Genomic DNA, 57501 nt, shown 5'->3' on the forward strand with positions numbered 1-57501 from the left:
GCCCGGGTCGGTGCCGGCGTCCGCCTCCTCGCCGTTGGTGAGTCCGTCGCCGTCGGGGTCGGCGGTGAGGTCGTCGGCTCCGACCTTGGGATCGGTGCCGTCGGTGTCGACCTCCGTGCCGTCGTTGACGCCGCCGTCGTCGGTGTCGGCGTCGTTCGGGTTGGTGGTGGCCGTGTTCTCCTCGGCGTCGGTGAGGCCGTCGTTGTCGGTGTCGGCCTCGAGGGGGTTGGTCGGGGTGGTGTCGAAGTCGTTGCTGGTGCCGTTCACCTCGGCGCCGTCCTGCAGGGTGTCGCCGTCAGTGTCNCTGGGGGTCGGTACCGAGGTCGGTCTCCTCGGCATTGGTGAGTCCGTCGCCGTCGGGGTCGGCATTGGGATCGACCGGGCATTCGACGCCGCCCGCGGGGGCGGTGGCCTTCACGTGCAGCGGCACCAGGCTGAGGTCGACGTTGGCAGCATCGGGCAGGCCCGGCAGGGCGCCGAGGACCTTGAGCTGGACACGGAGCAGAGACTGCAGGTTGGCCTCACCGGTGGCACCCGTGGACTGGTCGGTCGGGCTGAAGCCGGTGATGGTCAGGTCCACCAACGCTTCGAGTGCGATCGGCAGGTCGATCTGGACGGGGCTGCCGTTGAGCGGGATCGGGATGTCGGTGCCGCCGACGTGGACCACGACTGTGGCGGGGTCCGCGAACCCAGCAGTTCCGGTGGTGCCGTCGGACGACGCCTCCACCTTCACGGGTGAGGTCACCTCGACCTGGACCTGGTTGCCCAGCAGTTGGATGTCGCCCACTGTGGCCTCGACGGTGGAGGTCACGTCGGAGGCTCCGTCGGCATCCGTGTCGGTGAGCGCTGTGGTGGAACGGACGCTCGACGCGCCCACGTTCACGAGATTGCCCAGTCCGGCGACGCCCAGGACGGTCAGCGAGGCGAGATCGGTCTTCGCGTCGGAGACCACCCGCTGGGCACCGGACGCCGGAGGGCACGTGTTCGCGTCGACGTAGTTGGCCTCGGTGTCCCCGGTGATCACTCCGACGTTGGCGACGGGGGAGAGGTTGAGGGGAAGCAGGCTCTCGGCCGGCGGGTTCATGGGCGCCGGGGAGGTGCTGGTCTGGTCGTCGACCGTGATCGGGAAGCCTGCGACGGAGACCTCGGCGTTCTTGGAGACGCCGCTGGCAGTGCCGGCGGTGCTGTCAGCCGTCGCCTGTGCGTGGCCGACGACCAGCCCGGCCAGGTTTCCACCGAGCAGGTTCGCGGACAGCGAGGCCACGTCGGCGTGCGCCTGGGCGTCGTACGGCGCGGGCAGTGGATCGGCCTGCGCAGGCTGTTGGAGGAGCATGACGGAGTAGAGCGAGGCGGTGGTGAGTGACAACGCGGCAGCTGTGCGTGCGCGATATCCCATGGAGGAGCTCCTGTACCCGGGGCAGATGAGGACGATGAAGGGGAGACGAATGGGAAGGACTGGTGCCTGAGCACCCGGCGCGATCGTAGGGTCGCACCGGCGCCGGCGTCCCCGGAATTGGGTAAATGACCCAAGTGGGCTATGCGGCCGGTGTCAGTTGTGCATGGGCGGGTGGGTGCCCCAGTTGGACGGGGCGACCTCCGGGCACGTAATCTTTAGGTTGCGCCTCAGGTCTGCCTGCGTCCCGGACGGAGTGGATCCTCGCTCGCTATCAGTCCGACGTACGTCCCGAACTTCCAGGGGCGGTCGCCGGCCGTGCTGAATCGGTAGTGAAACCGGCCTGTCGCGTGCCCGCACGACCTTCATCCATCCAAGGAATCACTTCCCTTATGACGAGCACCATCTCCACTCTTCCCGATTACGACGCACCCCAGGTTGCGGTCAACGACATCGGTTCTGAAGAGGACTTCCTCGCGGCAATCGACGCGACCATCAAGTACTTCAACGACGGAGACATCGTCGCCGGCACCATCGTCAAGGTGGACCGCGACGAGGTCCTGCTCGACATCGGCTACAAGACCGAGGGTGTCATCCCCTCCCGCGAGCTTTCCATCAAGCACGATGTCGACCCGTCCGAGGTCGTCGCCGTCGGTGATGAGGTCGAGGCCCTGGTCCTCCAGAAGGAGGACAAGGAAGGCCGCCTGATCCTGTCCAAGAAGCGCGCCCAGTACGAGCGCGCCTGGGGCACCATCGAGCAGGTCAAGGAAGAGGACGGCGTCGTCGAGGGCACCGTCATCGAGGTCGTCAAGGGCGGCCTCATCCTCGACATCGGCTTGCGCGGCTTCCTGCCCGCGTCGCTCGTCGAGATGCGTCGCGTCCGCGACCTGCAGCCGTACGTCGGCCAGACGCTCGAGGCGAAGATCATCGAGCTCGACAAGAACCGCAACAACGTGGTCCTGTCGCGTCGTGCGTGGCTCGAGCAGACCCAGTCCGAGGTTCGCCAGGGCTTCCTGACCCAGCTCCAGAAGGGCCAGATCCGCAAGGGCGTCGTCTCCTCGATCGTCAACTTCGGTGCCTTCGTGGACCTCGGCGGCGTCGACGGTCTCGTCCACGTCTCCGAGCTGTCCTGGAAGCACATCGACCACCCGTCCGAGGTCGTCACGGTCGGCGACGAGGTCACCGTCGAGGTGCTCGACGTCGACATGGACCGCGAGCGCGTCTCGCTGTCGCTCAAGGCGACGCAGGAAGACCCGTGGCAGCACTTCGCCCGGACCCACCAGATCGGCCAGATCGTGCCCGGCAAGGTCACCAAGCTGGTTCCGTTCGGTTCGTTCGTGCGCGTCGAAGAGGGCATCGAGGGCCTGGTCCACATCTCCGAGCTGGCCGAGCGCCACGTGGAGATCCCGGAGCAGGTCGTCCAGGTCAACGACGACGTCATGGTCAAGATCATCGACATCGACCTCGAGCGTCGTCGCATCTCGCTGTCCCTCAAGCAGGCCAACGAGACCGCCACGGCCAGCGAGGCCGAGGAGTTCGACCCGACGCTCTACGGCATGACCGCGTCGTACGACGAGCAGGGCAACTACATCTACCCCGACGGCTTCGACCCCGAGACGGGCGAGTGGCTCGAGGGCTTCGACGAGCAGCGCGCGGCCTGGGAAGAGCAGTACGCCAAGGCGCACGCCCGCTGGGAGGCCCACGTCAAGCAGCAGGCCGACGCGAAGGTTGCCGAGGCCGAGGCTGGCGAGGCCACCTCGTACTCCAGCGGTGGCACCGAGTCCGCTGCTCCCGAGGCCGAGACCGGCGGTTCGCTGGCTTCCGACGAGGCGCTGCAGGCGCTTCGCGAGAAGCTCACCGGTGGGGGCGCCTGACCCACAGGCACAGCGCCAGCACACACAGCACGCACGAAGGGCCCGGACATCAACTGATGTTCGGGCCCTTCGGGCATTTTCGTTGGGAGGGTGGTGGGCTCACACGCGGGCGCCTTGCTCGAAGACGTCGCTTGGGTGACTGCGGGGCAGGCCCGAGGAGGACCGACTGCCGTAGCCGTCGTTGCGGATGTAGGCCGTCAGGTAGGCGACGTACGCCGCAGCGGCCAGGACCAGGAGGACTGTCAGGAAGAGGTTCATGGCAGTAAGTCTGTCTTGCCTGAGATCCTGCCACGAGTGGCAGTAAAGACATTCGACATTGATTTTCTGCCAACATGGGTGCATGCTCGTCCCATGCGCAAGGTGGCGGTCGTCGTACAGGACGGAGCCGAGCCGTTCGGGCTCGGCGCGATGTGTGAGGTGTGGGCCGAGCCCTACCACCCCGAGGACGACAACCCGGTCTTCGACTTCGTGGTCGTCACTCCACGGCCGGGCCGGGTCGCCGGTGCGTCCGGCTACGACCTGCACGTCGAGCACGGCCTCGACGAGGCGGAGGACGCCGACCTGATCTGTGTGGCCCCCAAGCGCGACTTCCTCGACCCGTCGCCCGAGGTGGCGGAGCTCCTGGCCCGCGCCCACGCACGCGGCGCCTTCGTGTTCGCGCACTGCACCGGTGCCTTCGTGCTGGGCGAGGCCGGTCTGCTCGACGGCCGCAGGTGTACGACGCACTGGCGCCACGTGGACGAGTTCACCCGGGCCTTCCCCGAGGCGAAGGTCGACCCCGACGTGCTCTACGTGCAGGACGGCACGATCGTCACCGGTGCCGGATCGGCCGCCGGCCTCGACGCCGCGCTCCACCTGATGCGCCAGCAGTTCGGCGCGAAGGTCGCCGCCACCGCTGCCCGCCGCATGGTCGTCCCGCCGCACCGTGACGGCGGACAGGCCCAGTTCATCGCGAGGGCCGTGCCCGACTGCGCCGCCGAGACGCTGGGTCCGCTGCTGACCTGGATCCTGGAGAACCTCGCCGAGGACCTCAGTGTCGATGCCCTGGCCGCACGCAACCACATGTCGCCGCGCACGTTCGCCCGACGGTTCCGCGACGAGACCGGCACCACGCCTCACGCGTGGGTCACCGCGCAACGCGTGGTCGCGGCCGAGGAGCTGCTCGAGCTCACCGACCACCCGGTCGACTGGATCGCGTCGGAGGTGGGCTTCGGCAATGCGGCCACGTTGCGTCACCACTTCACCCGGTCGCGCGGGGTGAACCCGCAGCGCTACCGCCGGCTGTTCAGCTCGCGCCAGGACGAGGCCACGGCCTAGCACCAACCAGCCGCTACTGCGTCGCGAACCTCCAAGTCTTGATGGCCGAACCGGAAGTTCTTGATGTCGGGACCGCAACGACTGCAGGCTCGAGCATCAAGGACTGCTGGTTCGTGAGAGATCCTGGCGACGGACCTTGCCGGTGAGCGTGCGGGGGAGCTCCGGCACGAAGCGGTAGTCCTTCGGTCGCTTGGGTGGCGCGAGGTGCTGCCTGGCGAAGGCGTCCAGGTCGACCGCGGTCGCCGTACCCACCACGGCCGCGACCACGCGCTGGCCCCACGCGTCGTCGGGGACGCCGAAGACGGCGATGTCGTCGACGCCGTCGAGCTCGCGCAGCGTGTTCTCGACCTCGGTCGGGTAGACGTTCACGCCGCCGGTGATGACGAGGTCCTCGCGACGCCCGTCGAGATAGAGGTAGCCCTCGTCGTCGAGGCGCCCCAGGTCCCCGACGGAGAACGCCGGGCCCTCGGGAGTCTCGCGCCAGGCCTGCGCGGTCTTCTCCGGCGCGGCGAAGTAGGTGAACCGCGCGTGGGCAGGTACGGCGCACCAGATCTGGCCGTCGTCGTCCACGCTCAGGGTGCGTCCCGGCCTGGCCCGCCCGACGGTGCCCGGACGCTCGAGCCACTCCTCGCTGCGACAGGCGGTGAACTGGCCCTCCGTGGAGCCGTAGAACTCCCAGGTGGAGCCCGGAGGGAAGATCTCGATGAGCCGGTGCTTGACGGCCGGCGGGCAGGGAGCGCCCGCGTGTGCGACCATCCGGAAGCTGCTCAGGTCGGGCACTCCGACGCGGCCCCAGTGGGCGAAGAGCCGCTGGAGGTGGGCAGGGACGCAGAACATCGTGGTCGGCCGCTCGTCGACGATCGCCTGCGTGATGCGCTCGGGATCGAAGGGGCCCGGGACGACGATCCGGCCGCCGGCCAGGAGCGTCCCCATCGCGAAGCGCAGGGGTGCCGAGTGGTAGAGCGGGCTCAGCACGAGGTTCAGGTCGTCGGCCGCGAACCCCCACAGGTCGCGCTCCTCGGCGACCAGTGCGGCGGCTGCGTCGGCGAGCAGTCCGCTGTGGACGCCCTTCGGCGTGCCGGTGGTGCCGCTGGTGACGTGCATCGGCCGAGCCCGGGGGAGCGCCCGCCGGGTCTCCGCGGGGAGCTGGGCCAGCAGGCGGGCCACCTGTGCCTCGTCATCGACCACGAGATGGGGCCGTACGTCGGCGAGGATCCTCTCGCGTTCAGCAGCGGTGAGTCGCGGGTCGAGGGGCACCGGGAAGACGCCGGTGGCCAACAGTCCCATCACCAGGTCGACGTACGCCGGTGAGCCGGGAACGAGCAGGGCGACCCGGGACCCCTCGTGCAGTTCGGCCTCGTCCATTCCCCCATCATCGCGGTTCCGGACCAAGGGTTCCGTTCCGGCCCGGACCCCGGGATGCCTCCGGCGACTCCCGACCCGTTGTGCCCGTACCGGCGAACGGGCACAACGGCCCGATTCCGGTCAATGTGGCGCTGAAAGCGTCCGTTGTGCCCGTTCGTCGGTACGGCCCTGGCCGTGGTGAGCGCCCTCCGGGTTCAGGCGGCCAGCGGTCATCCCGCCGCGGACCAGGCTGTGCGCGATCCGGGAACCCTCGTGACGCGCTTCATCATCGCGGGGCCAATGCTCCTGTTCGGGCCCGAAACCCGGATGCTGCGTCTAATCTCAGCGGATGCTCGTGTTGCTCCGGTCATGCCTCGTGTTGCTGCTGATGGGACCCGGCCTGTTCCTCTCAGGAGCGTCTCCCGCAGCCTCTTCACCGAGTGACGAGGCGGAGCCCACGAGGATCCTCATCGTGGGTGACTCCGTCACGCACGGATCCTCCGGCGACTGGACCTGGCGCTATCGCCTGTGGCAGCAGCTCGTTGCTTCCGGCGCGACGATCGACTTCGTGGGACCCCGCGACGACCTCCATGGACTCGGGCCCCACGGCGAAGGGTCACAGGACTACATGGACCCCGACTTCGACCGTGACCATGCGTCATTGTGGGGGCTGTCGTACGCCTTCCCCGACACGCCCATCGACCAACTGGTGGAGGCCTACCACCCTGACGTGGTGGTCGTCATGCTCGGGGTCAACGACCTGACCTGGCTCCAGATCCCTCCCGCGGGCGTGGACCAGTTGGCGCGTGACTTCATCGCGAAGGTGCGGGCGGCCGACTCGTCGATCAGCTTGGTGGTCTCGCGGGTTCCCCAGCACTGGGTCCCGGGCGCCGTGGAATACAACGCGATGCTCAGCGACACCGCAGCCGAACTGACGACCGAGGTGTCGCCGATCCGGGTCGCCGATGCGGACAAGGGCTTCGAGTTTCGACAGCACACCTGGGATCCGGGGCATCCGAACGCAGCGGGGGAGTACGTCCTCGCGGCGGCCGTCGAGGACGCCCTGTCAGGGCTCGGTGTCGGCTCCCCGTTCTCGCGGCCCTTCCCGGACGTCCCACTGGGGCCACGGGGAGCGCCGCCGCTGAGTGGATCGGCGGCGGACGGCTCGGTCGCACTGAGTTGGACGCTGAGCCCCCGGGCCACCAGCCAGATCGTCGAGGGGCGTGACCGGACCAACGGGACGCCGTGGCGGCAATGGGCAGAGGTCGCCGATGCCACCTCGTGGCACGGGCCAGCGGCCAACGGGCATCGGTATGAGTTCCGGCTGCGACCGGTCAAGGGCTACTGGGCGGCGGAGCCCGACATCCGGTCCAACGTCGTCACCGTGACGCCGCGACCGGCAGCGCCGGGCAGCCTGACGGTCTCCCTGTCACCGTTCGGACAGGCCTCGCTCGCGTGGACGGCAGTGTCGCGTGCCGACGCCTATCAGGTGCGTTTCCGGAAGGTGGGTGCAGTGACCTGGTCGATGCGCCCGCGCGTGACGACGCGTCGTGCAACGCTGAGCGGGCTCAGGAGCGGGGCCAGATATGAGTTCTCGGTGCGGGCCTGGCGCGACGGGATCGCCGGCACGTACCGGGCTCGAGGGCCGCTCACCACTCCGCTGCCCAGGCCGGTGCACGCGGTGCAAGCGACCTCGCCGCGTCGCGACGTCGTGGCGGTGTCAATGCGTCGGGTGCCGGAGGCGACCCGGTATCGGATCAGTGCGGCGGCCGCGCGCAACTGCCGCTCCGCGCCGACGGACTCGGCCTTCCGCATCGCACGCAGGGTGTCCACCACCTCGGCCGTGTTGACCTCTGCCGCCAGCCACCTGTGGGTCCGCGTCGTCGCGGAGCGCGGCGGCGTCGCGGGCAGGTTGGCTGCCGATTCCGCGGCGTGCGTCCGCGTGAGATGAGCCGGCACGCGCTCGGCTGAGCGGACCTGTGGATCAGGCTGCCAGCGGCTCCGCGGTCAGCCCGCCGCGGACCAGGGCAGCGTAGCGGCCACCCGCGACGAGCAGCTCGTCGTGCGTGCCGAGCTCGACCACACGACCCTTGTCGAGGACGGCGATCTGGTCGGCGTTGCGCACCGTGGAGAGGCGGTGCGCGATCGTGATCGTGGTGCGACCGATGCTGACCTCGTCGAGCGCGCCCTGGATGGCGCGTTCCGTCTCGTTGTCGAGGGCGCTGGTGGCCTCGTCGAGCACGAGGATGCGGGGGTCGCGCAGGAGCGTGCGGGCGATGGCCAGGCGTTGCTTCTCACCACCGGAGAACCGGTGGCCCCGGGCGCCGACCACGGTGTCGTAGCCCTGGGGGAGCGCGGCGATCACGTGGTGGATGCGCGCGGCCCGGCAGGCCTCCTCGATCTGCGTGTCGGTGGCGTCGGGCCGCGCGTGGAGCAGGTTGTCCTTGACGGATGCGTGCAGGAGATAGGTCTCCTGGGTGACCACGCCGACCAGTTCGGCCAGGTCGGTGAGTCGCAGGTCCCGGAGGTCGGTGCCGTCGATGCGCACGCGACCCGACGTCGGGTCGTGCAGCCGTGCCACGAGTGAGGCCAGGGTGCTCTTGCCGCTGCCGGTCTCGCCGACGAGCGCCAGCGTTGTGCCTGCGGGCACTGCCAGGTCGATGCCCTCGAGGACGGGCGCTCCGTCGTCGTACGCGAACGTGATGGCGTCGAAGGTGACGTCGCCGCGCACCGCCTCACGCCGTACGTCGGCCGGAGCAGCCGGGTCGTCGATCTCGACGGGGAGGTCCTGGTACTCGAAGATGCGGCTGAAGAGCGCGAGCGAGGCGGTGATGTCGACGCCGACGTTGAGCAGCGCCATCAGCGGCCGGAACAACGTGCCCTGCAGGGCGGTGAACGCGACCAGGGTGCCGATGGTCATGCCGCCCGACGTGGCCGGGAGCCCGGCGGCCAGGTAGATCACGGCCGGGATGGTCGCGAAGATGATGTTCATCGTGGCCATCCGCCAGCGGCCCGCGAGCCGGGAGCGGATCTCGAGGCCGACCAGGTCGTGGGAGGTCTCCTCGAAGCGGCGCGTCATCGCGGGTGCGGCGCCCAGGGTCTTGCTGAGCAGCACGCCGCTGACCGAGAGGCTCTCCTCGACCTGCACGTGCATGTCGGCCAGGCGGCGCTGGCGCTCCGCGGTGATGGTGTGGCGCATGCGGGCCACCTGGCGGGTCAGCCAGACGGCCGGCGGGAGGACCACCAGCGAGAGCAGGGCAAGTCGCCAGCTGAGTGCGGCCATCGCGACCGCCGTGCCGATCACGACCGTGACGTTGGCCGCGATCGAGGTGGCGGTCGAGGTGACCACCGACTGCATGCCGCTGATGTCGTGGGTCAGGCGTGACTGCACCTCTCCGCCGCGGGTGCGGGTGAAGAATCCGACGGACTGGCGTTGCAGGTGGGCGAACAGGTCGGTGCGCAGTCGGTGCATGACCTGCTGTCCGACGGCGGTCGACATCCAGGTCTGCACGACGCCGATTGCGGCGCTGGCCACCGCCACGGCGACCATGCCGCCGACGCACCAGAGCAGCAGTCGAACGTCCTGGCGGGGGAGCGCAGCGTCGATGACGTGCCTGACCAGGAACGGCTGGGCCAGGCCGATCACGGAGCTGGAGACGATGAGGGCGATGATGACGCCCAGGCGCGCGCGGTACGGCGTGAACAGCCGCATGATGCGGCGCAGGGAGACAGGGGACTCGGCGAGCTGGCGACGGTCGGCCGGGTCGGGACGGGGCGAGCGGCCGCCCTTGCGGCCACCTCCGTCGGTGAGTGTGGGGGTATCCATGTGACCACCCGTTCCTTTGGTCAGTTCATATGCTGAGGGTGCCTCACTATGAGCATGCCCGTCCAATCCGGTAGGGTGCGCGCATGGGTGACAACACCGGCGACCTTCTCCAGTCGACCGCACGCTCGCTGCGCCGGCGGTTCAGCGCGGGGCTCTCCGAATGGGACCTCGCGCCGGGCCAGGCCCGGGCGCTCCGACTCATCCGCGACCTCGAGGCGCCTCGGCTGTCCGTGCTGGCCGAGCACCTGCGCATCGCCCCGCGCTCGGCCACCGAGGTGGTCGACGCCCTCGAGCGCCGGGGCCTGGTGCTGCGCTGCGCCGACCCCCACGACCGTCGGGCCACGTGCGTGACGGTCACGGACACCGGCAGCGAGACGTGTGGCCTGATCGACGACGTCCGGGCCCGTGCTGCCCGTGAGTTCCTGTCGGTGCTGCCCGCGGCGGACCGCAAGGAGCTCGACCGCCTGCTGCGCCGGCTGCTCGAGGCCAACGACTAGCAGTCGCCGGCAACGGTTAGGGTTCCGGGCATGAGGGTTGGACTGACCGGGGGAGTCGCCTCGGGGAAGAGCACCGTGTCGGCGATCCTTGCCGAACTCGGTGCGGTGATCATCGATGCCGACGCGCTGGCGCGCGAGGTCGTCGAGCAGGGTACGCCGGGGCTCGCGGCCGTGGTCGCCGAGTTCGGGGACGGCCTGCTGACCCCGCAGGGCGACCTGGACCGGCCCGCGATGGGCCGCCTGGTGTTCGGCGACGAGGCCGCCCGCAAGCGGTTGGAGGCGATCGTGCACCCGCTGGTCTTCGAGCGCATCGTCGAGCTGGAGTCCGCGGCCGGGCCCGACGACGTCGTGGTGCACGACATCCCGCTGCTCGCCGAGAGTGGTCGTGCCGACACGTTCGACGCCGTGATCGTGGTGCACGCGCCGGCCGACGTACAGGTCGAGCGCATGGTGCGTGACCGCGGCTGGACGGAGGAGGAAGCCAAGTCACGCATCGCCGCCCAGGCCGACGCCGAGGAGCGCCTCGCGATCGCCACCCACGTCATCGACAACACCGGGACGCACGAAGACCTCCGCCATCGGGTGGCAGAGGTCCTCGCGGAGCTTGTCTCCGCAGTCGACTGAGCGGAGCTTGTCGGGGCTAGGGCAGCGTCACGCGGCCAGGTCGGGGTCGGCGAAGGTGCGCAGCTTCTGCAGCGCCTCCCGCTCGAGCTGGCGCACCCGCTCGGCGGAGATGCCGTGCTTGGCACCGATGTCGGCCAGCTTGTGCTGGCGACCGTCGACCAGGCCGTAGCGCGACCGGATGATGTCGGCGGCGCGCTCGTCGAGCTGGCCCACGAGTCGGTTGAGACGGTCGCGGCTCTCGGTGTCGAGCACCTCGAGATCGGGGCTCGGCGTGGTCTCCTGGGCCATCAGGTCGCCCAGCGAGGTATCGCCGTCCTCGTCGACAGGTGTGTCGAGACTGACGTGGTCACGCCCCCAGCGCAGGAGGTCGATGACCCGGTCGAGGTCCATGCCGAGCTCGAGGGCGATCTCCTGCGGCTCCGGGTCGCGGCCGAGCTGGCGCTCGAGGGTGCGACGGGCACTGCCCACCTGGTTGAGCTCCTCGACGACGTGCACGGGCAGGCGTACGACGCGGGCCTGCTGGGCGATGCCACGCGTGATCGCCTGGCGCACCCACCAGGTGGCGTAGGTGGAGAACTTGTAGCCCTTCGCGTAGTCGAACTTCTCGACGGCGCGGATCAGGCCGGTGTTGCCCTCCTGGATCAGGTCGAGCATCGGCATCTGTGCCCGGCCGTACTTGCGGGCGATCGACACGACCAGGCGCAGGTTGGCGTTGATGAACGTCTGGACGGCCTTGCGGCCCTCCTCGGCGATCCATTCGAGCTCTTCCTCGGTGGCACTCTTGGGGGCGCCACCCTTGCGGCGGCCGATGCGGCCCTCCGCGAGGAGGCTCTCGGCCATCAGGCCGGCTTCGATCGTCTTGGAGAGTTCCACTTCGGTGGCTGCGTCGAGCAGCGGATTGCGGGCAATCTCGTCGAGGTAGAGCCCGACGCTGTCGCGACCCTCGATCTCGCGCATCGCGGTCCTGCTGGCCATATGAACCCCTCCTTGTTCGGTGGGGCCGTTGGGAGACCGCCCCACACATCTGATCCAACAAACCTCGACCGGGGGAGATTCCCGCCGGGGCGGACCGTTCGTGGTTACACATGGATAGACGCGTGGCGAGTTCCGAAAGTTGCCGTCTGAGCCACTTCTCAGGGACTTCTCAGGGGCCCTCAGGGAAATCCGCCGAGGGACCGGTACCCGTCTCGGCCAGGTTCATCCGGTCCAGGATCCAGGCGAGGGAGAACGCGCGGTCGGTCCAGGACTTGTAGCGCCCGGAGACTCCACCGTGGCCGGCCGACATCTCGGTGCGCAACAGGAAGTCCCGGCGGCCGGTGGCGGTGGCGCGCAGGCGGGCCACCCACTTGGCCGCCTCCACGTAGAGCACCCGGGTGTCGTTGAGGGAGGTCTCGGCCAGGATCGGCGGGTAGTCGACCGCGGCCACGTTGTCGTACGGCGAGTAGCCGCGCATGTAGTCGTAGACCGCCGGGTCCGCCTCCGGGTTGCCCCACTCCTCGTACTCCACGACGGTCAACGGGAGGGTCGAGTCGAGCATCGAGGTGAGGGCGTCCACGAACGGCACCTGGGCGACGAGCCCGGCGAAGAGCTCGGGGGCCTGGTTGGCCACGGCGCCGATCAGCAGGCCGCCGGCGCTGCCGCCCTCGGCGACGAGACGGTCGGGGCTGGTCCAGCCGTCGTCGATGAGGTGCCGGGCACAGGCAATGAAGTCGGAGAAGGTGTTCTGCTTGTGCATCAGCTTGCCGTCGTCGTACCAGTGGCGGCCCATCTCGCCGCCACCGCGCACGTGGGCGATCGCGAAGCCGGCGCCGCGGTCGAGCATCGAGAGCCGGGCGATCGAGAAGTAGGGGTCGATGGACATCTCGTAGGCGCCGTACCCGTAGAGCAGCACCGGCACCGAGCCGTCGCGGGGCGCGCCGGCGGGCACGACCAGCGAGATCGGCACGCGTACGCCGTCCGGGGCGGTGGCCCACACCCGGTGCTCCTCGTAGTGGGCGGCGTCGTAGCCGCCGAGCACCGGGGCCTGCTTGAGCAGGGTCAGCTCGCGGGTGCGCACATCGTAGTTGTGGATCGCCGCGGGCTTGGCCATCGTCGTGTAGCCGAGGCGTACGACGGGCTGGTGGAACTCCGGGTTTCCTCCGGAGCCGATCGTGTAGACGGCGTCCTCGAAGCGCACCCGGTAGTCGTCGGAGATGCCAGCCGCGTCGAGCTCCAGGATGCGCAGCTGGGTGAGTCCCTCGCTGCGCTGGTGCACCACGAGGTGGCCGGCGAACGCGTCGACGTCCTCGACCCGGACCGCCTCGTCGTGGGCGATCAAGGGCTCCCAGCCGGCCTTCGGGGTCGGCGTGACCGGGGCGCGCCCGATCTCGAAGTTGGGGCCGTTCGCGTTGTGCAGGACCAGGAAGACGTCATTGCCACCGATGACGGCGTGCTCGAGCCCGTAGTCGACGCCGTCCTCGCGCTCGGCGTACACCGCGAAGTCGGCGTCGGGGTCGGCGGTGTCGAGCACGCGGTACTCGGCCGTGGTCTTGGCCCCCGAGGCGATCATCAGGAAGCGGTCGGAGCGCGACCGGCCGATGCCGACCCAGAAACGCGGGTCCGTCTCGTGGAAGACCAGCTCGTCGTCGGCCTGGGGCGTGCCGAGGGTGTGCTTCCAGATCTTGTCGGCGCGCCAGCTCTCGTCGACGGTCGTGTAGAAGAACGCGGTGCCGTCGGGGTGCCACGTGGCGCCGCCGAGGGTGCCGGTGATCTCGTCGTCGAGGAGCTCGCGGGTGGCCAGGTCGAGGACCCGGACGGTGTAGCGCTCGTCGCCGACCACGTCGACCGCGTAGGCGAGGAGCTTCTCGTCGTTGGTCACCGACGACCCGCCGAGGGAGAAGAACTCGTGGCCGGCGGCGAGCTCGTTCAGGTCGAGCAGCACCTCTTCACCGGGCAGGGCCGGCTGGTCCGCGGCGGCGTGCTCGGCCGGGCGCGGCGGGGTCCAGTCGTCGGGGTCGGAGACGGCGATGCGGCACGAGGCGCCGTACTCCTTGCCCTCGAAGGAACGGGAGTAGTACCAGTGACCGCGCATCCGGGCCGGCACCGACAGGTCGGTCTCGAGGGTGCGGGCCTTGATCTCGTCGAAGATCGACCGTCGCAGGTCGGCCAGGTGGGCGGTGCGGTCCTCGGTCCAGGCGTTCTCGGCCTCGAGGTGGGCGATGACCTCGGGGTTGTCCTTCTCGCGCAGCCATTCGTAGTCGTCGAGCACGGTGTGGCCGTGGACGGTGTGCTCGGAGGGGACGCGTGCGGCGACAGGCGGTTGCATGCCCCGGACTCTAGTTCCGTGAACCTGAGGCGCTCACTCGGGATCGGGGACGAACCGCGCCAGCGCCGGGTCGTCCACCTTGTAGCTGCGCACCGGACCGGGACCGGTCTCCGCGGTCTCGAAGCGCACCGTCACCACGCCCTTGCCCGAGCCCCACACCCAGCCGGCCCCGAACTCGTCGTGCGTGACGTCGCTGCCCGGTGCCCAGGAGCGTTGCCGGGCGGTCGGCACGTCGGGCGCCGGCTCGGGCTCCACGTCCTCGGGTTCGGGACCGAAGAGGTCGTCCTGCACCCAGTCGGCCAGGCCGGAGACACCGACACCGAGCAGGCGGACCCCGCCCGAGACGTCGAGGTCGACCAGGAGCGAGCGTGCCACCCGGCCGATGACCTGGGCGCTGTCGGTGGGGGAGGCGAGGGTGTTCGAGCGGCTCAGCGTCGTGAAGTCGTGCAGGCGCACCTTGATGCTGACGGTGCGTCCCGACATGCCTTCCTTGCGCAGCCGGTCGGCCACGTTGGCGGCTTGGCGGGTGAGCAGGCCGTCCATCAGCCGTCGATCGGTCAGGTCGTCCTCGTAGGTGCCTTCGACACTGACCGACTTGGTCTCGCGCACCGGTTCCACGGCCCGGTCGTCCATGGCCCTGGCGAGCCGCCACAGGCCGACCCCGTGTGCCTTGCCGACCAACCGGACCAGCTCGTCCTCGTTGATCCTCTCCAGCTCCGCGACCGTGTGCACGCCCGCACGTCGCAGCCGCTCGGCGGTGGCCGGGCCCACCCCGGGGATCACGCTCACGTTCATCGGCCGCAGCAGCTCCTGCTCGGTGCCGGGCGGCACCACGAAGAGCCCGTCGGGCTTGTCGAGGTCGCTGGCCACCTTGGCGATGAACTTCGACGAGCCGATGCCGACGCTCGCGGTCAGGCCGCCCGAGGCCTCACGCACCCGCTCGCGGAGCTCCTCGCCGAACGCGGTCACCGCCTCGACGTCGTACGTCGTGAGGTCGCTGGCGGCGAGATCGACGAACGCCTCGTCGATGGAGAGGGGCTCGACCAGGGGAGAGGCCTCGCGCAGCACCGCCATGATGCGCGCGGAGGTCTCGCGGTAGGCGTGGAACCGGCCGGAGAGGTACGCCGCGTGCGGGCACTTCGCCCGGGCCTCGCGGGTCGACATGGCCGACCTCACGCCGAAGGCCCGGGCCTCGTAGGACGCGGCGGCGACCACACCTCGCCCGCCGGTGCCTCCCACCACGACGGGCTTGCCGCGCAGGGACGGCTTGTCACGCTGCTCCACGGAGGCGAAGAACGCGTCGAGGTCGATGTGCAGCACCGATGCCTGCGCCCTCATGCCTCCCACTCCATGACCGGAAACCTACCGCCGGTGCGCCGCTAACCGTGCACGTGGAATTTGGTGTCGGCGTATTCCACAGGGGCATCCTCGGGGGCCGGACAGCGTCCCCGGAGCGGCGCAGCCTTGACCGCATGAAACCACCCACCACAGCCCCGACGACCCTGACCGCCCGCACCCCCGAGGACCTCCTCGCGTTGGTGCCCTACGTGCTGGGCTTCCGGCCCGAGCAGTCGATGGTGATGCTCACCTTCGGCGCAGACCAGCCGACGTTCCACGCCCGGGTCGACCTGCCCGACGCGCCCGACGACCTGGCCGACATGGTGGCCTGCCTGCTCGACCCGGTGCGGCGGCACCGGGTGCCCCGCGCGGTGCTGATCGCCTACGGCGACGATCCGGGCCCGAGTGCCGAGGCGTTGCACGCACTCGGTGCCGCCCTGGTGGCCGAGGGGGTCGACGTCGTCGAGATGCTGCGCGTCTCCGGGAACCGCTGGTACCCCATGCTGGGCGGCGCCGACGACCTGGCCGACGGCATCGTCTACGACGAGAGGAGCCATCCCTTCGCGGCGCAGGCCGTGCTCGACGGGCGGGTCACCCACGACTCGCGTGACGACCTGGTCGACTCACTGGTCGGCACCGACCTGGTGGCCATCGAGGCCGTGGAGTCCGCGATCCTCGAGGCCGCAGTCCGGCGCGGCAGGTTCGACCCGGTGGCCGAGGCCCGATGGGTGCAGCAGGTGGTGGTCACCCACATCGAGGACGAGACGCCACTGACCGCCGCGGAGGCCGGCCGACTCGTGGTGGCCTGCCAGGACCGCGACCTGCGCGACGTGGCGTGGGGGCTGATGTCCCGCGAGACGGCCGCCGCACACGTCGACCTGTGGCGCGACCTGGTGCGCCGCACCCGCGACGACCTCCAGCTCGTGCCCGCAGCCCTGCTGGCCTTCGCGGCGTGGCTGACCGGCAGTGGCGCGCTGGCCTGGTGCGCCCTCGATCGTGCTGCCCTGATCGACCCCGACTACGGCATGGTGCGGTTGCTCGGACAGGCACTCGAGCAGGCCCTTCCGCCGGCCGCCTGGGAGCCGGTCAACGCGCTGCCCGCCCTCTTGGACGGCGCCTGACCCCTTGGGCGACTGCCGGCTCAAACCGGCCCGCCAACCACCACACGACGTCGGCCAAACCCATTACGCTGCCTGAATGGGCGAAGAAGTGGTGGCACAGGAGTTCTCCCGGGCCGATCGCACGCGCCACCGCGAGAAGGTGCGGCAGTGCCTCGACGTGTTCGCGCGGATGCTGCGCGAGGCACGGTTCGACACCGACGACCCGATGACCGGGCTCGAGATCGAGCTGAACCTCGTCGACGAGTCCGGTGACCCGGCGCTGAAGAACGCCGAGGTGCTGGCACAGATCGCCGACGCCGACTTCCAGACCGAGCTGGGCCAGTTCAACGTCGAGATCAACGTGCCGCCACGCCACCTGCGCGACGGTGGCCTCACGGCGTACGAGCAGAACCTGCGGGTCAGCCTCAACGACGCCGAGTCGAAGGCGGCGGCGGTGGGCGCCCACATGGTGATGATCGGAATCCTGCCGACCCTCTCCGAGGGCCACATGAGCCCCTCGTCGTTGAGCAGCAACCCGCGCTACCAGCTGCTCAGCGACCAGATCCTCGCCGCCCGCGGCGAGGACATCGTGATCGACATCAACGGAGTCGAGCGCCTCAAGGCCACCGCCGACTCGATCGTCCCCGAGGCGGCCTGCACCAGCACCCAGGTGCACGTGCAGACCACGCCCGACGAGTTCGCGGCCTACTGGAACGCGTCGCAGGCAATCGCGGCGATGCAGCTCGCGGTCGGCGCCAACTCGCCGTACCTCCTCGGCAAGGAGCTGTGGCGTGAGACCCGGATCCCGTTGTTCGAGCAGGCCACCGACACGCGCAGCGAGGAGCTGAAGGCGCAGGGCGTGCGGCCCCGGGTGTGGTTCGGCGAGCGCTGGGTCACCTCGGTCTTCGACCTCTTCGAGGAGAACGTCCGCTACTTCCCGGCACTCCTGCCGGTCACCGAGGACGAGGACCCGCTGGCCGTCCTCGAGGCCGGCGGCGTCCCCGAGCTGGCCGAGCTGCGGTTGCACAACGGCACGATCTACCGCTGGAACCGGCCGGTCTACGACATTGCCGGGGGAGTGCCCCACCTGCGGGTCGAGAACCGGGTGCTCGCCGCGGGCCCCACTGTGGTGGACACGATGGCCAATGTCGCCTTCTACTTCGGGCTGGTGCGCAGCCTGGCTCACGCCGAGCGTCCGCTGTGGTCGCAGATGTCCTTCAGCGCGGCGGAGGAGAACTTCCACGCGGCCGCCCGCCAAGGCATCGAGGCGCAGGTCTACTGGCCGGGGGTCGGGCAGGTGTCGGCTTCCGAGCTGGTGCTGCGCCGGCTCCTGCCGCTGGCCCGCGAGGGACTGGCCGACTGGGGTGCCTCGACCGAGGAGTCCGACCGGCTGCTCGGCATCATCGAGCAGCGCTGCCTGATCGGCACCAACGGCTCGGAGTGGTTCGCGCAGCGCTGTGCCCGCCACGGCGCGTCGATGGACCGGGCCGACGCCCTGCGCCACACGCTGGTCGACTACCGCGAGCTGATGCACAGCAACGAGCCCGTGCACACCTGGGAGGCGTGAGCCCGTCGGCGTCGCCTCAGACGGTGCCGCGTACCCGCAGGCGGGTCCACGTTGCCCGGTCGTCGCCGAGTGGTTCGAACCACCCGGCCTTGGTGACCACGACGATGCAACGCGGCTCGATGCCGGCCTCGGCACTGACCCGGTCGAGCACCGGCGCCCACGCCAGGTCGAGGTCATGCGGCTCGGGAACTCCCACACGGGTGAGCCACCACGCGGGCCGGTCATGGTCGAGGAGGGCCCGGCTCAGCAGCGCCGACGCGATCTCGGCCCGGAGTCCGGCGTCGGGGGCGGGGGAGTCGTCCTCCAGTGGCCAGTGCACCGCGGGACCGGTGAGGGCACCGACGTGCAGCACCGGTGGGAAGACCCGACGCCGGTTCGACCGACGGAACTGGTGCACCGTCAGGCGCAGGTCGGCGCGGGTCTCGGTGTCGGCCATGTGCCCACCCTGCCGCATCGACGGGCTCCACCGACACCGTCCTCCACAACCGGGCGGTGGCAAGATGGGCACATGGCGATCCACATCACCGGTGATCCGGCGGCCGACAAGGTCCTGACCGACGACCCGTTCGCACTCGTGTGCGGCATGCTCCTCGACCAGCAGTACCCGATGGAGCACGCCTTCATGGGCCCGGCCAAGGTGCTCGACCGGTTCGGCAGTCTCGACGTCGTCCGCATCGCCGAGGCCGACCCGCAGGAGTTCGCCGACATGTGCGCCACCACGCCGGCGGTGCACCGGTTCCCGGGCTCCATGGCCACCCGCATCCAGGCGCTTGCCGCGCTGGTCGTCGAGAAGTACGACGGCCGCACGGAACGACTCTGGGAGGAAGCCGCCGACGGCTCGGACCTGTTCAAGCGGATCCAGGAGCTCCCGGGGTTCGGCAAGCAGAAGGCCCAGATCCTCGTCGCGTTGCTGGCCAAGCAGCTCGACGTACGACCGGCCGGGTGGGAGGCGGCCGCGGGCGACTACGCCCTGCCCGGGCGACGCTCGGTCGCCGACGTGGTCGACCCGCAGAGCCTGCAGGAAGTCCGCGACTACAAGAAGCAGAAGAAGGCGCAGGCGAAGGTCCAGTGAAACGATTCCCGGGTGCCCGATGCGGGGGTCGAGGCTTGGTTTGCTGGGTCGCCGTGGCAGAATACGAGAGCGGCTCTTGACGTTACCGGGCTTTGCCGCGCCCCAATTGCTGTTTTCGAGAGGTGTTCGTGTCTTCGAGCTCGCGCAAGTTGCTCCCCGCTGAGGTTTTGGCTCACCCCGAGATCGTCGGCCTGCTGGAGCAGGCAGCCCCCACTGGAACCCTCAGTCCGGAGGCGGTCCGACGAGCCAGTGAGGCAGCCGCGATCGAGCCTCGTCACCTGCGCGCGCTGATGGTTCACCTGGGCAGCCAGGGCATCACCGTCGCGCTCAACGCCGACGACCACGCGAAGGCCGTGGCGGCCAGTGCGCCCCGCAAGAGCACCACCACCTCCAAGACTGCTGCCAAGCCCGGTCCGGCGAAGAAGGCTGCGGCCGAGGCGCCGGCCGCCAAGACCGCTGCCAAGAAGGCCCCCGCCAAGAAGGCTGCGGCCAAGAAGGACGACGACGCGGTGGTCGAGGTCGAGCTGCCGGCCAAGGCCGTGGTCGGCCCCGACGGCAAGAAGATCCTCCCCGACATCCCCGACGAGCAGTTCGAGAAGGACGTCAAGGTCGACCCGACCATCAAGGAGGACGAGGAAGAGGCCACGGCCACATCCTCGTTCGTGGTCTCGGCCGCCGATGACACCGACGAGCCTGCCCAGCAGGTCATGGTGGCCGGCGCCACCGCCGACCCGGTCAAGGACTACCTCAAGCAGATCGGCAAGGTCCCGCTGCTCAACGCCGAGATGGAGGTCGAGCTCGCCAAGCGCATCGAGGCCGGCCTGTTCTCCGAGGAGAAGATGGCCAAGGGCGGCAAGATCACGCCGAAGATCCTCGAGGAGCTCGAGTGGATCTCCGACGACGGTCGCCGCGCCAAGAACCACCTCCTCGAGGCCAACCTCCGCCTCGTCGTCTCGTTGGCCAAGCGCTACACCGGTCGCGGCATGCTCTTCCTCGACCTGATCCAGGAGGGCAACCTCGGCCTGATCCGTGCGGTCGAGAAGTTCGACTACACCAAGGGCTACAAGTTCTCGACGTACGCCACCTGGTGGATCCGCCAGGCGATCACCCGCGCCATGGCCGACCAGGCCCGCACCATCCGCATCCCCGTGCACATGGTCGAGGTCATCAACAAGCTGGCCCGCGTGCAGCGCCAGATGCTCCAGGACCTGGGGCGCGAGCCCACGCCCGAGGAGCTGGCCAAGGAACTCGACATGACCCCCGAGAAGGTCATCGAGGTCCAGAAGTACGGCCGCGAGCCGATCTCGCTGCACACGCCCCTGGGTGAGGACGGCGACTCCGAGTTCGGTGACCTCATCGAGGACTCCGAGGCGATCGTGCCGGCCGACGCGGTCAGCTTCACGCTGCTCCAGGAGCAGCTCCACGCCGTGCTCGACACCCTCTCCGAGCGTGAGGCGGGCGTGGTCAGCATGCGCTTCGGCCTCACCGACGGCCAGCCGAAGACCCTCGACGAGATCGGCAAGGTCTACGGCGTGACCCGCGAGCGGATCCGCCAGATCGAGTCCAAGACCATGTCGAAACTGCGTCACCCGAGCCGGTCCCAGGTGCTGCGCGACTACCTCGACTGAGCGATCAGCGCGCACAGCCCCCGTCGTACGACGGGGGCTGTCGCCATTTCCGGTCATGGCAAGTGCAAGTCGCTGGTTGCACATATCCAGATGAAGTGCAATGATCGAGTTGCACATTCCAGCCAATGACTCGAAGGAGACAGTCATGACCCAGACCGACCAGGAGCTCGACCGGATCGAGCGCAGCATCGACATCGATGCCACCGCCGATACGGTGTGGACCCTTCTCGAGCAGCCGGGGTGGTGGATCAATGAAGGCGAGATCGACCCTGAGCCCGACGTACGGCGCGAGGGCGACGCCGACGTCGTGGTGCACCCGAAGTACGGCGAGTTCCGGCTGCTCACCTTGGCCTCCGAGCCGCCCCGTCACCTTGCCGTCACGTGGCTCGACGGTGACGCCTCGGCGGGCACGCGCGTGGAGTTCACCGTCGCGGACCGTGCCTGGGGAGGCATCACGCTCACGGTGGTCGAGTCCGGGTTCGCGGGTCTCGGCAAGGCCCGCGCCGACGTGGTCAAGCACGTCGAGGAGAACACCTCCGGCTGGGAGGCCGAGCTCGACCTGGCGCGGCGCCACGTGACCGGGGCGAGCGCGTGAGCCAGGCGCTGGCGCCGGTGTTCGCTGCCCTCGGTGACGACACCCGCTGGGCGCTGCTGGCACGGCTGGGCGAGGCGCCCGCGTCGGCGTCCGCACTGGCCAGGGAGTTCCCGATCTCGCGGCAGGCCATCGTCAAGCACCTCGACGTGCTCCGGGCGGCCGGGCTGGTCGAGTCCGAGCAACAGGGCCGCGAGCTGGTGCATCGCGCGCTGGGCGGTCGGCTGAGCGACGTGGCCCGCGAGCTCGAACGCATCGGACAGACGTGGGATGCCCGACTGACCCGCATCAAGAAGCTGGCCGAGGGCTGAATCACCGTCCCGGACCGACAACCATTTCGCCGCGACGTGCATCTGAGGGTGTGACAGGACCTCCTCACCCTCCGAGGAGTTCGCACCACGACAGAAGGAGCACATCATGACGAGGTCCACTCACCGCATCGCCGGGCTGGTCGCATCAGCCGCACTCGCCGCCGTCGCACTCGCCCCGGCGGCCGCGCATGCGGACTCGACCACCGTGCGCGACGGGGCCGACGCCACTGCGTCCCTCTCCGACATCTACCGGGTGACCGCGAACCACGGGTACGCCCGGCTGGCGGTGACCACGACGTTCGCCGACCTGCGGCGCCGCAGCACCGGGGGTTCGTCGAGCGCCGCGATCTACATCGACACCAGACCGGCCCGCACCGGACCGGAGTACGCGCTGTTCACCGGTCTGCAGGAGGGCACCGACTACCAGCTGCTGCGCATGCGCGACTGGAAGCCGTTCGGCGACCCGCTGTCCTGTGACCACACGCTCGCCCTCAACTACCGCACCGACGTGGCCCGCTTCAGTGTGGCCCGTTCGTGCATCGGTTCGCCGGCGACGGTGCGGGTGGGCATGCGCATGGTCGACTACTACGACGGCTCCCACGTGATCCGCGACTGGATGACCGGCCAGCGGCGCTACACCACCTGGTTGGCCCGCGGCTGACGCCAGACCCGTCCACTCGGATCAGGACGCGCCGGCGACCAGGGCGACGGCTACCACGCACAGTGCGAGGCCGACGCCCTGGCTCCGGTGGATGTGCTCGCGCAGCACGGTGGCCGCGAGCAGGATGGTGAAGGCCGGGTAGAGTGAGGCGAGGATGGCGGCCACCGTCAGGTCGCCGTGATGGGTGGCCAGCAGGAAAGCGATGGTCGCTGCCGCACCGAGCACCCCGCTGACGGCTCCGACGAGGGCCATGGGCTCCCGCGGCACCCAGGGCCGGCCCACCGCGGTAGCCACCACTGCCACCATCGCGCAGGCCACGACCTGGTTGACCGTGAGGGGCAGCAGGCCCGCCTCGTCGGGGATCTGGGCCAGGGCGGCGAACAGGGAGCCGAACCCCAGCCCGGCCAGGGCTCCGTCGAGCACGGCGGTCAGATTGCGTTCGGCCGGCTGCACGCCCATCTTCGCGACCGGCTCGCGGGCCACCAGCCAGATGCCGGGCAGTGCGGCGGCGATCCCGAGCCACACCAGGGCGTTGGGCCGTTCGCCGGTGGCGAGGCCGACCACGACCGGGACCAGGGCCGCTCCGACTCCGGAGATCGGCGCGACCACACCCATGCGGCCGCCCGAGAGACCGCGATAGAGGAAGGCCGTCCCGAACCCGTTGCCGATCCCGCCGACCGCACCCCAGAGGAAGTGGACGGTGGTGGGCTCACCGCCGAGCACCAGGCCCAGGCCGAGGGTCAACAGGCCGCCGGTCACCGACGCGACGAACGCGACCGCCCAGGGCGACGTACGGCGTGAGGTCAGTCCGCCGACGAAGTCCGACAAGCCATAGCTGAACGCCCCGAGGAGGGCGAGCAGGCTGGTCACGTGAGGATCACGCCGACCGCGAAGGCGAGGGCGGCTAGGAGGCCTGCGGCCAGCTCGATCAGGATCGAGAGTCCGGCTGCCTTCAGCGCCGTCACGGTCGTACGGCGGGCAGTGGACTCACCCACGCGTCGTACCTCGGCGGCGTACACCCCGAGGACGAAGCCGATCACGAGGCCGAGCACGGGGATCACGAAGAACCCGACGATGCCGGCCACGGCGCCGACCATCAGGGTGGAGTTCGGCACCCCGGCCTGCTTCATGTGCTTCCCGGGAACCGAGAACTTCACGATGGTGCCTGCCGCGAGCACGACCGTGGCCACGGCGAAGACCACCCAGGCGGTCGTGTCGCCGACGCTGACGGCCCACGCCAGGAGTGCGGCCAGGATCAGCAGGGTGCCGGGCAGGACGGGCACGAGGATGCCGGCGAGTCCGATGGCGATGGCCAGGGCGGCCAGGATGTCGACGAGCGTCACGGCGTCACCTTCCCACATGTGATCTCCCGGAACGACGAACGACCCCGACCGCAGGCGGTCGGGGTCGTTGGTCTCTGGTGAAGTCAGTCGGAGGAAGCCGTGGGCTTGTCCTCGAGCTTGTGCGTCTCGTCGATGACGTTGACGGCCACTTCGCGCAGCTTCTCGCTGTGCTCACGCGCGTGGTGAGCACAGAACAGGAGCTCGAGCCCGGAGGAGAGCTCGACGCGAAGGTAGGCCTGGGCGCCGCAACGGTCGCAACGGTCAAGCGCCGTCAGTGCGGCGGAACTGGGGGCAACTGCTGTAGTCACTTCGGCCTCTCTCTCTGTCGTTGTCCGGTTCAACGAGCCAGGGAGTCAATTGATTCCCGGCCCACCGTGTCACCTGACACAGTCATCCAACCATGGTGCCCGTCTACCCGGTGCCGTGGTTTCCCACACACTGGACTTGCCTTCTTCTGGTGAAACGATCGAACCCTGACAGTGTGACGCGACAGGGGCACTTCCCGTTGCGTCTTCGCCACGGAATCCCTGATCGTGTCGCATTCGTGACCGGGTCCACGCCTCAAACATAGGCCGGGGGCGGGTGAAAGCCGGGCAGCCCGACGATTTGGGACACCTCGTGGCGTCTCACAGGCGTGGCAGTGCGTGTCGCGGAGTCGCTCGGGATAGATTCGGGGGAGTAGGACGAGCGACTAGGAACCTGTCATCGACAACACGTACAACGCAGCACACCTGTTGGTGCTGGAGGGACTCGAGGCGGTCCGCAAGCGGCCCGGCATGTACATCGGCTCCACCGACACCCGCGGGCTGATGCACTGCGTCTGGGAGATCATCGACAACGGCGTGGACGAGGCGCTGGCCGGAGTGGCCCAGCGCATCGAGGTCACCCTCCACCCCGACGGCTCCGTCGAGGTGTACGACGACGGCCGCGGCATCCCCACCGACAAGGAGCCCAAGACCGGCCTCCCCGGTGTCGAGGTGGTGGCCACCAAGCTCCATGCCGGCGGCAAGTTCGGCGGCGGCTCGTACGTCGCCACCGGCGGCCTGCACGGCGTCGGGCTCTCGGTGGTGAACGCGCTCTCCTCACGCATGGACATCGACGTCGACCGGGCGCCGTCCGCCCAGGGCATCTCGTTCCAGCGCGGCATCCCGGGCGTGTTCGACGGCGACTCGCCGACCGCGAAGTTCGAGCCGAAGTCCGGCCTGAGCCGCAAGGGAAAGCGGGTGGCCAAGGGCAAGACCGGCACCCGCATCCAGTTCTGGCCCGACCGTCAGATCTTCACCAAGGACGCCGGTTACGTCTACGACGACCTGATCACGCGCGCCCGGCAGACGTCGTTCATCGTGCCCGGACTCGAGCTGGTGATCCGCGACCAGCGCGGCCCCGACCCGGTCGAGGAGAAGTTCCGTCACGACGGTGGCATCGCCGAGTACGCCGAGTTCCTCGCCGAGGGCGACCCGGTGACCGACGTGTTGCGCCTCCAGGGCAGCGACACCTTCACCGAGACCGTGCCGATGCTCGACGCCGCGGGTCACATGACCCCGCAGGAGGTCGAGCGTGAGCTGGGCGTCGACGTGGCCCTGCGGTGGGGCATGGGCTACGACACGACGCTGCGCTCCTACGTGAACGTGATCGCCACTCCCAAGGGCGGCACCCACGTCAGTGGCTTCGAGCAGGCCATCACCAAGACCTTCAACGACGTCATGCGCGCCTCCAAGGCACTCAAGGTCAACGACGCCGACGTGATCAAGGACGACGTGCTCGAGGGCATGACCGCCGTGGTCACCGTGCGGCTGGCCGAGCCCCAGTTCGAGGGCCAGACCAAGGAGATCCTCGGCACCTCGGCCGCGCGCACCGTCGTACGCAAGGTGGTCGCCGCGGAGCTGAAGAACTTCCTGACCTCGACCAAGCGGGCCGAGAAGGCGCAGGCCAAGCTGGTCATGGAGAAGGTCGTCGGTGCCTCCAAGACGCGCATCGCGGCCCGTCAGCACAAGGAGACCCAGCGCCGCAAGAACGCGCTCGAGTCGTCGGCACTGCCGGCCAAGCTGGCCGACTGCCGCTCCAGCGACGTCGACCGCAGCGAGCTCTTCATCGTCGAGGGGGACTCCGCGCTCGGCACGGCCAAGCTGGCCCGCAACTCGGAGTTCCAGGCCCTGCTGCCGATCCGCGGCAAGATCCTCAACGTCCAGAAGGCCTCGGTCGGCGACATGCTGAAGAACGCCGAGTGCGCGTCGATCATCCAGGTGGTGGGCGCCGGCTCCGGTCGCACGTTCGACATCGACGCGACGCGCTACGGCAAGATCATCTTCATGGCCGACGCCGACTCCGACGGCGCCCACATCCGCACCCTGCTGGCCACGTTGTTCTTCAAGTACATGCCCGACCTGGTCATGCAGGGCCGGGTCTACTCCGCTGTGCCCCCGCTGCACCGCATCGAGATCACCCGGCCCAAGAAGGGCATGGACAAATACGTCTACACCTATTCCGACGCCGAGCTGCAGCGCAAGCTCGCCGAGCTCAAGCGCAAGAACGTCCCCTGGAAGGACCCGGTCCAGCGTTACAAGGGGCTCGGAGAGATGGACGCCGACCAGCTGGCCGAGACGACCATGGACCCCCGCCACCGCACCCTGCGCCGGATCACCGTCGACGACGCCGACGCGGCCGCCAAGGTGTTCGAGCTGCTGATGGGCTCCGAGGTCGCACCGCGCAAGGAGTTCATCGTGCAAGGCGCCTACGACGTCGACGTGGAGTCACTCGACGCCTGACCGAGCGCGGCACGGTCACGCGGCGTGGCGCCAGGTGCGGCTCCGCCCACGGTCCCTCGGACCGTGGAACATGCAGTTCGGCCTGCGCCGGCGATGCCTGAGCGTCAACGCGCGGCTGGGATCGCGAACTGCATCTCGGACGGTCCGCTGTCGGCGTACGCGCGCCGTCGGTGCAGGCGCTGTCGGCGTACGCCGGGGCTCACCGACAGCGGCCGGTCAGAACTTCTGCTCGAGCAGGCCGGTGTCGACGTCGTAGATGAACCCGCCGACCTTGACCGTGTCAGGGATCAGCGGGTGCGCGGTGAGGGCGCGGATGTCCGCGGCCAGACTGGCGACCTGGTCCTCGACGACGTGGAAGTACTGCCACGACGCATCCTGGCCGGCCGACTTGCTGATCGCCTCGCGGAGCTCCTGCTCGCTCTTGCTGGCCATCGCGCACCGGGTGTGCGGGACCACCAGGATGCGGTCGACGTTGAGCAGGTGGACGCCGAGGACGAGTGCCTCGAGGGCGGCCTCGGTGATGCGGCCACCGGGGTTGCGGAAGATCTTCGCGTCGCCGGCCTTGAGGCCGAGCATGTTGAGCGGATCGATGCGCGAGTCCATGCAGGTCACGATGGCGACGCCGGCATGGGCCACACCGTCGAAGCCACCCAGCTGGAAGTCATCGGCGAAGGAACGGTTGGCAGTCAACAGGTCATCGAAATCGCTCACGTTTTTCAACCTAGCGGAGCCAGCACGGTCGTCGTGCGCAGGGTCGCAAATGTGGGACGAAGGTCACGGTTGGTGCATCAAGAATCCACGGCTCGCGACGCAAGAATCCACGGTTCGCGCATCAAGAACTGCAGGCTCGTGGGTCAGCCGGCGGCGCGGAGGAGCTCACGGGTGTCCATGCCGCGGGTCTGGGCCCCGCGGAACAGCCACAGGGCGAGTACGGCGGCCGCCAGTGCGCACCCCGCGGCGCCGAAGAAGACCGTGTGCTCCTGCGCGAGGGCGGCCTGGGTGCCGCAGTAGCCGGTCTTGCCGGGATGGTCGTCGAGGCAGTCGAGGTTGGCCTGGTAGAACCAGCGGACGCCGATCGTGGTCAGCGCCGAGATGCCGACCAGCATGCCGATCATGCGGGCCACCACGACCAGGGCCGACGCAACTCCGTGCACCGCATCGGCGGTGCTGGCCAGGAGCGCCGCGTTGACCGGGGCGAGGGCCAGCCCGAAACCGAATCCGGCCAGCACCAGCGCCACGTTCGCCGTCGGGTGCTCGAGCGCGTTCTCGTCCCAGCGGGTCATCAGCAGGAATCCCGCCGCCGCGGCGACCATGCCGACCGCGGTGACCAACCCGGCCGACCAGCGACGGGTCAGGTAGCCGCCGATCACCGCGCCCACGGGCAGCGCCACCAGGAACCGCACCAGCACGAGGGCGGAGAGCAGCTGCGAGTCACGGTAGATCGTGGTGCGGGCGAAGATCGGGATGTCGATCAGTGCCGCGATCAGGGCCGAGCCGATGAAGAAGCTGACCAGCAGCGAGCCCCAGGCGGGCCGGTCGGTGATCGCGCCGCGCGGGATCAGCGGGCGTTCGGCACGGCGCAGGTGCATCAGGAAGGCGACCGTGGCGAGCGCCGCACCGAGGAGGTACCACGGGCCCTGCTCGGAGAAGACCTGCACCTCGGGGTCGGCGGTGGCGAAGGCGAGGATCACGCCGCCGAGTGCCACGGCCAGGAGCAGGGCACCCACCAGGTCGGCCTCGACGAGGTGGCGCAGCCAGGCGCGTACGTCGACCAGCGGCCGGCGCGCGAACAGGCAGCGCAGCAGCAGCACGAGTCCGGCACCGATGGCGATCACGCCGATCGGGGTCAGCCAGCGCCCGTCGCCCGTGTAGGGGATGAACAGCTGCCCCCACGTCAGGTCGCGTTGCAGCTCGCCGGGCCGGGTCATCGCGATCGCCGCGGCGACGGTGGCCACGACGGCCGCCAGCAACCCGATCAGGTCGGGCAGCCCCCGGGGTCGTGGCGTCGACTCCGGATGGTGCCCGCCGGCAACCGCCCGGATGGCCAGGGCGAGCACGACGCCGACGGCCAGGTTGATCGCGAAGATGTACTGCCACGGTGCGAACGCCAGGACGAGCGCGCCGAACAACGGACCGAGGACGCTGCCGAGCTCCTGGACGCCGGAGACGATGCCGAGGGGAAGCCCGCGGCGCTCGGCGGGGTAGATGTCGGCGACCAGGGCAAGGGTGGCCGGCACCAGCCCGCCACCGCCGACGCCCTGGAGGAACCGGCCGGTGACCATGCTGGGCAGGTCGTAGGCCAGTGCGGTGATCAGGGACCCGACCGCGAAGACGGCCAGCGACATCACCAGCACCGGAACCCGGCCGCGGAGGTCGGCAATCCGGCCGATCAGCGGCAGCATCGCGACGTACCCGAGCAGGAACCCGGAGATGATCGGGGCCGCGCGCTGCAGCTCGGAGATCGGGATCTTCGCGGTGCCCATCATCTCGGGCAGGGCGAGGACCACGACGTACGTGTCGGCGGCCGCGAACGCGACCGCGACGGAGGCGAAGACGAGCAGGAGCAGGCCCCTGCGCGCCGTGGTGCCGTCAGGGGCCTCTCGCGGGTCGCCGCCCACGGCGTCAGGGAGCCTTGACGTCGGACTCGTCGTACTTGCCGTAGTCGGTCAGCTTGATCGTGTAGGACATCGAGTCCACGTCGGGGTAGAACTGGCCGGTGATGTCGACCTGGCGCAGCTCGCCGTCCGAGTTGATCTGGTAGGTCACGTCGAAGGTGCCCTCGGCGCTCGGGATGATGCGGGTGACCTGGTCGCCCTCGAGCGTGCCGGTGTACTCGGTGAGCACCTCGCTGTTGTCGTCGCCGCCACGGACGTCGTCGCCCTGCTCGAGGTCACCGGTCTCGACCAGCAGGTCGGAGACGCCGCCCTCCTCGGCCATCAGCACCGCCGGGTCGGGGGCGCCGTAGTCGGCCGGGTCGACCTCGGAGAACCCGGCGCCGAGGATGTCCATCCAGACCTTGCCGTCGAGCGCGACCACGTCGACCGGCACGGTCAGGCCGCTGCGCGAAGCGGTGAACTTGCCGTCGAAGCCGGCGGGGTGCACGCCGATGCCCTCGCCGTCCTTGAGGCCGGACACGCCGTCGGGCAGGCCCTTCGAGGTCAGCGCGAGCTTCACCCCGGAGGTCTCGTCGAGGGTCTTCTTCGCCAGGGCGAGTGCCTCGTCGGGCTTGTTGTCCTTGCTGATCGGGTCGTCCTTGTCGTCGCCCGCACAGCCGGTCAGGGCGAGCGCGGCCGCGAGGACGATCGAAGTCAGGGCGTGTCGCTTCGTCAACATGGGCTCAGCCTTCCACAGGGGTCACGGGGTCAAACCGGGAGGCAACCGGGCCGGCGGCGGCCGCGATCGGCTGCGAAGCCGGTACGCCGGAGCCGTCGCGGCGGCCGGTCGCCTCGGGGAGGTCGATCGGAGAGCCACTGGCGGCGGCGGCGCGGGCCGGAGTCGGTCCGGCCCAGGCGAAGACCAGGGTGTCCTCGCCCTTGAGGAAGCGGTGGCAGCGCACGCCGCCGGTGCCGCGTCCCTTGGCGGGGTACTCCTCGAACGACGTCACCTTGACCGAGCCGGATTCGGTGCCGGGCAACGCGGTGCTGGACCCCGACGAGGTGACCACGACGGCGTCGCCGGTGACCGCGCCGAACCACACCGCCTGCTGGCCGATCGCCAGGCGTACGCCGGCCACGCCGCCACCGGATCGGCCCTGGGGGCGCACCAGGTCGGCGGCGAAGTGCAGCAGCTGGCCGTCGGTCGTGATGAAGCAGAGCTCGGCCTCGGGGTCGCCCAGCTCGAGGGCGCCGACCACCTCGTCGTCGTCCTTGAGCGCGATGACCTCCCAGTCGTCCTTGTTCGGGACGTCGGGGTTGACCCGCTTGACCACGCCGTTGCGGGTGCCCAGTGCCAGGCCGAGGCCCTCACCGGACAGCGAGGTCAGGCCGAGCACGCGCTCGCCCGACTCGAGCGAGACGAACTCGCTCAGCGGCAGCCCGCCGCTGAGGTGCGGGTCGTTGGCGGTCGGAGGCAGGGTGGGCAGCTCGAGCACCCCGAGGCGCACGACGCGACCCCGGTTGGTGAGCACGCCGACGTCGCCGCGGGCCGTGCTGCGCACGGCGGAGACGATCACGTCGTGCTTGGCGCGTCCGCCGCCGGTGCCGGGCGCGTCGTCGCCGTTGGTGCGGGCCAGCAGCCCGGTGGAGGAGAGGAAGACCAGGCACGGGTCGTCGGCCACCTCGAGAGGCGTGGCGGTCGCCTTGGCGGCCACACCGGAGGACTCGAGGAGGACCGTGCGGCGCGGGGTGCCGTAGGTCTTGGCGACGTCGGCCAGCTCGTCGGAGACCACCTTCCGCAGCAGCTTCTCGTCGGCCAGGATCGCGTCGAGCTCCTCGATGGTGCGGCGCAGCTCCTCCTGCTCCTTCTCGAGCTCGAGCCTGCTGAACTTCGTGAGCCGGCGCAGCGGCATGTCGAGGATGTAGTCGGCCTGGATCTCGGAGAGGTCGAAGATGTCGATCAGGCGTTCCTTCGCGGCACCCGCGTTGTCGGAGCCGCGGATCACCTGGATCACCTCGTCGATGTCGAGGATCGCGATCAGCAGCCCGTCGACCAGGTGCAGCCGGTCGGCCGCCTTGCCGCGGCGGTAGACCGTGCGGCGGCGTACGACGTCGAAGCGGTGGCCGAGGAAGACCTCGAGCAGCTCCTTGAGTCCGAGCGTGCGGGGCTGGCCCTCGACGAGGGCGACGGTGTTGATGCCGAAGGAGTCCTCGAGTGGGGTCTGTCGGTAGAGCTGCTCGAGCAGGGCCTCGGGGTGGAAGCCGTTCTTCACCTCGATGACCAGCTGCAGGCCCTTCTGACGGTCGGTGAGGTCCTTGATGTCGGAGATGCCCTGGAGCTTCTTGGTCTGCACGAGCGTCTTGATCCGCTCGATGATCTTCTCGGTGCCCACGCCGTACGGCAGCTCGGTGACCACGATGCCCTTGCGGCGGGCCGTGACGTTCTCGACCCGGGCGGTGGCCCGCATCTTGAACACCCCGCGGCCGGTCTCGTAGGCGTCGCGGATGCCGTCGAGCCCGACGATCTTGCCGCCCGTGGGCAGGTCGGGGCCGGGGATGAACCGCATCAGGTCGTCGACGGTCGCCGCAGGGTGGGTGATCAGGTGGCGCAGCGCCTGCACGACCTCGATCAGGTTGTGCGGCGCGATGTTGGTGGCCATGCCGACCGCGATGCCGGTGGTGCCGTTGACGATCAGGTTCGGGATCGCCGCGGGGAGCACCGAAGGCTCGAGCTCGCGGGAGTCGTAGTTGGGCTTGAAGTCGACGGTGTCCTCGTCGATCGAGGTGGTCATCGCGACCGCTGCCGGCGCCATGCGGGCCTCGGTGTAGCGCATGGCGGCGGGGGAGTCGTCGGGAGAGCCGAAGTTGCCGTGCCCGTCGATGAACGGCACCCGCATCGACCACGGTTGCGCCATCCGCACCATGGCGTCGTAGATCGCCGAGTCGCCGTGCGGGTGGAGGCGACCCATCACCTCACCGACGACGCGGGCGCTCTTGACGTGGCCCCGGTCGGGACGCAGGCCCATGTCGTGCATCGTGTAGAGGATGCGGCGCTGCACCGGCTTGAGCCCGTCGCGCGCATCGGGCAGCGCGCGGGAGTAGATCACCGAGTAGGCGTACTCGAGGAACGACGCACGCATCTCGTCGCCGACGTCGATGTCGAGGATGTGCTCCTCGAAGTCGTCGGGCAGGGGTGGTTGCGTCGTACGTCGTGCCATGGCGGCCATTCTTCACGCTCGCCCTCGCGGAATCGCACTGGCCACGCCGCCTGCGTGCTACAACCCTTCCCGGACAGGCTAGATTTCAGCCGTGACCGTCTCCGGAACCGCCGCGCCGAAGCCGCCCAGGCACTGGGCCGCCGATGTCCTGCTCCTGGACGGCAGTACGGCGCACATCCGGCCGATCTATCCGTCCGACGCCGAGCTCCTCGTGGAGTTCTACGCGCGGGTCTCCGACGAGTCGAAGTACTACCGCTTCTTCTCGCCGATGCCGAACCTGTCCGAGAAGGACGTCGCCCGCTTCACCAACGTCGACTACGTACGCCGCAACGCCCTGGTCATGATGCTGGCCGACAAGATGATCGCCGTCGGCCGCTTCGACGTGATCGAGCCGGGCGAGGCCGAGGTCGCCTTCCTCGTCGAGGACCAGCACCACGGCCGCGGCATCGCGCAGGTCCTGCTCGAGCACCTGGCGCAGGCCGGTCGCGAGCTCGGGGTCGAGCGCTTCGTGGCCGAGGTGCTCCCCGACAACCGGCGCATGATCAGCACCTTCAAGGACGCCGGCTACCACGTGGTCGGCGGCTTCGAGGACGGCGTGATGAGCCTCGAGTTCCCCATCGACCCGAGCCCCACCGCGATCGGGGTGATGGAGAACCGCGAGCACCGCGCCGAGTCCGCCTCGATCGAGAAGTTCTTCAACGCCCGTTCCGTCGCGGTCGTCGGAGCCAGTCGCCGCCAGACCACCATCGGCCAGGCGCTGGTCCGCAACCTGATCACCGGCGACTTCACCGGCGTGGTCTACGCGGTCAACCCCACCTCCGAGGCGGTCTCGGGGCTGCCGGCGTACTCCTCGGTCACCGAGATCCCCGGTCCGGTGGACGTCGCGATCGTCGCCGTACCGGCCACGTCCGTGCAGGACGTCGTCCTCGACTGCGCCGCCAAGGGCGTGCACGGCCTGATCGTGATCTCGTCCGGTTTCGCCGAGACCGGTGACGAGGGCCGTCGCCGGCAGCGCAAGCTGGTCGGCCTGGCCCGGTCCTACGGTCTGCGGCTGATCGGCCCGAACTGCCTCGGCGTGATCAACACCGACCCCGAGATCTCGCTCAACGCCTCATTGTCGGGCCTGATGCCGCCGCGCGGTCGTGCCGGGTTCTTCTGCCAGTCGGGCGCGCTCGGCTCCGCGATCCTGGAGAAGGTCTACAACCGTGGCCTCGGGCTCTCGACGTTCGTCAGCGCGGGCAACCGTGCCGACGTCTCGGGCAACGACCTCCTGCAGTACTGGGAGGAGGACGACTCCACCGAGGTCGTGCTGCTCTACCTGGAGTCGATCGGAAACCCGCGCAAGTTCTCCCGTATCTGCCGTCGCGTCTCGCGCCGCAAGCCGATCGTGGCGGTGCGGTCCGGGCGCACCACCCAGGGCGTCCCGATGGGCCACTCCGTGCGCACGATCGCGGCGCCGCAGCAGTCGGTCGACGCGATGTTCCGCCAGGCCGGCATCATGCAGGTCGACACCCTCGAGGAGATGTTCGACGTCGCCCAGCTGCTGGCCCACCAGCCGCTGCCGGTCGGACGCCGGGTGGCCGTGGTCGGCAACTCCGACGCACTCGGCCTGCTGGCCACCGACGCCGCGGCCTCGGTCGGCCTGGTGGTGAGCAAGTCCGTGGCGCTGGGTGCCGAGGCCACCGCCGAGGACTTCGAGGACGCCCTCGACGCGGCCATCGACGACCCCGACGTCGACTCGGTCGTGGCGGTCTACATCCCGCCGCTCAACGTCAGCGGCGAGGAGGTCGCCAACGTGCTGGCCGCCGTCGGCGAGCAGTCCGACAAGCCCCTGGTGTCGACCTTCCTCGGCGCCGAAGGCGTGCCCGAGCTGCTGCGCGTGCCCGACGTCGCCGGCTCGACCGCCGGCCGCGGATCGGTGCCGTCCTACCCGGCCGTCGAGTCCGCGGTGCGGGCCCTGGCCCACGTCGTCGAGTACGCCGTGTGGCTGCGCACGCCCCAGGGCGAGGACGACCACGTGCCCGACGTCGAGACGCTGACCGCCAAGAAGCTGGTCAACTCGGTGCTGATGAAGAGCCCCGAGGGCCGCAACCTCGAGTTCCCCGAACTGCGCGACCTGCTCGCCGCCTACAACATCGAGCTCTGGGAGCCGCGACCCGTGGGCACCGTCGACGAGGCGGTCGCGGCCGGCGTCGACCTGGGCTGGGAGGTCGTGCTGAAGGCGACCGCGGAGCACCTGCGCAACCGACCCGACCTGGCGCACGTGCGGCGCGGGATCGACGACGAGACCGAGATGCGTGAGGCCTGGCGTGAGCTCGGCGAGGTGATCAGCGACCCGTCGACGGCCGAGTTCGTCGTGCAGAAGGCGGCTCCGCCGGGTGTGCCGGTCGGGATCGCCGCGGTCGAGGACCCGCTCTTCGGCCCGGTCATCTCCTTCGGCATCACCGGGCCGCTGACCGAGCTCGTGGGCGACAAGGCCTACCGCATCCCGCCGCTGAACCTGCACGACGCCCGCGCGATGACCCGCGAGATCAAGAGCTCTCCGATGCTGTTCGGCTACCGCGGCAGCGAGGTCGTCGACGTCGACCGGATCGAGGAGCTGATCCTGCTGGTGGCTCGGCTGAAGAACGACTTCCCGCAGCTGCGGTCCATCGACCTGTCCCTGGTGCTGGCCGGACGCAGCAGCGCCACCGTGCTCTCCGCAGAGGCGCGCGTGGAGCCGATGGCCGACCTGCGTTCTGACTGGTTCGTACGCCGACTCAGCGCGCAGGTCGAGGACACCATCCCCGACTGAGCCCCGATCCGGCGAGCCCCTGCCCCGATTTCCACATCGGTGCCGGATCGAGTGCGCGTGCGCTCCGGCACCGTGACAGACTCAGACCATGCGCAACCGTGGACTGACCGACCCCTCCGACACGTTCGCCGCGTTGAGGGCCGCGATCGACCGCACCGGTTACTACCCCGAAGTGGTCGCCGACGGGGTCAACGCGGCCGTCGCCGGGGAGCAGGTGGTCTCCTTCTACGTGCACCACGAGCCGACGATCGAGCGCGACGAGGTGCGCCGCCACATCACGGTCGTCGTCCTCACCCCGAGCCGGCTGATCCTGGCCCACACCGACGAGCACGCCGGTGACGACCTGCTCCCGCAGCCCTACACGTCGACCTCCACCGAGGCCATCGCGCTGTCGTCGGTCCGCTCCGTCGTGGTCACCCGCATGGTCGCGAACCCCACGTCGGGGCCGCAGCCGGCCGCCGAGGCCGTGGTGACCGTGGGCTGGGGCGGCGTCGGGCGCATCGACCTCGAGCCGGCCGGGTGCGCCGACCCCGACTGCGAGGCCGATCACGGCTACACCGGGTTGCTCGCCTCCGACGACTTCTCCCTGCGCGTCTCGGCCGCCGCCGAGGGACATGACGCGGTGACCTCCCTGCTGGCCTTCGCCGCCGAACTGTCGGCGGCGACGCACGCCTCGCCTGCGTCGTGACCTCCGGGTTCGTCGAGCCCGCGTACTCCCGGCGCTCGCTGGGCGACGTGGTTCCGGCGGTCGCCCGCGCGTTGGGCACGCCCCTCGACGGTGACGGTCCCAGCGACCTCGAGCTCCCCGACGCCGCCGGCTACGTGGTGTTCCTGATCGACGGGCTCGGCCAGCGGCTCCTCGAGCGCTACGCCCACGCGGCGCCGTACCTCGCCGAGCTCGCGGGCACCCCGGGCACCGCCGGCGTCCCGTCGACGACGGCCACCTCACTGACCTCGCTCGGCACCGGTCTCACGCCGGGTCAGCACGGACTGGTCGGGTTCACCGCGCGGGTCCCCGGCACCGACAAGCTGCTCAACCACCTCTTCTGGGACCAGGACGTCGACCCGGTCGAGTGGCAACCGCACCCGACGGCGTTCGCCCGGCTGGCCGCGTCCGGCGTACACGTCGCGTCGGTGAACAAGCGGGCCTTCGACGGTTCGGGCCTGACCCGCGCCGCGCACCGCGGCGCGGAATACCTGGGCGCCGACAAGGCGGGGGAGCGGATCGCGGCCGTCGTCGGTGCCTCCGGTCGGGCGCCCTCGCTGACCTACGTGTACGACGGCGACCTCGACTGGACCGGTCACAAACACGGCGTGGCCTCGACCGCGTGGCTCCAGCAGCTCGCCATGATCGATGCCGAGGCCGAGCACATGCGCGAGTCGCTGCCCGACTCCGTGCGCCTGCTGGTGGTGGCCGACCACGGCATGGTCGACAGCCCGATGTCCGCGCGGGTCGACGTCGACGAACACCTCGAGCTCCGTGACGGCCTGGCCCTGATGGGAGGCGAGGCGCGGTTCCGGCACCTCTACTGCCGGCCCGGCGCGGTCGACGACCTCGTGGCGACGTGGCAGGGCGTGCTGGGCGACCGTGCCGACGTGCTGACCCGCGACGAGGTGATCGCCAAGGGCTGGTTCGGCTCCGTCGAGTCACAGGTGCGCAGCCGGCTCGGCGACGTGATGGTGGCCTGCCGCGGCGACGCGGCCGTGGTCTCCACACGCGACTTCGCCTACGAGAACACCCTGGTCGGCCTGCACGGTTCGCTGACCCCCGACGAGATGACCATCCCCATCATCATCGACTGAGGCGGGTCACTCCGGATGGTTGTCCGTGCGCCCTCCGATCGAGAACGAGGACGTGACATCCGTGTACATCAGGTGGGTGACCAGGCCCTCCGCCGCGTGGGGGAGGTTGTGGCAGTGGTCCATCCAGAGTCCGGGGTTGTCGGCGACGAACGCGATGTCGTAGGAGTCCCCGGTGGCCACGTCGAGGGAGTCGACCCACCACGGGCTGCCGGTGGCCGGCTCCCCGTTGCGTGACAGCACCAGCACGTGGTGCCCGTGCAGGTGCATCGGGTGGGGCTCGCCGCTGCCGTTGTCGATGTGGAAGACGACGACGTCGCCCTCGTCCACCATGTACATCGGGACGTTCGGGAAGATGTGCCCGTTGATCGTCCACCAGCGCCCCGGCCTGCCGTCGAGGAACCCGAGGCGCCGACCGATGCGGTAGTCGAACTCACGGTCCGGGTGGCCGGCGTCGAGACCGGTGCCGGTCGGCTCGCCGTAGTCCAGGAGGTCGATGAGCTCTCCGGGAGGTTCGGCCTCCCGGCCTCCGGAAGGGTCGCCACCGAGGGTCAGTGCCGTCGTACCTCCGAAGTCGACGCGGGCACCGCCCGGGGGTACGACGAAGCCCAGGTCCACGCGACCTCCGGCGGTCACCTCGATCCCCTTTCCGGTCACGGGCTCGGGGCCGTTGAGGTCTGTGCCGTCGACGGCCCACACCTCGTAGGCCGCGCCGGTGACCCAGACCGTCTGCGCGACGTTGTCGGTGTTGACCACCCGCAGCCTGACGGGCCGGCCGGGCAGGGCGTCGACCGCGGTGGTGCCGGGGCGTCCGTCGAGGGTGGCCCGGGTGCCGTACTCGTGGAGGAGCACGGTCCGGTCCAGCACTGCCGGATCGGGGTCCTCCGGGTCCACCACGAGAGCACCGAACAGGCCGTTGCGGACCTGCTCGTGGGAGACCTGGTGCGAGTGGTACCAGTAGGTGCCGACCCGGTCGACGACGAACCGGTAGACGAAGTCGTCCCCCGGCATGACCGCGTCCTGGGTCACGCCGGCCACGCCGTCCATGGCGTTGGGCACGTCCACCCCGTGCCAGTGCAGGGTCGTGCCGTCGCCGATGTTCTCGTTGACCAGTCGCACCTGGACGAGGTCGCCCACGGTGGCCCGGATCGTCGGACCCGGGCTGGTGCCGTTGACCGTGTAGCGGCCGTCCTGCCGGCGCACCGTGAGGGTGACCGAGACGTCGGCCGGTCGCCCGGACTCCTCGACCAGGTCGGCCACCGCCGTCCCGGCGTGGTCGTGCTGGTGGTCGTGTCGGTGGCCGTGCGAGCCGCCACCGTAGTCGTGGTAGCCCATCGTGGCCATGTCGTAGGTGTCCGGGACGAGGCTGTTCTCCCACATCCAGGCGATGGGGACAGCCACGGCCAGGGTGGCGACCGTGGCGACCAACAGGCGCAACCGGCCGGACCGCAACGCGCCGGGGACCACCTAGACGGCCATCGGCACGGGTTCCTCGGCCCGAGTCGAGGCCACGCGGTGCCCCGCGACCACCGCGAGTCCGAACACGAGGAGTGCGTTCAGGCCGTGCACGGCACCGAAGATCGGGTACTCGTGGCCGAGCCCGGGCAGGACCTGGGACTGGATGATGACCAGGACGAAGAGGATGCCGGCGTACTTGACCCCGCCCGGGACCTTGGCGAAGAACGAGACGACCAGGAAGATCAGCGAGATGGCCGGGATGATCATGGCGCCGTTCAGCCCGTGGATCATGAACCCCCGCTCGGCGTAGAAGTTCCAACCGCAGTCGTCGCAGTCCAGCGTCGCTTTGTTGAAGACGTTGCCGTCCTCGATCCACTTGCCGAAGCCGAAGAACGCCCACGCGATCGCGCTCGCCTGGATCACGACCTCGAGGGCGATCAGATAGGCCAGTACCCGGTATGCGTTTCGCATGATGCCCCCTCGCGACAGGAAGATCCTGGTGGGGACAGCATGGCGTCATCCGGCGCCGGGGAACATGGCCCGAACGGGCTGGCCCGAATCGGGTACGACGGGTCAGCCGAAGGGGAGGGGGTCGGGGGCGAGAGAGACGGCCTTGGCCCTGGCCGCGGTGAGCTTGCGTCGGTGGTGCTGGCGGCAGAGCACCTCGTAGGCCACGTCGGCGCCCGGTCCACCGCTGTCGGGGGAGTCGACCGCCTCGACGTCGCCCACGACCACGACGTCGCCCTCGGTGACCATCGCGCCGTTCTCGGTGCGGGCGTTGTGGGTGGCGCGCTTGCCGCACCAGCACAGCGCCTCGACCTGCAGCACGTTCATCCGGTCGGCCAGCTCGACCAGTCGGGCGCTGCCGGGGAAGAGACGTGACCGGAAGTCGGTGAGGATGCCGAAGGCGAACACGTCGATCTGGAGCTCGTCGGCGACCTTGGCGAGCTGTTCGATCTGCTCGGGGGAGTAGAACTGTGCCTCGTCGCAGATCAGGTAGTCGATCCGGCCGCCCTGCGTGAGCGTGTCGACGACGTACTTCCAGAAGTTGAACTCCGGGGTGACCTCGAGCGCCTCGTGGGTGAGCCCCAGCCGGGAGGAGAGCAACGCCTCGCCCGAGCGGTCGTGCGTGGTGAAGATCCGGCCGATCCGACCCCTGGCCGCGTGGTTGTGGTTCGTCTGGAGCGCCAAGGTGCTCTTGCCCGAGTCCATGGTCCCGGTGAAGAAGTGAAGTTCAGCCACGGGGCGCAATGATGCCACGCTGCACGGACGCCGTCCCGGTGGGCATGCCGACCGGGGAACCGGCAGGATGGACGCCATGACCGGCCCACTGATCACCGCCTCCGAACTGCAGGAATGCCTGCGTGAGGTCACGCTGCTCGACGTCCGCTACCGCCTCGGCGATCCGACCGGACGAGAGCAGCACGAGGCCGGGCACGTCCCCGGTGCGGCGTACGTCGACCTCGACCTCGACCTGGCCACTCCGCCCGGGGAGGGCGGTCGGCACCCGCTGCCCGAACCGGACGTGTTCGTCGAGGCGATGCGTCGGGCCGGGGTGCGCAACGACCGTGCCGTCGTGGTCTACGACGACTGGTCCGGCCACGCGGCGGCGCGCGCCTGGTGGCTGCTGCGGCACTACGGACACCCCGACGTACGTCTGCTCGACGGTGCCTGGCCGGCCTGGGTGGCCGCCGGCGGTGCGGTCGGGACCGGACCGGTCAGGCCGGTCCCCGGTGACTTCGCCGGTACGCCGGACGCGATGCCGGTCGTCGACGCTGACGAGGTGCCGGCGGTCTCCGTGCTGGTCGATGCCCGTGCCCCCGAGCGCTTCCGGGGTGAGGTGGAACCGATCGACCCGGTGGCCGGTCACATCCCGGGCGCGGTCAACGTGCCGACCGTGCGCAACCTCGACAACCACGGTCACTTCCGCGATCCCCATGAGCTCCGTGAGGTCTACGCCGAGGTCGGTGCGGTTCCTGGTGCCGAGGTGGCGGCGTACTGCGGGTCGGGCGTGACCGCGGCCCACGACGTACTGGCCCTCGAGCTGGCCGGCGTGCGAGCTGCCCTCTACCCCGGCTCGTGGAGCGGCTGGATCACCGACCCTGAGCGGCCGGTCGAGACCGGCTGACCACTGCTACCAGTGGATGCCCTTGAACAGGCGGGCCAGCATGACCTGCTCGCTCTCGCGCTTGCCACCCTCGGCGTCGGTGCCGCGGGCGGCCGCCGAGTCGGGGAACACGTGGTAGGCCATGTTCAGCAACCGGAACGACGCCTTCGGGGCGACGGTGTGTGCCACCGCCCCGGCGTTGCCGAGCATGGTGTTCAGCTCATGCGGCTTCTCGACGAGCGCCTTGATCACCACGTCGGCGGCCTGGGCGGGTGAGATGGTCGGGAACTTGTCGTAGAGCTTGGTCGGCGCGATCATCGGCGTCTTCACCAGGGGCATGTGGATGCTGGTGAACGTGATGCCGTCCCCGACGACCTCGGAGGACACCACATTGCTCCAGGCGTCGAGCGCGGCCTTCGACGCGACGTACGCGGAGAACCGCGGCGGGCTGGTCTGTACGCCGATGGAGCTGATGTTGACGATGTGGGAGCTCTTCTGCTCGCGCATCGTCGGGAACAGGCCCATGATCAGCCGGATCGCACCGAAGTAGTTGAGCTGCATGGTGCGTTCGAAGTCGTGGAACCGGTCGTGGCTCAGCTTGATCGAGCGGCGGATCGAGCGCCCGGCGTTGTTGACCAGGAAGTCGACCGACGGCAGCTGGCTGCTCAGACGTTCGCACAGGTCGTCGATGGCCTCGAGGTCGGAGAGGTCGCACGGGAAGACGTGGGCGGTGCCGCCGCGCATCTCGATGGTGATCTTGAGGTCCTCGAGCTTCTCCTTGCCGCGGGCCACCAGCACCGGGATGCCGCCGGCCTGGGCCACCTTGAGCGCGGTGACCTGCCCGATGCCGGAGGAGGCGCCCGTGATCACGACGTGCTTGCCCTCCAGCGCCTTGCGGATGTCGGCGTCGCGGGCGGTGGTCTGGTCGAGGTTCTCCTCCCAGTAGTTCCACAGCAGTCGCGAGTAGGACTCCAGCGTAGGCACCGAGATGCCCGACCCGGCCAGGGCCTGCTCGGTGCGACGGGAGTCGAAGGTCGCCTCGAAGGAGCTGTGCGCGAGCACCTCCGCGGGAATGCCCAGGCGGCCCACGGTCTGGTTGAGCATGGCCTGGACCGGAGCGCTGCGGATCGCGGAGTTGGCCAGGTTGAGCGGGCGCAGCGACCGGGGCAGGGCACCGAGTGGGCGCGAGGTCACCGACCGGCCGATCGGCTGGGCGAACTGGGGCGCACCGGCTGCGGAGCAGAAGGTGTTGATCATCTCGACGACCGGCTGCGGCTCGGGGTTGACCAGGTGGAAGGCCTCCCGGTCGTGCCCCGGGACGTGGGCCAGGTGGTCCATCGCCTTGGCGACGTAGTCCACCGGCACGACGTTGGTGTCGCCGAGGTCGACGCCCAGCATGGGAATCCACGACGGCATCACGTCGCGCAGCCGCTTCATCAACGGGAAGAAGTAGTAGGGCCCGTCGATCTTGTCCATCGCGCCGGTCTCGGAGTGGCCGACCACGATCGCGGGACGGTAGACCCGCCAGGGGACGCTCGACTCCCGGACCAGCTTCTCGGACTCGAACTTCGTGCGGTGGTACGGCGAGGGCAGCGCCTGGCCCTCGTCGAACATGGTCTCGTCGAACGTGCCGTGGTGGCTGCCGGCGGCCGCGACGGACGAGACCTGGTGGAAGCAGCCGACCCCCAGGGTCTCGGCGAGGGTGAGGGCGTAGCGCGTGCCGTCGACGTTCATCGCGTCGTTGGTCGCGTCGTCGGCGGTCATGTCGTAGATCGCGGCGAGGTGCACGAAGTGCTCGACCTTGCCGGTGTTCGCCGTGATCCACTCGGGCTCGACGCCCAGGTCGGGCGAGGCGAGGTCACCGATCACCGGGGTGACCCGATCGCTGCCCCAACGGCTGATCAGTCGCTCGAGCCGGGGGAGCGAGCTCTCCCGGCACAGCACGAAGATCTCACCCTCGCGGTTGTCGAGCAGCTCCTGGACGAAGAATCGACCGATGAACCCGGTGGACCCGGTCACGAAATACGACATGGCGGGAGACTAGTCCCGAAATCCCCCGCAGGGACATGGTCCGGGCCGACATGTGGCGAATGTTACTCGAAGGTAACTACTCGGACTTGCCGCCGCCGAACATGATCTCGTCCCAGCTCGGCACCGAGGCCCGGCCCTTCTTGCGGGGCTTGCGTGGCGCTGGCTGCTCGGCCTCCGCCTCTCGTGCTGCGGGCTCCTCGGAGCCGGGCTCCGCGGTCTCAACCGGCTCGGTGTCCCTGGTGTGGGCTGCGTGGGCGGCCGGCTCGTCGGCCAGCGGCTCCGGAGTCGGGGAGAGGCTGGGTTCCTCGCGGTCGTCGGCGTCGACCGGCGCCTCGGGCTCGGCGTCGGGATCGGGCGCTGCCTCGACGTCACGGACCTGCTGGGCGGTCTCGGTCAGGTCCACGGTGGACTCGTCGGGGTCGACCGCGGTGGCCTCGTTGGCCAGCTCGATCGCATCGTCGCCGAGGGGCAGCTCCTCCTCGGGTACGGCGGACAGTCGGCGCTTCCGGGCCTGTTGCAGATCGTCACGGCGGGCGGCCTTGGGTGCCGCGGAGGTGGGCTCGCCGACCAGCCAGCGCGCGTCGTCGTTCTCCGCGACGACGTAGTTGCCGGGGGCGTCGAAGGTGAACTGGGCGGTGCCCTTGCGCTTGCCGGCGGTGTAGGTGCCGGTGAGGGTCCAGCGGCCGTCCTCGCGGCGCCAGGAGTCCCAGTCGACGATCTCGGTCGAGAGGGCCATCGGGCTGAGCTGGGCGGCCACGGCCTGGCCCAGGGTGCGGGCGCCCTGGTCGCCGGCCTTGCGGCGTACGGACGCACGCTGGGCACGTTCGGCGACGTGGGCGCGCTCGGCGAGCACCGGGTTGGCGAACGGCAGGATCTTCTCGACAGTGGTGTGCGCTGCCTGGGCAACCGACTCAGGCGACTCCCCGGCGCGGATGCGGGCCTGGATGTCGCGGGGGCGGAGCGTGCTTTCCATCTGAATCTCCAACTGGCCGAGTCGTGCGTGCTCGCCGCGCAGGGCGGCCCGGAGGTTGTTGTCGATGACGAGGGAGTATTCCTCGCCCGAGTCGCTGACCAGCAGCAGGCGCTTCTTGTCCCCGCTCAATCCTGCGAGCGTGAGCTGCACCATTGCTGATCCTTGTCGTCTCGTCCCGTTCGTCTCCGGTGTCGCGCCGAGCCTACGCCAGCGGCGTGGCGCCGGGTCGCAGCGCAGGCGGCGCGCCCCGTGATCCGTCGCCGGGAAGCGCCATGAAGAGCGCTCGCGGATGGGGGCCACCCGTCATCCGTGAACCCTCTAAACTCCGCTCATGTCCTCCATGCCGTTGCTGGTCACCTTCGACCTGATCGGCATCTTCGTCTTCGCGATCTCGGGTGCCCTGGTCGCCGTACGCAAGCAGCTCGACCTGTTCGGCGTGCTCGTGCTGGCCGGCACGACGGGGCTCGGCGGCGGCTTCCTGCGCGACGTCCTGATCGACGCGACCCCACCGGCGGCCCTGGCCGACTGGCGTTACCTGATCGTGCCGGTGGCCGCCGGGCTGATCACGTTCGTGCAGCACCCGGCGCTGGGCCGCATGGAGCCCTACGTCAACGTCTTCGACGCCTTCGGCCTGTCGCTGTTCTGCGTGACGGGCACGATCAAGGCCATGGAGCACGGCCTCGGACCGGCGCCGGCAGCCCTGATGGGCATGGTCACCGGCATCGGCGGCGGCATGGCCCGCGACGTGCTCGCCGGCCGCGTGCCGGTCGTCTTCCGGGGCGAGCTCTACGCCACGCCCGCCCTGGCCGGGGCGGCGGTGGCAGCCGTGCTCCACCAGTACGACCAGCCGATCTGGGTGGTGGCATCGACGGGTGGTCTGCTCTGCCTGGTTTGGCGGCTGGTCGCACTGCGACGCAACTGGCAGGCTCCGATGCCGCGCGGTTCCGCGAGCGTCTGAACGCTTCGCCGCGTCCGTCGTACGGCGGCACTTGTGCGGTGGTGTCGACGGTTCACCCGCGTCACGACGCGTGTGGAGCGACCGTAACCCCGCGTTACTCGCGGCGGGCGGGGCGAGTCTCAGTCGCCGAGGACGCGACGCAGGTAGGTGTTGGTGAAGAGCCGGTCGGGGTCGAGCCGGTCGCGCAGGTCGAGGAACTCCTGCCAGCGCGGGTACGCCGGCGCCAGGTCGTCGGCCGTACGCGTGTGCACCTTGCCCCAGTGCGGCCGCCCGTCGTGGGCGCGCAGGATCTCCTCGACGCCGCCGAAGTACGCCGTGTGGTCGGTACGGCGGTTGACGTGGAAGGCGAGATAGATCGAGTCGCGGCCCGACGACGTGCCGAGGGTCAGGTCGTCGGCCGGAGTCATCCGCACCTCGACCGGGAAGCTGATCCGCCAGTCGGAGGCGTCGATCAGCCGACGCACCTCCCTCAGCGCGGCCAGTCCGGTCTCGCGGGGGAGGGCGTACTCCATCTCGCGGAACACCACGCGGCGCGGGGAGGTGAAGATGCGGTGCGGGACGTCGCTGTAGGTGCGCTCGGACAGGAGTCGTCCGGAGAGCTCGTTGAGCCGGGGCACCAGGCCCGGGGCCCGATTGCCGAGCGCGTTCACCCCGGCGAAGGCGGTGTTGGACAGGAAGTCGTCGTCGAGCCAGGCCCGGAAGCGGGACAGCGGCTCGGCCTCGTCGGGCTCGAGGTCGAGGCGGTTGTTGACCTTGACCTGCATGCGGTCGGTGTGCGGGAACCAGTACATGTCGCAGTGGTGGTTGGCGTCGACGAACTCGTCGTACCGGGCCAACGCCTCGTCCCACAGCATCGGCTGCTCGTGGGCCTCCAGCACACCGAGCGGCTCGACGTCGAAGGTCAGCGAGGTGAGCACGCCGAGCGCGCCCAGGCCCAGCCGGGCGGCGGCGAACACGTCGGGGTTCTCGTCACGGGAGGCGCGCACGAGCGTGCCGTCGCCGACGACCATCTCGAGGCCGGAGACCTGCGCCGACAGCGACGCCTTGATGCCACCGGTGCCGTGCGTGCCGGTGCTGGTGGCGCCGGCCAGGGTCTGCTCGGCGATGTCGCCCATGTTGTGCAACGAGAGCCCGAGGCGGGCCAGCTCACTGTTCAGCACGTACAGGGGCGTGCCGGCGAGCGCGGTGACCGTCATCGCGTCACGGTCGACGGCGAGGATCCCGCTCAACGCGGCGGGACTCAGCATGACGCCCTCGGGTGCGGCGATGCCGGTGAAGCTGTGGCCGGTGCCGACCATCTTCACCGTGCTGCCGCGCTCGGCGGCGTCGGTCACCGCCGCCTCCACCTCGGCCACCGATGCCGGCGTCACGACGTCCGCGGGGTCGGACGACTCCAGGCCTGACCAGTTGCGCCATTGCGTCATGGCGAGGAGGTTACTGGTGCCCGCGCACTCCATGCCGCCGCGGCGCCGAGCAGACCGGCTGCGGCCGGGACCACGTACGCCGGGGAGGCGCCGTGCGCGTCGATCAGCAGGCCGGCGAGTGCCGCGCCGGGCGCGACCCCGACACCGAGGCCGGTGTGCAGGATCGCCATGCCCTCCGTGAGGCGACTGGACGGAACGGCGCGTTCGGTGGCCGAGAGGGTGGCGATCAGGGTCGGTGCGATCGCCATGCCGCCGAGCAGCAGGAAGCCGCCCATCACGGCCATCGACCCGACGAAGGCCAGCGGCACCATCGTGAGCCCGAGCGCGAGCACGCCCCAGCGGGCCCGGGTGTCCGGGGGAGTGCGCCAGTTGACCGCGCCGCTGGCCAGGCCGGCGACCAGGCTGCCCAGTGCCCACAACCCGAGCAGGGGCCCGGCCCACTGCTTGGCGCCCTGCTCGTCGGAGAACGCCACGGTGATCACCTCGACGGAGCCGAAGACCACGCCCAGGGCCACGCACATGACGGCCAGCGGGACCACGGTGCGCCAGGGCATCGGCGGCCGGTCGCCACTGCTCGCGTGGTGTGCCCGCGACGGTGGCTGGGTACGGCGCTGCGCGGCCAGGGCCAAGGTGCCGGCCAGGCCGCACGTCATCGCGGTGACCAGTCCGGCCACCGGGTCCCAGGCCGTGGCCAGGAACGTCACGGCGGTGGGTCCGGTGACGAAGAGCGCCTCGTCGACCACACCCTCGAGCGCGTACGCGGTCTGCACCGAGCGGCCGTCGGGGAGCACGTGCGACCACCGGGCCCGCACGCAGGCGCCGACCTGCGGGAGCGCACCCCCGGCGACGACCGCCAGGGCGTGCACGACGAATCGGCTCGCGTCTGCCTCGACCGCCCAGATCATCAGGGACAGCGCGACGGTGAAGAGTGTCTGCGCCACCGGCAGCACGACGTGCTGGCCGAAGCGATCGACGAGGCGCCCCTGCAGGATTGCGAAGACCGCGTTGGAGAAGAGGTACGCCGAGGCGACCGTGCCGGCCAACCCGTAGGAGCCCGTGCTCGCCGAGATGAGCAGCACGATGCCGAGGCTGCCCATCGAGATCGGGAGCCTGCCGACGAACCCGCTCAGGCTGAACTGCCAGGCGCCGGGGGTGGCCAGCACGCGGCGGTAGGAGGACAGCACCGGTTGGTCCTTCGGGCTCACGGGGGTGGGACGTCACTGCGCAGCCTGTCAGACGAGGTGCCCTTGCGGCTCCCGGTTTTTCAGCTCTAGCCTGCGGAAGGCCGTGTGATCCACGCCATCTCTCTCGGGACAGGACCCACCATGCAACGCCAGACGTTCTCCCTCCTGGCCGGCGGCACCGCCGTCGCCCTCGCCCTCGCCGTCACGGCAGGGCCCCAACCCACGGCCGGTGCCGTCGACGGCGACGTGCAGCACCCGGTCTTCGTCGACGGCCAGGCCCAGCCGGTCTACACCGACTCCGCGAGCTGGATCCGCGAGGAAGGGTGGGCGATCGCCGACGTCGACTCGGACGGCGACGGCGCCCCGGACCGCATCCACTTCGACATCACGAGGCCGGCCGAGACCGAGGAGGGCGTCAAGCTCCCGGTGCTGATGGAGGCGAGCCCCTACTACGCGGGCGGCAACGACGTGGTCAACCACGACGTCCACCACGAGCTGTGGGAGCCGGGCAAGCCCGGCCGGCCTGACCGGGACGGGGTACGTCGTTCCGACGTCGGGCCCTCGATCATCAGCAACAGCATGGTCAACACCTGGGTCCCTCGCGGCTTCGCGGTCATGCACGTCGAGTCCGTCGGCACCGGTGAGTCCGAGGGGTGCCCCACGATCGGCGGCCCCGAGGAGACCGCCGCGGTCAAGGCCGTCATCGACTGGGTGGGCGGCCGGGCCCGCGCCGTCGACGCCGACGGCGCACCGCTGCGCGCCGACTGGACGACGACGCAGGTCGGCATGATGGGCACCTCCTACAACGGCACGCTGCCCAACGCGGTCGCGAGCACCGGCGTACCCAACCTCAAGGCGATCGTGCCGGTCTCGGCCATCGACAACTGGTACGACTACTACCGCGCCGACGGTGCCGTGGTCGCTCCCGGTGGCTACCAGGGCGAGGACGAGGACGTCCTCTTCGACTACGTCTACACCCGTGCCGACCGCGAGATCTGCAAGCCCGTGCGGGCGCAGATCGCCCGCGACCAGGACCGCACGACCGGCGACCACAGCCCGTTCTGGAGCAAGCGCAACTACCTGAAGGACGCCCGCAAGGTGCGCGCCGCCGTGTTCGTCGTGCACGGGTTGCAGGACAACAACGTCAAGACCCGGCAGGCCGCCGAGTGGTACGCCGCGGTGTCGCGCCACGTGCCGCACCGGATCTACTGGCACCAGGGCGGTCATGGGGGAGCGGCACCGGCCACCGACCTCAACAAGTGGTTCACCCACTTCCTCTTCGACGTCGACAACGATGCCGAGACCGCGCCCCACGCGATCATCGAGCGTGAGGACGGCAACGACGTGACGTACGCCGACTGGCCGGTGCCCGGATCTGGCGACGTCGTGCTGCGCGGCTCGGCACCAGGTGACGACGCCACCGGCGACCTCTCGACCGTGCGCGGCCACGGGCGCTCGTCGTACGCCACGTTCTCCGACATCCCGACCCAGACCGTCGAGGACCTCGTCGAGTCCGGGTCGAGTGAGCACGGCCTGGTCTTTACCAGTGCACCGCTCACCGGCTCGCTGCACCTGAGCGGCACGCCCACGGCCGACCTGCGGTTCAGCCTCGGGCAGGGCGCCGCCAACGTGACCGTGGGTGTCGTCGACATCGCTCCCGACGGCAGTGTCGCGCGGGTCATCTCCGAGGGGTGGCGCGACCCGCAGAACCGGCGGCGCATCGACCGGTCCCTGAGGGTCAGGCCCGGCCAGGCCTATGCGATGGACGTGACGCTGCAGGCCAACGACTACGTCTTCGCGCCGGGGCACCGTGTCGGTGTCGTGGTCATGCAGTCCGAGCTGGACTACACGATCCTGCCGCCGGCGGGCAACGAGCTGACCCTCGACATGTCGCGGACCACGTTCGGGCTGCCGTTCGTCGGCGGGCCGGAGGCGTTCCTCGACGCCACGCGCTGAGGGGTGGTTCGGCTGGTGAGGTCACCCGGCGTCACCGGCGTCACCAGCCGGGGCGTCACTCCCCGGGGTTGAACCCGCAGATGCCGCCGTTGACGCTGTAGATCCACAGGCGGGCCGATGCGTCGGGGTGGTAGTCGCCGACCGCGCCACTGAACGGCGGCTGGCCACCGGGGTTGTCCTGGCAGGTGGCCTGCTCGGTCTCGGCGGGGGCGCCGCCGGTCTCGATGACGCGTCCTTCGCGGGTGACCACCCAGAATCCGCCGGACCGTCGGTCGGAGACGATGCCGACCACCCGGTCGTCGGCGGCCACGCGGCTGCGCACGGACCCGTGGTCGGTGGCGCCGTTGAGGGGCACCACCTGGCCGGCCGCCGTGACGACCCAGCCGCCACCGGACCCGTCGGCGGTGAAGGCCACGATGGGCGCGTCGACGACCGTGTCCTCTGCCGGACCCATGTCGGCGGCGTCGCCGAAGCCGAAGACCTCGCCGTTGCGGGTCACGATCCAGTAGCCCTCACCGGACTCGGTCACCTCGACGGCGACCACACCTGCGGTGGGGTAGATGTCTCCGTAGAACTCGGCGTCGGCGCCGACCGTGGTGATCCGGCCGTAGCTGGTCACGGCGTACATGCTGTGACCGGGCGCGGAGACCACGTCGACGAAGGTGTCGGCCTCGACGCCGGGGATCCGCTCGTTGGTGCCGCGGCCGTAGGCGCCGTGGTAGAGCAGGGATCCGTCGGCGCAGGCGACGTACGCCATCGGATGCTCGACCGAGGGGGCCGCGGACATGTCGGGTGCGACGGCGACCTGGCCGCCGTTGGTCTCGCACGGATCGTCGGCCCAGGCGAGGCTGGCGACGGAGGGCGGGGAGCTGATGACACAGAGTGCTGCCGTGGTGACGGCGACGGAGACGAGCGGCGTGATGAGTCGGGACGCGCGCATGCTGGAAACCCCTTGAAGTCCAAATGGTGGGACGGGCGGTGCCCGAAGGATCACCCTTGACGGACGGCTCGGGCTACGCCTCCACGGTGGCCGATCGTGGCCACGGCCATGATCGGCCATGTCGTTGACCGAGTCCAACACGGATGCACGGTCGGGGCTCCCGGTGCGCTCGACAACGCCGGGGGGAACCCGCAAAGGTGTTCCTCGTGCCCGACTCAGCCCACGACCTCGCGATCAGCCTCTACCGACTTGCCCGACAGAACGGCGACTGGTCCGACGACCGCATGACCGAGACGCTGGGCGTGACGCCCGAGGCCCTGGCGGCCGCGCGCGAGGAGCTGGTGCAGCTCGGCCTGGTGCGAGGCACCGCCGGTGAACGCTGGACCGTCGTCGACCCGATGCGCGCCGCCGAGCAGGTGCTCCAGGACCACGGCCGCTCGGTGGCCGACTGGTCGGAGACGGCGAGCCGGCTGGCCGCCGACATCGAGTCGATGGCCGCGCTGCTGCCCGCGCTGCGTGTGGTGGTCGACGACGACGCGATGAACACCGTCCTCGAGGGCAACGAGACCGCGCGTGCCTTCCTGGCCGAGCTCGGCGACTCGTTGCAGCACCAGCTCCTCACCGCGCACTCGGGGGGCGCCCTGCCCCAGGAGGCGATCGACGCGGCCCTGCCCCAGGACCTCGCGGTGCTCGAGCGTGGGGTCGAGGTGCGCACGATCTACCTGACCAGCGCAGTGCGCAGCCTGCCGACCCTTCGCTACCTCGAGCAGCTGACCGAGGCCGGTGCCCAGGTGCGGATCCGCGACACCCTGCCCTTCCGCATGGTGCTGGCCGACGGCGTGACCGCGGTGTGCTCGATGAAGTGGGCCGAGGGGCGTTCCGGTGCGGTCGTCGTACGCGGCAGTGCCTACGTGCAGCTGCTCACCCGCATGTTCGAGTTCTGCTGGGCCGAGGCGACGCCGATGGAGGCCACGATCGGCCGGCCGGTCCGCACGAACGGGCCCGACCTCGACGACGAGCAGCGGCTGATGCTGCGACTCTTCGCCGACGGGCTCACCGACCAGGCCATCGCCCGCCAGCTCGGCGTCGCGCCACGCACCTTCACCCGCAAGACCCGCCTGCTCTTCGAGCAGCTCGGCATCGAGTCACGCTTCCAGGCCGGCGTGCAGGCCGTACGCCGAGGCCTCGTCTGACCCTCACCCGACACTGACTGATCGCGGCCATGGCGCTTCTCGGCCAGCCGGAGATCGTTCCCCTCGTGGTGGGTGCCGCCACAAGATGTCGTGCACCACACCCCATCCGAAGGGAACAAATATGGTCGTGTCCGCATCCTCCATCCGCAAGGTGGCGATGACGACGACGCTCTCCGTGGTCGCGGCGCTCAGCCTGTCGAGCCTCGCGATCGCAGGGGCCAGCGCCTCGTCCTCGTCGGACCAGAAGGCCGATCCCACGCCGCGTGCCATGGCTGCCAGCGGCGCCAGCCAGTTCGTCAAGGGAGCCCCCGCAGCGCTGCACGCGGGAGCGTCGGACAAGTTCGACGCCGGCACCGTGATCCGGTCCGGCAAGACGCAGTACGTCCCCTACGAGCGCACCTACAAGGGGCTGCCGGTCGTCGGCGGCGACTTCGTCGTGATGACCGACCTCCAGGGCAACGTGCAGGGCACGTCCGTCGCGCAGGACCGCAAGATCTCGAGCCTTGCGGTACAGCCGAAGGTCAGCTCCAGCTCCGCCCTCGACACCGCCAAGGCCCGACTCTCGAAGGTCACCTCCGACTCGGCGCCGACCCTGGTCGTGCACGCACTGGGCAGGACGCCCCGCCTCGCGTGGTCGACCACCGTGGCCGGCACGAAGTCGGGTGCACCCTCGCGACAGACGGTGTACGTCGACGCGCTGACCGGAAAGTTCATCGACAGCACCGAGCACGTCGTGGCAGGTGAGGGCACGGGCGCCTACAACGGCCCGTCGCCGCTCGCGTTGGACACGTCCGGCTCCGACGGAGCCTTCGAGATGACCGACCCCGCGGTCACTGACCTCGCCTGCCAGGACGCAGCGACGGAGAAGACCTTCACCGGTCCCGACGACGCCTGGGGTGACGGCGACGCCACCAACAAGGAGACCGGCTGCGTCGACGCGCTCTTCGCGGCGCAGACCCAGAACAAGATGCTCGAGGAGTGGCTCGGCCGCGACGGCATGGACGGCGAGGGCGGCTTCCTGCCGATCCGCGTCGGCCTCGACGACCTCAACGCCTACTACGACGGCACCCAGGTGCAGATCGGGCACAACCAGGCAGGGGACTGGATCTCCTCCATCGACGTCATGGCGCACGAGCTCGGCCACGGCATCGACGACCACACGCCCGGTGGCATCTCCGGAAACGGCACGCAGGAGTTCATCGGTGACGTCTTCGGCGCACTGACCGAGGCCTACGCAGCGCAGCCGGAGGAGTTCGACGAGCCGGACTTCCTGGTCGGCGAGGAGATCGACCTCGTCGGGTCGGGCCCGATCCGCAACATGTACGACCCGTCGCAGGTCAGCGGTGACCCGAACTGCTACACCGACGACATCCCCAACGGTGAGGTTCACGCAACCGCCGGACCGGGCAACCACTGGTTCTACCTGCTGTCGCAGGGCAACAAGCCCGCCGAGGGTCCGGAGAGCCCGACCTGCAACGACTCCGACGTGAGCGGGATCGGCATCGAGAAGGCCGGCAAGATCGTCTACAACGCGATGCTGCTGAAGACCTCGGACAGCTCGTACCTGAAGTACCGCACCTGGACGCTGACCGCGGCGAAGAACCTCTACCCGGACAGCTGCACCGAGTTCGACGCGGTCAAGGCGGCGTGGGACGCGGTCGACGTACCGGCCCAGTCCGACGAGCCCACCTGTGAGGGTGGCGGTGACACGGACCCGACGGATCCCACCGACCCGACGGATCCGACTGACCCGCCGGCCGAGGGCGTCGACTTCACCGGCATCGCCGCGCTCGACAACTGCTCGGCCTCCGTGGTCCGCTTCGACGACTCGGAGCCGACGGACAAGGCCCTGGGCCTGACCAACGGCCACTGCTACGAGGGCGGCATGCCCGAGGCCGGCGAGGTCATCGTCGACCAGCCGTCGAACCGCACCTTCACGCTGCTCGACACGGAGGGCAACGAGGCCGGTGACGTCAGCGCGACCGACGTCCTCTACTCCACGATGACCAAGACCGACGTGTCGCTCTACCGGCTGGACAAGACCTACCAGGAGCTGGCCGACGAGTTCGACGGCTTCACGCCGCTCACCCTGGCCAAGGAGTCGCCGGCCGACGGCACGCCGATCGCGGTCGTCTCCGGCTACTGGCAGAAGGTCTACGACTGCTCGGTGGACTCCACCATCCCGCAGCTCAAGGAAGCGGACTGGACCATGGAGGACTCCGTGAAGTACCGCCAGCCCGGCTGCGAGACGATCGGCGGCACCTCCGGGTCGCCGGTGGTCGACACCGAGACCCACGAGGTCGTCGCTGCCAACAACACCGGCAACGAGGACGGCGAGAAGTGCACGATGAACAACCCGTGCGAGGTTGACGAGGAGGGCAACGTCACCGTCGAGAAGGGCGCTGCCTACGCACAGCAGACCTCGTGGTTCTACACCTGCCTGGCCGACGACAACTCGCTCGACCTGGCGAGGGAGGGTTGCCTGCTGCCGGCAGGCTGACGCCAACCGTGGATTGTTGCGCCCCGAGCCGTGGATCCTTGATGCAGCGACGTCAAGGATCCACGGCTCGGACGTCAATGATCCGCGGTTCGCGCATCAAGAACGCACGGTTCGCGCGGTCGGTCGGGGCGGGTGTGCAGGTGGTTCCTAGGATGGTCTGCATGCACTCCGATCCCGGTCCGTACGACGCGTTGCTGCTGGTCTCCTTCGGCGGACCCGAGAAGCCAGAGGACGTCGTGCCCTTCCTCGAGAACGTGACCCGGGGCCGCGGCATCCCGCGCGAGCGCCTGGTCGAGGTGGGCGAGCACTACTTCGGGTTCGGCGGCCGCTCGCCGATCAACGACCAGAACCGCGAGCTGCTGGCCGCCATCCGTGAGGACTTCGCCGGGGCCGGCCTCGACCTCCCGGTCTACTGGGGGAACCGCAACTGGGACCCCTACCTGACCGACGCACTCGCACAGATGGCCGCCGACGGCATCACCCGGGCCGCCTGCCTGGTCACCTCGGCCTACTCGTCGTACAGCGGCTGTCGCCAATACCGCGAGAACCTGGCCGAGGCCAGCGCCGCGGTCGAGGGCGCGCCGCGACTCGACCGGTTGCGCCACTACTTCAACCACCCGGGCTTCCTCACCTCGATGGTCGACAGCACCCTGGCCGCATTGGCCGAGCTGCGCGACACCGAGCGCGAGGACGCCCACCTGGTCTTCGTCACGCACTCCATCCCGATCGCCATGGACGACGCCAGCGGACCCCAGGGCGGGGCGTACGTCGCCCAGCACCGCAGCGTCATGCAGGAGATCGTCGAGAGGGTGCGCCTCGAGACGGGCCATCGCCACGCCCACGAGCTGGTCTACTGCTCGCGCTCCGGCGCTCCGCACGTCCCGTGGCTGGAGCCCGACGTCAACGACCATCTCGCGCGTCTGGCGGCCAAGGGGTCGGTGCCCGTGGTGGTGGTGCCGATCGGGTTCGTCTCCGACCACATGGAGGTCGTCTACGACCTCGACACCGAGGCGGCCGCGACCGCCGAGAAGCTCGGGCTCAGCTTCGTGCGCGCCGCCACCGCCGGGATCGACCCGCGGTTCGTGGCGATGGTCCGTGACCTCCTGCTCGAGCGCGCGGCAGCCGAGCGCGGGGAGGACGTCATCCGTGCCGCGGAGGGCAGCCTCCCGGCGTGCTGGGACGTCTGCGCGGCCGGCTGCTGCGCCAACGCCCGCGGGCCCGTGCCCGCCCTCGGCGGCCTCGATTGAACACCGACCTGCTGAACCTGGCCCGTGAGGTGGCCGGCGAAGCGGCCGCGTTCGTCGCGGCGCAGCGGGCCGGTGGGGTCTCGGTCGCCGCCACCAAGTCGAGCGCCGTCGACGTGGTCACCCAGGTCGACCGCGACTGCGAGGCGCTGGTCCGCGAGCGGCTGCTGGCCGCGCGGCCGGGGGACGCGTTCCTCGGCGAGGAGGGCGGCGGAGCCGGCGGTGAGACCGGGGTCCGGTGGATCGTCGACCCGATCGACGGCACGGTGAACTTCCTCTACGGCCTCCCGCAGTACGCCGTCTCGATCGCCGCCGAGCAGGACGGCCGGGTGGTGGCCGGTGTCGTGGTCAACGCCGCCACCGGTGAGGAGTGCTTCGCCTCCCTCGGGGGCGGGGCCCGGCGTGACGGCGTACGCCTCCGGGTGCGTGGCCCGGCGCCGCTGGCCGAGCGCCTGGTGCTGACCGGTTTCAACTACCAGGCCGGGACCCGGAGGGTGCAGGCCGCGGCGGTCGCGAAGCTGCTGCCCCTGGTGCGCGACATCCGACGCATGGGTTCCTGTGCCCTCGACCTCTGCCACGTGGCCTCCGGATCCGCCGATGCGTACGTCGAGGAAGGTGTCGCCGAGTGGGACTACGCCGCGGGCGCACTGATCGCCCGTGAGGCCGGTGCCCGGACCGAGGTGACGGTCGGTCGGGACGGCAAGGAGGCCCTCCTGTGTGCCCCTGCGCACGGCTTCGAGGAGTTCCGGGAGGCCGTGGTTTCGTGCGGGTTCCTGGCCCTCGATCGGGAATAGGTGGACCCCGGTGATCGTTGCAGCCGAGACATCGTGTGGAATGCGCGTGCATGTTCCCGGTTGATGGTGCACAATCTGGCGCCGGGACTCGCGCGAACAGACGACGACGCGACCGCAGTTGATTGACTGGAGAAGTTGATGGCGACCGATTACGACGCACCCCGCAAGAACGAAGAAGACCAGGGCGAACAGAGCATTGAAGAGCTCAAGGCCCGACGCCACGACAAGAACTCCGGCAAGGTCGACGAGGACGAGGCCGAGGCGGCAGAGTCCTTCGAGCTGCCCGGAGCAGACCTGTCCCACGAAGAGCTGGCCGTCGAGGTCAAGCCCCGTCAGGATGACGAGTTCACCTGCATGAGCTGTTTCCTCGTGCATCACCGCAGCCAGCTGGCCGATGCCAAGAAGCTGATCTGCAAGGACTGCGCGTAAGGCGACAGCCCCGACACACGAAGAGCCGCAACCCCGACGCGGGGTTGCGGCTCTTGTCGTTGGCCGGGGACCGGTCAGTCGTTGATGCCTGACGCCAGGACGTCGCCCGCGTCGGAGCTGCGCGAGGACGACGCCTTGCCGTCGGCCTCGAGGCCGGGCGGCAGGTGGCCGGTCGACTTGGTGAAGTAGTTCGCGGCCTTGCGGGTGGCCAGCATCTTGACGATGGCGACCGCCGTACCGCTCACGGCCGCCCACATCACGGCCTCCCACAGGTCCACGTCGGGGTCCGCCGGATTGGCCGGGGGAGTCTTTCCCGTCGCTGCCTTCCAGCCGCCGTTGAGCGCCTTCTTGGCGATCGCCGCGCTACCGAGCGCGGCGCCGAGGGAGAGTGCCGACCATGCCTTGGAGCCGGATGCCATCAGATCCTCCTGGGGGTTGGAATGCGTCCTCACCCTAGACGAGATGCCTGGAGGGGACCTGCCGGGCTCACGGTGCCCCGCATTCCGACCGGCGGCGTTGTCCTCGACTCGACGGGACTCCGTCCCGCCTTCGCTCGTCCGCCTTGCCGGATCGGGCGCGGATGCCCCGCGAGCTGATCCGGCACCCCTTGGAGCATCTCGTCTGGACGAGATGCCTGGAGCAAAGGCCTACGGTGTCGTGACCGCGGCCAGCGCGGCGACCAGTCGGTCGGGGTGACGCGTGCAGACCAGCCAGTACGGCGTGGGGTCCGAGGGGTCGGTGATCTCGATCCGCACGGAACGCTTCAGGTAGGGCCGCAACAGCAGGTAGGCGCGGGCATCGGCGTCCACGCCGGCCACGCGTCTGGTCCCCTCGGCGTCGAGCGCCTCGGCCGCACCGACGTACGAGAGGTCGATCCGGGCTCGCCCGGCGCGCAGCTGGCCGTCGCCGACGACGATGCGCGCGGCGCCGTACATCAGCAGGCACGTGGCCATGAGCGCCAGCGCCCCCAGGCTGATCAGGGCGGCGGCCAGGATGGAGGGGATCGCCACCGCGATCGCGAACCAGAGGGTCGCCACGAGCATGGTTCCCTGCACCCACCAGCGCAGCGACACGGTGAGCTGTTCGACGTACTGCACGAGGACCAGCCTTTCATCCCGGTGCCCATGACACGCAGGTAGGGTCGGTCACATGTCAGTTGCACCGGTCCCGGTCCGCATCATGCGTCTCGACCAGGACCTTCCCTTACCGTCCTACGCCCACGACGGCGACGCCGGCGCCGACCTGATGACCACCGTCGAGGTGACCCTGGCGCCGGGGGAGCGGGCGATGGTCCCGACCGGGATCGCGCTCGCCCTGCCCGACGGGTACGTCGGACTGGTCCATCCCC

General features: G+C 69.9%; 50 protein-coding genes (1 of these 50 only partly in view). 25 read left to right on the forward strand and 25 right to left on the reverse strand.

Annotation, left to right across the window (positions count from 1 at the left end):
• Positions 1–303: hypothetical protein (locus tag ASD66_RS10250; protein WP_235530041.1), on the reverse strand; the 303-nt coding region annotated here is incomplete at both ends.
• Between the two features lie 1482 nt (positions 304–1785).
• Between ASD66_RS10250 and rpsA the strand changes: the two genes are divergently transcribed.
• Entirely contained in the window at positions 1786–3267 is a 1482-nt protein-coding gene (gene rpsA / locus ASD66_RS10260) for a 30S ribosomal protein S1 (protein ID WP_056676987.1), read from the forward strand.
• A gap of 99 nt (positions 3268–3366) precedes the next feature.
• Here the strand turns inward: rpsA and ASD66_RS24425 are convergent, their stop codons facing one another.
• Positions 3367–3525 (reverse strand): hypothetical protein, encoded by a 159-nt coding sequence (locus tag ASD66_RS24425; protein ID WP_156388632.1) that lies wholly within the window; start codon positions 3523–3525, stop codon positions 3367–3369.
• A 93-nt stretch (positions 3526–3618) separates the two neighbouring features.
• Here ASD66_RS24425 and ASD66_RS10265 point away from each other — a divergent pair, with 93 nt between their 5' ends.
• Positions 3619–4584: a GlxA family transcriptional regulator gene (locus tag ASD66_RS10265; protein ID WP_056890877.1), complete on the forward strand. Its 966-nt coding sequence runs from the start codon at positions 3619–3621 to the stop codon at positions 4582–4584.
• A 96-nt stretch (positions 4585–4680) separates the two neighbouring features.
• Here ASD66_RS10265 and ASD66_RS10270 read toward each other — a convergent pair whose 3' ends face one another.
• Positions 4681–5949: a class I adenylate-forming enzyme family protein gene (locus tag ASD66_RS10270; protein WP_056890878.1), complete on the reverse strand. Its 1269-nt coding sequence runs from the start codon at positions 5947–5949 to the stop codon at positions 4681–4683.
• 451 nt (positions 5950–6400) lie between these two features.
• Between ASD66_RS10270 and ASD66_RS10275 the strand changes: the two genes are divergently transcribed.
• The gene (locus ASD66_RS10275) at positions 6401–7879 is read left to right on the forward strand and encodes a GDSL-type esterase/lipase family protein (protein ID WP_162254263.1); all 1479 of its coding nucleotides are present in this window, start codon (positions 6401–6403) and stop codon (positions 7877–7879) included.
• A 33-nt stretch (positions 7880–7912) separates the two neighbouring features.
• Here ASD66_RS10275 and ASD66_RS10280 read toward each other — a convergent pair whose 3' ends face one another.
• On the reverse strand, positions 7913–9754 hold the full coding sequence (locus tag ASD66_RS10280; RefSeq protein ID WP_056890880.1) for an ABC transporter ATP-binding protein: 1842 nt from the start codon (positions 9752–9754) through the stop codon (positions 7913–7915).
• An 83-nt stretch (positions 9755–9837) separates the two neighbouring features.
• Here ASD66_RS10280 and ASD66_RS10285 point away from each other — a divergent pair, with 83 nt between their 5' ends.
• The gene (locus ASD66_RS10285; RefSeq protein WP_056677003.1) at positions 9838–10251 is read left to right on the forward strand and encodes a MarR family winged helix-turn-helix transcriptional regulator; all 414 of its coding nucleotides are present in this window, start codon (positions 9838–9840) and stop codon (positions 10249–10251) included.
• Between the two features lie 30 nt (positions 10252–10281).
• Positions 10282–10875: a dephospho-CoA kinase gene (gene coaE, locus ASD66_RS10290; RefSeq protein WP_056890881.1), complete on the forward strand. Its 594-nt coding sequence runs from the start codon at positions 10282–10284 to the stop codon at positions 10873–10875.
• Positions 10876–10902: 27 nt separating this feature from the next.
• On the opposite strand, the gene ASD66_RS10295 is transcribed toward coaE, so the two are convergent.
• From ASD66_RS10295 to ASD66_RS10305, 3 genes are all read right to left on the reverse strand, one after another.
• Positions 10903–11850 (reverse strand): RNA polymerase sigma factor RpoD/SigA, encoded by a 948-nt coding sequence (locus tag ASD66_RS10295; protein WP_056677009.1) that lies wholly within the window; start codon positions 11848–11850, stop codon positions 10903–10905.
• 169 nt (positions 11851–12019) lie between these two features.
• A complete protein-coding gene (locus tag ASD66_RS10300; RefSeq protein WP_056890882.1) occupies positions 12020–14179 on the reverse strand; it encodes a S9 family peptidase in 2160 nt (719 codons plus the stop codon).
• Positions 14180–14212: 33 nt separating this feature from the next.
• Complete coding sequence (locus tag ASD66_RS10305) at positions 14213–15517, reverse strand: DNA polymerase IV (protein ID WP_056890883.1); 1305 nt, start codon at positions 15515–15517, stop codon at positions 14213–14215.
• Positions 15518–15651: 134 nt separating this feature from the next.
• On the opposite strand from ASD66_RS10305, the gene ASD66_RS10310 reads away from it, so the two are divergent.
• Positions 15652–16638, forward strand: coding sequence for a DUF4192 domain-containing protein (locus ASD66_RS10310; RefSeq protein ID WP_056677016.1), 987 nt, complete (start codon positions 15652–15654; stop codon positions 16636–16638).
• Between the two features lie 76 nt (positions 16639–16714).
• Positions 16715–18184: a glutamate-cysteine ligase family protein gene (locus ASD66_RS10315; protein WP_056677019.1), complete on the forward strand. Its 1470-nt coding sequence runs from the start codon at positions 16715–16717 to the stop codon at positions 18182–18184.
• A 16-nt stretch (positions 18185–18200) separates the two neighbouring features.
• Here the strand turns inward: ASD66_RS10315 and ASD66_RS10320 are convergent, their stop codons facing one another.
• Positions 18201–18620 (reverse strand): hypothetical protein, encoded by a 420-nt coding sequence (locus ASD66_RS10320; RefSeq protein ID WP_056890884.1) that lies wholly within the window; start codon positions 18618–18620, stop codon positions 18201–18203.
• Positions 18621–18692: 72 nt separating this feature from the next.
• On the opposite strand from ASD66_RS10320, the gene ASD66_RS10325 reads away from it, so the two are divergent.
• The 5 genes from ASD66_RS10325 (at position 18693) to ASD66_RS10345 (ending at position 22448) form a co-directional block, all read left to right on the forward strand.
• The gene (locus ASD66_RS10325) at positions 18693–19256 is read left to right on the forward strand and encodes an HhH-GPD-type base excision DNA repair protein (protein ID WP_056890885.1); all 564 of its coding nucleotides are present in this window, start codon (positions 18693–18695) and stop codon (positions 19254–19256) included.
• 128 nt (positions 19257–19384) lie between these two features.
• Positions 19385–20884 (forward strand): RNA polymerase sigma factor, encoded by a 1500-nt coding sequence (locus ASD66_RS10330; RefSeq protein ID WP_056891427.1) that lies wholly within the window; start codon positions 19385–19387, stop codon positions 20882–20884.
• A 145-nt stretch (positions 20885–21029) separates the two neighbouring features.
• Positions 21030–21479 carry an ATPase gene (locus ASD66_RS10335; protein WP_156388633.1) on the forward strand — a complete coding sequence of 150 codons (450 nt, stop codon included), beginning with the start codon at positions 21030–21032 and terminating at the stop codon, positions 21477–21479.
• Positions 21476–21787: an ArsR/SmtB family transcription factor gene (locus tag ASD66_RS10340; RefSeq protein WP_056677030.1), complete on the forward strand. Its 312-nt coding sequence runs from the start codon at positions 21476–21478 to the stop codon at positions 21785–21787. The genes ASD66_RS10335 and ASD66_RS10340 overlap by 4 nt, the downstream gene beginning before the upstream one ends.
• Positions 21788–21893: 106 nt before the next feature.
• Positions 21894–22448 carry a hypothetical protein gene (locus ASD66_RS10345; protein ID WP_056890887.1) on the forward strand — a complete coding sequence of 185 codons (555 nt, stop codon included), beginning with the start codon at positions 21894–21896 and terminating at the stop codon, positions 22446–22448.
• Positions 22449–22469: 21 nt separating this feature from the next.
• On the opposite strand, the gene ASD66_RS10350 is transcribed toward ASD66_RS10345, so the two are convergent.
• The 3 genes from ASD66_RS10350 to ASD66_RS10360 all read right to left on the reverse strand — a co-directional run bounded on the left by ASD66_RS10350 (position 22470) and on the right by ASD66_RS10360 (position 24099).
• Entirely contained in the window at positions 22470–23318 is an 849-nt protein-coding gene (locus ASD66_RS10350) for an EamA family transporter (RefSeq protein ID WP_056890888.1), read from the reverse strand.
• A complete protein-coding gene (locus ASD66_RS10355) occupies positions 23315–23791 on the reverse strand; it encodes a DUF456 domain-containing protein (RefSeq protein ID WP_200949994.1) in 477 nt (158 codons plus the stop codon). The genes ASD66_RS10350 and ASD66_RS10355 overlap by 4 nt, the downstream gene beginning before the upstream one ends.
• An 83-nt stretch (positions 23792–23874) precedes the next feature.
• Entirely contained in the window at positions 23875–24099 is a 225-nt protein-coding gene (locus ASD66_RS10360; protein ID WP_056677040.1) for a hypothetical protein, read from the reverse strand.
• 429 nt (positions 24100–24528) lie between these two features.
• Between ASD66_RS10360 and ASD66_RS10365 the strand changes: the two genes are divergently transcribed.
• Positions 24529–26556, forward strand: a complete 2028-nt coding sequence (locus ASD66_RS10365) for a DNA gyrase/topoisomerase IV subunit B (protein ID WP_414858572.1) — start codon at positions 24529–24531, stop codon at positions 26554–26556.
• Between the two features lie 216 nt (positions 26557–26772).
• Here ASD66_RS10365 and ASD66_RS10370 read toward each other — a convergent pair whose 3' ends face one another.
• The 4 genes from ASD66_RS10370 to ASD66_RS10385 all read right to left on the reverse strand — a co-directional run bounded on the left by ASD66_RS10370 (position 26773) and on the right by ASD66_RS10385 (position 32368).
• Positions 26773–27267, reverse strand: a complete 495-nt coding sequence (locus tag ASD66_RS10370; protein ID WP_056677044.1) for a beta-class carbonic anhydrase — start codon at positions 27265–27267, stop codon at positions 26773–26775.
• Positions 27268–27410: 143 nt separating this feature from the next.
• Entirely contained in the window at positions 27411–29174 is a 1764-nt protein-coding gene (locus ASD66_RS10375) for an MFS transporter (protein WP_235530042.1), read from the reverse strand.
• A 4-nt stretch (positions 29175–29178) separates the two neighbouring features.
• Complete coding sequence (locus ASD66_RS10380; RefSeq protein WP_056890890.1) at positions 29179–29889, reverse strand: LppX_LprAFG lipoprotein; 711 nt, start codon at positions 29887–29889, stop codon at positions 29179–29181.
• Between the two features lie 4 nt (positions 29890–29893).
• The gene (locus ASD66_RS10385; RefSeq protein ID WP_056891429.1) at positions 29894–32368 is read right to left on the reverse strand and encodes a DNA topoisomerase (ATP-hydrolyzing) subunit A; all 2475 of its coding nucleotides are present in this window, start codon (positions 32366–32368) and stop codon (positions 29894–29896) included.
• 91 nt (positions 32369–32459) lie between these two features.
• Between ASD66_RS10385 and ASD66_RS10390 the strand changes: the two genes are divergently transcribed.
• From ASD66_RS10390 to ASD66_RS10400, 3 genes are all read left to right on the forward strand, one after another.
• Positions 32460–35162: a GNAT family N-acetyltransferase gene (locus tag ASD66_RS10390; protein ID WP_056677050.1), complete on the forward strand. Its 2703-nt coding sequence runs from the start codon at positions 32460–32462 to the stop codon at positions 35160–35162.
• An 88-nt stretch (positions 35163–35250) separates the two neighbouring features.
• Entirely contained in the window at positions 35251–35850 is a 600-nt protein-coding gene (locus ASD66_RS10395) for a DUF5998 family protein (protein WP_056677051.1), read from the forward strand.
• Positions 35847–36965 (forward strand): alkaline phosphatase family protein, encoded by a 1119-nt coding sequence (locus tag ASD66_RS10400; RefSeq protein ID WP_056677054.1) that lies wholly within the window; start codon positions 35847–35849, stop codon positions 36963–36965. The genes ASD66_RS10395 and ASD66_RS10400 overlap by 4 nt, the downstream gene beginning before the upstream one ends.
• A gap of 6 nt (positions 36966–36971) precedes the next feature.
• Here ASD66_RS10400 and ASD66_RS10405 read toward each other — a convergent pair whose 3' ends face one another.
• The 3 genes from ASD66_RS10405 to ASD66_RS10415 form a co-directional block, all read right to left on the reverse strand.
• Positions 36972–38363, reverse strand: a complete 1392-nt coding sequence (locus ASD66_RS10405; RefSeq protein ID WP_235530043.1) for a multicopper oxidase family protein — start codon at positions 38361–38363, stop codon at positions 36972–36974.
• A gap of 66 nt (positions 38364–38429) precedes the next feature.
• Entirely contained in the window at positions 38430–38891 is a 462-nt protein-coding gene (locus ASD66_RS10410; RefSeq protein WP_056890891.1) for a hypothetical protein, read from the reverse strand.
• Positions 38892–38993: 102 nt separating this feature from the next.
• Positions 38994–39662, reverse strand: a complete 669-nt coding sequence (locus ASD66_RS10415; RefSeq protein WP_056890892.1) for a thymidine kinase — start codon at positions 39660–39662, stop codon at positions 38994–38996.
• A gap of 76 nt (positions 39663–39738) precedes the next feature.
• Between ASD66_RS10415 and ASD66_RS10420 the strand changes: the two genes are divergently transcribed.
• Positions 39739–40548 carry a sulfurtransferase gene (locus ASD66_RS10420; protein ID WP_056890893.1) on the forward strand — a complete coding sequence of 270 codons (810 nt, stop codon included), beginning with the start codon at positions 39739–39741 and terminating at the stop codon, positions 40546–40548.
• A gap of 6 nt (positions 40549–40554) precedes the next feature.
• Here the strand turns inward: ASD66_RS10420 and ASD66_RS10425 are convergent, their stop codons facing one another.
• Together ASD66_RS10425 and sepH are read right to left on the reverse strand one after the other, a co-directional pair.
• Positions 40555–42558 carry an SDR family oxidoreductase gene (locus ASD66_RS10425; RefSeq protein ID WP_056890894.1) on the reverse strand — a complete coding sequence of 668 codons (2004 nt, stop codon included), beginning with the start codon at positions 42556–42558 and terminating at the stop codon, positions 40555–40557.
• A 76-nt stretch (positions 42559–42634) separates the two neighbouring features.
• Positions 42635–43684, reverse strand: coding sequence for a septation protein SepH (gene sepH, locus ASD66_RS10430; RefSeq protein WP_056890895.1), 1050 nt, complete (start codon positions 43682–43684; stop codon positions 42635–42637).
• 178 nt (positions 43685–43862) lie between these two features.
• Between sepH and ASD66_RS10435 the strand changes: the two genes are divergently transcribed.
• Positions 43863–44489 carry a trimeric intracellular cation channel family protein gene (locus tag ASD66_RS10435; RefSeq protein ID WP_056890896.1) on the forward strand — a complete coding sequence of 209 codons (627 nt, stop codon included), beginning with the start codon at positions 43863–43865 and terminating at the stop codon, positions 44487–44489.
• A gap of 119 nt (positions 44490–44608) precedes the next feature.
• On the opposite strand, the gene ASD66_RS10440 is transcribed toward ASD66_RS10435, so the two are convergent.
• A complete protein-coding gene (locus ASD66_RS10440) occupies positions 44609–45913 on the reverse strand; it encodes a D-arabinono-1,4-lactone oxidase (RefSeq protein ID WP_200949995.1) in 1305 nt (434 codons plus the stop codon).
• Entirely contained in the window at positions 45910–47097 is a 1188-nt protein-coding gene (locus ASD66_RS10445) for an MFS transporter (RefSeq protein ID WP_056890898.1), read from the reverse strand. Before ASD66_RS10445 ends, ASD66_RS10440 begins: the two co-directional genes overlap by 4 nt.
• Before the next feature lie 141 nt (positions 47098–47238).
• Here ASD66_RS10445 and ASD66_RS10450 point away from each other — a divergent pair, with 141 nt between their 5' ends.
• Positions 47239–49053, forward strand: a complete 1815-nt coding sequence (locus ASD66_RS10450) for a Xaa-Pro dipeptidyl-peptidase (protein ID WP_056890899.1) — start codon at positions 47239–47241, stop codon at positions 49051–49053.
• Positions 49054–49108: 55 nt separating this feature from the next.
• Here ASD66_RS10450 and ASD66_RS10455 read toward each other — a convergent pair whose 3' ends face one another.
• On the reverse strand, positions 49109–49993 hold the full coding sequence (locus ASD66_RS10455; RefSeq protein ID WP_056890900.1) for a hypothetical protein: 885 nt from the start codon (positions 49991–49993) through the stop codon (positions 49109–49111).
• Between the two features lie 206 nt (positions 49994–50199).
• Here ASD66_RS10455 and ASD66_RS10460 point away from each other — a divergent pair, with 206 nt between their 5' ends.
• From ASD66_RS10460 to ASD66_RS10480, 5 genes are all read left to right on the forward strand, one after another.
• Positions 50200–51186, forward strand: coding sequence for a helix-turn-helix domain-containing protein (locus ASD66_RS10460; protein WP_156388635.1), 987 nt, complete (start codon positions 50200–50202; stop codon positions 51184–51186).
• Positions 51187–51307: 121 nt separating this feature from the next.
• Positions 51308–53686, forward strand: coding sequence for a M4 family metallopeptidase (locus tag ASD66_RS24140; RefSeq protein ID WP_082599439.1), 2379 nt, complete (start codon positions 51308–51310; stop codon positions 53684–53686).
• A gap of 161 nt (positions 53687–53847) precedes the next feature.
• On the forward strand, positions 53848–54933 hold the full coding sequence (locus tag ASD66_RS10470) for a ferrochelatase (RefSeq protein WP_056679232.1): 1086 nt from the start codon (positions 53848–53850) through the stop codon (positions 54931–54933).
• Positions 54930–55724 (forward strand): inositol monophosphatase family protein, encoded by a 795-nt coding sequence (locus tag ASD66_RS10475; protein ID WP_156388636.1) that lies wholly within the window; start codon positions 54930–54932, stop codon positions 55722–55724. Before ASD66_RS10470 ends, ASD66_RS10475 begins: the two co-directional genes overlap by 4 nt.
• A 138-nt stretch (positions 55725–55862) precedes the next feature.
• Positions 55863–56153, forward strand: coding sequence for a DUF4193 domain-containing protein (locus tag ASD66_RS10480; protein ID WP_056677086.1), 291 nt, complete (start codon positions 55863–55865; stop codon positions 56151–56153).
• Between the two features lie 74 nt (positions 56154–56227).
• Here ASD66_RS10480 and ASD66_RS10485 read toward each other — a convergent pair whose 3' ends face one another.
• Together ASD66_RS10485 and ASD66_RS10490 are read right to left on the reverse strand one after the other, a co-directional pair.
• Entirely contained in the window at positions 56228–56572 is a 345-nt protein-coding gene (locus tag ASD66_RS10485) for a DUF4235 domain-containing protein (protein ID WP_056677090.1), read from the reverse strand.
• 228 nt (positions 56573–56800) lie between these two features.
• Positions 56801–57250 (reverse strand): DUF3093 domain-containing protein, encoded by a 450-nt coding sequence (locus tag ASD66_RS10490; protein ID WP_235530044.1) that lies wholly within the window; start codon positions 57248–57250, stop codon positions 56801–56803.
• Between the two features lie 52 nt (positions 57251–57302).
• Between ASD66_RS10490 and dut the strand changes: the two genes are divergently transcribed.
• On the forward strand, positions 57303–57501 hold the 5' portion of the coding sequence (dut, locus tag ASD66_RS10495; RefSeq protein WP_056677094.1) for a dUTP diphosphatase. The gene runs 281 nt beyond the window's last position; the window shows 199 of its 480 coding nt (coding positions 1–199); it begins with the start codon at positions 57303–57305; its stop codon lies beyond the right edge, outside the window.

The sequence above is a fragment of the Nocardioides sp. Root151 genome (genome assembly GCF_001427925.1).
Classification (GTDB): domain Bacteria; phylum Actinomycetota; class Actinomycetes; order Propionibacteriales; family Nocardioidaceae; genus Nocardioides.

What these genes read in the sequence shown, in the direction of transcription:
- ASD66_RS10470 (WP_056679232.1), top strand. Translation starts at nt 53,848, where the DNA reads ATGCACTCCGATCCCGGTCCGTACGACGCGTTGCTGCTGGTCTCCTTC.
- ASD66_RS10295 (WP_056677009.1), bottom strand. Translation starts at nt 11,850, where the DNA reads ATGGCCAGCAGGACCGCGATGCGCGAGATCGAGGGTCGCGACAGCGTC.
- ASD66_RS10320 (WP_056890884.1), bottom strand. Translation starts at nt 18,620, where the DNA reads ATGGCCGACACCGAGACCCGCGCCGACCTGCGCCTGACGGTGCACCAG.
- ASD66_RS10325 (WP_056890885.1), top strand. Translation starts at nt 18,693, where the DNA reads ATGGCGATCCACATCACCGGTGATCCGGCGGCCGACAAGGTCCTGACC.
- ASD66_RS10335 (WP_156388633.1), top strand. Translation starts at nt 21,030, where the DNA reads ATGACCCAGACCGACCAGGAGCTCGACCGGATCGAGCGCAGCATCGAC.
- sepH (WP_056890895.1), bottom strand. Translation starts at nt 43,684, where the DNA reads ATGGTGCAGCTCACGCTCGCAGGATTGAGCGGGGACAAGAAGCGCCTG.
- ASD66_RS10305 (WP_056890883.1), bottom strand. Translation starts at nt 15,517, where the DNA reads ATGAGGGCGCAGGCATCGGTGCTGCACATCGACCTCGACGCGTTCTTC.
- rpsA (WP_056676987.1), top strand. Translation starts at nt 1,786, where the DNA reads ATGACGAGCACCATCTCCACTCTTCCCGATTACGACGCACCCCAGGTT.
- ASD66_RS10270 (WP_056890878.1), bottom strand. Translation starts at nt 5,949, where the DNA reads ATGGACGAGGCCGAACTGCACGAGGGGTCCCGGGTCGCCCTGCTCGTT.
- ASD66_RS10420 (WP_056890893.1), top strand. Translation starts at nt 39,739, where the DNA reads ATGACCGGCCCACTGATCACCGCCTCCGAACTGCAGGAATGCCTGCGT.
- ASD66_RS24425 (WP_156388632.1), bottom strand. Translation starts at nt 3,525, where the DNA reads ATGAACCTCTTCCTGACAGTCCTCCTGGTCCTGGCCGCTGCGGCGTAC.
- ASD66_RS10410 (WP_056890891.1), bottom strand. Translation starts at nt 38,891, where the DNA reads ATGCGAAACGCATACCGGGTACTGGCCTATCTGATCGCCCTCGAGGTC.
- ASD66_RS10435 (WP_056890896.1), top strand. Translation starts at nt 43,863, where the DNA reads ATGTCCTCCATGCCGTTGCTGGTCACCTTCGACCTGATCGGCATCTTC.
- ASD66_RS10455 (WP_056890900.1), bottom strand. Translation starts at nt 49,993, where the DNA reads ATGCGCGCGTCCCGACTCATCACGCCGCTCGTCTCCGTCGCCGTCACC.
- ASD66_RS10395 (WP_056677051.1), top strand. Translation starts at nt 35,251, where the DNA reads ATGCGCAACCGTGGACTGACCGACCCCTCCGACACGTTCGCCGCGTTG.
- ASD66_RS10450 (WP_056890899.1), top strand. Translation starts at nt 47,239, where the DNA reads ATGCAACGCCAGACGTTCTCCCTCCTGGCCGGCGGCACCGCCGTCGCC.
- ASD66_RS10265 (WP_056890877.1), top strand. Translation starts at nt 3,619, where the DNA reads ATGCGCAAGGTGGCGGTCGTCGTACAGGACGGAGCCGAGCCGTTCGGG.
- ASD66_RS10345 (WP_056890887.1), top strand. Translation starts at nt 21,894, where the DNA reads ATGACGAGGTCCACTCACCGCATCGCCGGGCTGGTCGCATCAGCCGCA.
- ASD66_RS24140 (WP_082599439.1), top strand. Translation starts at nt 51,308, where the DNA reads ATGGTCGTGTCCGCATCCTCCATCCGCAAGGTGGCGATGACGACGACG.
- ASD66_RS10285 (WP_056677003.1), top strand. Translation starts at nt 9,838, where the DNA reads ATGGGTGACAACACCGGCGACCTTCTCCAGTCGACCGCACGCTCGCTG.
- ASD66_RS10315 (WP_056677019.1), top strand. Translation starts at nt 16,715, where the DNA reads ATGGGCGAAGAAGTGGTGGCACAGGAGTTCTCCCGGGCCGATCGCACG.
- ASD66_RS10280 (WP_056890880.1), bottom strand. Translation starts at nt 9,754, where the DNA reads ATGGATACCCCCACACTCACCGACGGAGGTGGCCGCAAGGGCGGCCGC.
- ASD66_RS10380 (WP_056890890.1), bottom strand. Translation starts at nt 29,889, where the DNA reads ATGTTGACGAAGCGACACGCCCTGACTTCGATCGTCCTCGCGGCCGCG.
- ASD66_RS10310 (WP_056677016.1), top strand. Translation starts at nt 15,652, where the DNA reads ATGAAACCACCCACCACAGCCCCGACGACCCTGACCGCCCGCACCCCC.
- ASD66_RS10480 (WP_056677086.1), top strand. Translation starts at nt 55,863, where the DNA reads ATGGCGACCGATTACGACGCACCCCGCAAGAACGAAGAAGACCAGGGC.
- ASD66_RS10300 (WP_056890882.1), bottom strand. Translation starts at nt 14,179, where the DNA reads ATGCAACCGCCTGTCGCCGCACGCGTCCCCTCCGAGCACACCGTCCAC.
- ASD66_RS10485 (WP_056677090.1), bottom strand. Translation starts at nt 56,572, where the DNA reads ATGGCATCCGGCTCCAAGGCATGGTCGGCACTCTCCCTCGGCGCCGCG.
- ASD66_RS10385 (WP_056891429.1), bottom strand. Translation starts at nt 32,368, where the DNA reads ATGGCACGACGTACGACGCAACCACCCCTGCCCGACGACTTCGAGGAG.
- ASD66_RS10440 (WP_200949995.1), bottom strand. Translation starts at nt 45,913, where the DNA reads ATGACGCAATGGCGCAACTGGTCAGGCCTGGAGTCGTCCGACCCCGCG.
- coaE (WP_056890881.1), top strand. Translation starts at nt 10,282, where the DNA reads ATGAGGGTTGGACTGACCGGGGGAGTCGCCTCGGGGAAGAGCACCGTG.
- ASD66_RS10425 (WP_056890894.1), bottom strand. Translation starts at nt 42,558, where the DNA reads ATGTCGTATTTCGTGACCGGGTCCACCGGGTTCATCGGTCGATTCTTC.